Here is a 57,671-nt window from a genome sequence, read left to right as displayed (position 1 = left end):
CAAGATTAAGCCAATCAGGGTTGTGATACTGCCCGCCAGCAAGAGCCGATAAATCAGTGGCCAGTTTTGTCCCGTGGCGGTGACTTTTATGAGGGTGTAATTAAAGAATGCTGCTGCACAGCCCAATGCAAGACCGCCAAGGGCTAAAATCGGATAGTGATCCAACGGAATATGGATTACTTGAATACGGTCAAATTCATGCACATTGCCAAACACCAGTTGACTGGAAACCGCCCCACAAATGGCGGACAGCATAATCGGGAAGAAGTAATGCACTTTGTACTCGCGCACTATCACCTCTATCACAAAAATCACTGCAGCTAGTGGCGCATTAAAAGTGGCGGCAATCCCCGCGGCAATACCGCTGGCACACATAATCCGCACACTATTATCGGGAAGGTTAAATTTTTCGGCTAATACGCTGGCGCTCACTGCGCCAAGGTGAATGGCGGGGCCCTCACGGCCCACCGAGAAATTAGTCCCTAAGGCAAACAGAGCCTGAAAAAATTGCCCTGCAGCAGATTGCAAGGGGATTTTGCCGTAATGCAATTTAACCCTATGTAATACATAGGCAATTCCCATTCGGTTGTAACGTTTTGAGCCTAGTTTGGCCACAAGCCAGATCAATAAGGCGCCGAAAAGTGGCAACAGTGCTCGCCAGTCGGCGATGTTACCCGTAAAATCCAGCGTCTCGATTTGGGTGTAATGATTTGCCCACAGGAGTAAGAGTCGAAACAACAGGATCACGCAGGAGGCAAAGATGGCAAATAGCAAGGCCAGTAAGCAAAGCTGCGCACTGATCTTGGCTTGGGATAAATGATCTCGCAGCTCGTTAGTTAAGTACTTTTTCGCTGTGATGATGGCGTCTTCAATCGCGGCTTTATTTATCGTTAATTGCACTGCGTTGGCCTGAGTTGTATTGTATCGAACTCGTTCTTGAGTTGATTGTATTTTATATAAGGGGCTGTTACCTAATGCCAAATTATCATCGTTGGCTAAATCGGCTGCAAGTCATGGATTTAAAGTATCGTCCATCGACCAAGTATTTATTGTCGTTGGTCTTAGTGGCATTTCTGTTGGGCGCTTGGGTGAGCTTTATTGTGCTTAACAGTGACGAGCCTGTCGTAAAGCATATTGGCGGTGGTAAATTGCAACGCGTCACCGCGGAACTTGAAGAGCAAACTCAGTTACTTGCGACTCGTAATTTAGAGCTATCAGTCGAGCGCGAAGCCAATGCGCAAATGCAGGATATGTTTGCGCAGCAAATGAAAAAACAAAAGGAACTTGAGAACGAATTAGCCTTTTATCGCAGCATCATGTCGCCGGACGATAATGCCGAAGGGATCGCCATCCACGGACTAGAGATGACGCCGGGTGCCTTAGCAGATGAATACAATTTCAAACTGATTCTGACTCAGTTGCAAAAGCGTAAACAGGCGATTCAAGGGCGTACCGAAATGACCTTGATTGGTGTGCAAGATGGCAAATCCGTTGAGTTAAGTGTGAACAAACTCACGGGTTCTAAGCTCGAATTTGATTTTCGCTATTTTCAGGTAATAGATACCAAAGTCACTGTACCAGCAGGCTTTAATGTTGTGCAGGTAAAAGTCAAAGTGGTGGTGCCTTCGAGCCGTTGGACCAAAAATTCACAGACAGAACATGTCTATAGTGTCCCTGAATTAATGCAGGGTGAAAAAGAACCGCGGGTAATACTTGAACAAAATAGTCAGGTAACGGATAATTTGCCCCAGAAAACTGATGTAAGAGGTAGTAATGACTGATCAAGCTGATGCAACAATGCCGATTAAATTTACCGATGCGGCTGCCGCTAAGGTAAAAGGCTTGTTGGAAGAAGAGCAAAATCCTGCACTTAAGCTACGTGTGTATGTTACTGGCGGTGGTTGTTCTGGATTTCAGTACGGCTTTACCTTTGATGAAAAGGTCAACGAAGGCGACTTCACCGTTGAGAAGCAAGGCGTCCAATTGGTCGTCGATCCCATGAGCTTACAATATTTAGTTGGTGGTGAAGTGGATTACACTTCTGGCCTCGAAGGTTCGCGTTTCTTTGTGAAAAATCCCAATGCGACAACCACCTGTGGTTGTGGTGCCAGCTTCTCAGTATAAGTAATTCGCTGATATAGCATATAAAAAAGCCGTCGAGAAGACGGCTTTTTTGTTGGTTATGTTCACCTAAATAGCATGGATATTTGGTGTTAATTCATAATGTTGAGATTTAATTTAGGCTTAAACCAAGCTTTGACTTTCTTATCAAATGCGATCCAAACCTGCAATAAAGACAAAATGATCAACACTATCAAAATCACGTAGTCAGGGAATTTTCCCTGCCATTGACCAAGGTGTACTGTGGTTGGCCCTGCCACGAGATTATCGGGATCGTATAGGATCACAGGTAGCATACTCACCAATGCTAACTGTACTAACGTATAACCCCTTAGCATAATTAGCCCCGCCTTTTGACGACCGACAATTCCTAACACCATCAATAGGGTCAACAGGCAAAACAATACTCCTTGTTTGGCGATTAAGCCGCTTACCGAGGCTGCAACATAGAGTAACAGCAATGCGATTAAGCGTTTAGGTAAACGGGCTTGAGTCAACGGAGTCGTGACTGGCGTTGCCAAAGAGGATTCCTGCTCGCTCATCGACATTATTGTTCGCCTTATAAATTAATGACTTTGCTTGGTGAGTAGACGTTGGTCTAACTCATAGGGTGGGATCACCACACCTAAGTCATCTTGCACAGGGAATACGGCGACAAACAGATCATCATCTTCCATACCTGGCACCCATCTTTCGTGCCACTCATCGTATGGAATCGCTAGAGTTTGGCATTCGCTCCAATCATCGACAGCCCAAGAGTCAGCGGCTTCTTCGGTTGGCCACATTGGGATGCAGTCTTCATCTTCAGTGGTTAGCATGACGCAACCATCTTGATCCTGTAGCGTCCATAACACTTTGTGTTGTTTGACTTGTTCGACAAGGTAATCGTAACGCGCTTCTGGAGTCATTCCAGCCGCTTCTGCAAAGGTTTTAACAGTCTTGCTCATGAAAATATCTCTTATACGTGAATTGGGCGAAGCCTGTCGTGCCACTCATGTATAGCGTCAGCACAGCAAAATTCACCAGTTGCCAAGATGGTAACATTAGAGCGGAGTTTGAAAAAGCACAACAGCGCCGTGAGGGCGCCGTTGTTAGTAGGAATTACTTAGCGGCGTTGAAATAACGGTAGATAACGCCCGCTAACATGGCGCCAATAATGGGGGCTGCCCAAAATAGCCATAATTGTGAGACAGCCCAATCGCCGACAAAGAGCGCAGGGCCGGTACTGCGGGCCGGATTTACCGAGGTGTTTGATACGGGAATGCTGATCAAGTGAATAAGGGTTAAACACAGACCAATTGCAATCGGTGCAAAGCCTTTAGGTGCGCGCTCATCGGTCGCACCTAAAATGACCAATAAGAAGAACAAGGTCATTACGATTTCGCAGATTAGCACCGACATCAGGCTATAGCCGCCGGGGGAATGTTCGCCAAAGCCATTAGAGGCAAAGCCGGATGCCAAGCTAAAGCCTTCTTGCCCTGAGGCGATTGCGTACAACACACCCGCACCGACGATCCCGCCCGCCACTTGGGCAACGATATAAGGCAGCAATTCAGACGCAGGAAAACGTCCGCCAGCCCATAGCCCAAAGGATACAGCAGGATTGAGATGACAACCTGAGATATGACCAATCGCAAACGCCATCGTCAGAACCGTTAAACCAAAAGCAAGCGAAACCCCGAGTAAGCCAATCCCCACCTCTGGAAAGGCCGCCGCTAGCACAGCACTGCCACAGCCGCCGAGAACCAGCCACAGTGTACCCAAAAACTCCGCCGCCATTTTTTGTGACATATTCATTGATGAATTTCCTATAGAGTTGATTTATGCCGATATGCATTTCAGGCTCTTTACATAAGCCCTTGTTTATCATGCTGGTTAAGTTAAAACTGAATGAACTATTCTCTTTATTGAAGTGTTGCGCGTTCAGAATGTGAATGCCAAGCTTGGTTTTTACTGTGAGTGAGTTGTGCATTTACTGCTTAGTTAACAACCACTTTAGCTTGTTTGACACAACTGTGATTAAGCATAGCTGGGTTTTTATATTGTGCATTTTTGAAAGGGTGTCACTGGGTATTTAAACCGTTTTTAGGCATCGTCTCAGCTGTTTTGTTACGCATTATCTTGTCTCTGTTAGGTAAAAATACAGTGCATCTCTGGCCGCCACTTGACGATTCTCAGTATGTTCAATAGTCGGCTCTCTCCCTTTATTTACATTTAATACATTGAAAATAAAAGAATAGATATTTAATAGATATAAAACGGGGAAATAAACGAGGGGTATTTCGTTGCCGCTCTTCACTAGGCAAAGTAAAACAGCAAGGTTACTTAAATGTTAATTATGTGTTTCTGATGATGCTGATTCATGGTTAATCCAAAAACCTAGATGATGACAATCACTGGCTAAGGCATTGGGCTAATTTAAGTAACCGCTCTACATAACAACAAAAACGGTTTGCGATGTCTCAACGTGAAGGTGGGAAGGATGAAGAAGAAACTATTGACCTTAGCAATACAAGCATCAATGTTTGGTATTGTTCCTTCGGTAGCATGGGCTGCCGAACCGATAGAAGTGAAAGCAGTTAAGGAAAATGCGACTCGAAGTGAAACCGAAGCCGCAGATAAAAATGATGGCATAGAAAAGGTCACAGTAACGGGGTCGCGGATTAAGCGAGATAGTTTTTCATTAAGTACGCCTTTACAGGGCTTAGATGCCAAGGATATCGCCGATAGTGGTATTGGCTCATTGGCGGATATTTTAGTTGACCAAATTCCGGCTTTGGCCGAAGGGGTTAGCAGCACCAATAGTCAATCGAGTGTACAAAATACCGGTCTATCGACCATTGACCTACGTAACTTAGGTACGGATCGTACTTTAACCCTGATTGATGGTCGTCGGGTTGTTTCTAACAGTTACAGTGGTAACTACGTCAGTTTAAGTACGATTCCGGCGGCGATGGTCGATAAGGTCGAAATCATTACCGGTGGGGCGTCGGCTGTCTATGGTTCCGATGCGATTGCAGGTGTGGTCAATATTATCACCCAGCAAAACAAGACTGGGTTTGAGATTAATGCCCGTGGTGGTGAAACCACCGAAGGTGGCGGCCGAGAAACCACCGTTGATGCTGGCTATGGTGCTGATTTTAATAGTGATAAAGGTTACATTTACGCCAGTGCTACCTATGATAAACAGCATGGGTTATTCGCCACAGACAGGGAGCGAGCCCTGTATGAATCAAACTTTGCCTACGATAAAGAGCAAATGTGTAATGCTATGAACACAGTCGATGGTGATAAGTGTATGCGCGATATCACTCCTGACGATTGGCGATCACGCAGCAACGACATCGTTGGCGGCCGCTTTAACTCCGATGCTTGGTGGTACGACGGCACTGAACTTAAAGCTGGTTTTAAAGAAGGGCGTGATGGTTATAACAGCTTTACCACGGGTCTATTAAAAGTTCCTGAGGATACCTTAGCCGCTGCAGTCAAAGTCAACTATGACCTTAGTGAAAGTGTGCGTGCAAATGCGCAAGTGCAATTTAGCCGTAATACTGCGTTTCGCCGTACCGATGCAGAAGGTCAAGACTATAACGATGTTGAGCTGTACATTGATCCCATCACGGGATTACCTGGAAAAATTGATGCGGGCAGTATTTCACCGAATAATCCTTATGTACCCGCTGACATCGCCGCGAAAGCGGGTAAGAGTATTAGTTGGGATCGTCGTTTCGAAGAAGTAGGGCCTGTTGAAAGTGACAACGAGCGTACCACGCTGCGTACTTGGGCGGGTTTACAGGGAGATTTGTTTGAAACTTGGACCTGGGATGCGTCAGTGGGTTACGGTCAGTTCGAACAGCGTCAACGCCGTAGCAATGAGATCAGCATTCGTCGGTTAAGAAATGCCCTGAATGCCGTATATGCTGCAGATGGTGTGACGATTCAATGTGCCAGCGAAGCCGCCAGAGCTGAAGGGTGTGTGCCCGTCAATATCTTTGGAGAAGGCTCGATCAGCAAGGAAGGGGCGGACTATATCCGCGCTAATCCCTATATCAATACCGATATCACTCAATTCAATGCGTTAGGGTATATTTCTGGCGAGTTGTTTGAGCTACCTGCGGGTGGTGTGCAATCGGCATTCGGTATGGAGTATCGCCGTGATACGCAGGCTGTGGATACCGATAAGGCGATGCGTGGCGATGCGATTACCTTTAACGATGTTCCTCCCTTTGAAGGTGATGTCACCGTATGGGAAGCCTTTGGTGAGGCGAATCTACCCTTGTTAAGGGATATGAGCTTCGCTAATAAGCTGGATGTGGATGTGTCCTTGCGTCTTGCGGATTACAGTCAGAAAAACATTGATTTAATGTCGAGTTACCGTACTGGCATACTGTGGGAACCCATTGCCAACTATGCTTTACGTGCAAATTACTCACGTTCACAACGTGCGCCGAATATCACTGAGCTTATCTCTCCACCACGTGGTGATTACGACAGTATTCGCGATATTTGTAATGGTGTAACGGCAACCTCAACAGGCGCTGGGCATGATAGCTGCCGTCTCGATCCTGGGATTGCAGCGGCCATTGCTAGCACTGGCATTTTCAAAGCGGTAAGTGGTTCAAAGTATTCTCCTAACGCGGGTAATGAAAACCTGACCGAAGAAACCGCGGATACCTATACCTTAGGCTTTACCATGGCGCCAGCCTTCCTTGAAGGTTTTAACCTAGCGGTTGATTACTACGATATTAAAGTTGCTGATGCTATTGGTTCATTAAGCAATGAGGATATTCTGGCTGAGTGTTATAACTCGAGTAATCCCTATGGAGCTGATAATGAGTACTGTCAGGCTATCACTCGCGATACTGAGGGCCAAATCACCCAGATTATTCAGCAGGAGCTGAACCTTAATGACATCGTTACTCGTGGTATCGATTTCGCCATGGCTTACGAGTGGGAATTAGCCGATTACGGCGAACTCAGCTTAAAAACCAACTGGACTCATGTGTTGGAATATAGTTCAAGCTACTATAACACCGATGGTTTAGTGGAAGACGATTATGTGGGTGAACTTTCCAGCGGAATTTTTGAAGACCGAGGCACGCTTTCATTAAGCTGGAGTAACGATGATTGGCGTGTGCGTTGGAGCGCGAAATATAAGAGCGCAATGGTTGATAGTCACGATAGAGTTGAAGAATGGAATGTGCTGAAAGCCGAAAACCAAGCCAAACTCGACGCCGGTGATGCCAGTGCAGTAGCAAATCCTGAAACGCCAGATTTCTTGTTCTATGGCTCGTATATCACCCATGATTTATCAGTGTCTTACACCATGGATGTGAGTCAGGCTGAATTACGTTTATATGGCGGTTTACGCAATATTTTCGACAACCAAGGACCTTGGGTGGCTGATAGTGGCGACTTAATTGAAACCGGTAATGGTAACTACAGCAGTGCCTACGGCGGTGGTGTAGGGCGTTACGCTTACCTCGGTGCAGAGCTTAAGTTCTAAAGGTCAGTTAACTTCAGTTGGTTAAACCGCATGTGGCTCCCTGCATGCGGTTTTTTTATTAGCGATTAAATGGCTTAAGCAAGAAAGGAACTGTTGTTGGCTATGGTTCCTTCAGATAGTTAAGCGATTTTACTGGGGGTACGCAAAAGTTTTAGCTAAGCGAGTTCGGCAGGTCAGTTAATACCAATCACATTAAATATCTAATCAGTTCAGAGTCTCACAGGCATTTCAATCCAAGGCGGATTGACGCAGAAATGGTTATTCCCTTTTAAGTCAATGCAACACCGGAGTGGGATGCCTTTGAGGCTCCTGAAGGGCGGCTGATGTTCACTGTATGGCAACGCGCTTTATACTGCGTTTAAGGCTTAGGCGGAGCACCACTATGCCTTCAAGCCTTCGCCTTGTCTAAAGCGCGTTGAATTCCCGCTGAATGAACAGATATTTAATACGATTGGTATAAGTTGGGGCTGGGGGCAAAATGGTGTAGGTTCAACAATACACTTTAAGCTAATGTTTTTGCAGGCTTGATGGTATGAACTGATATTACCCTTAGCGGCGAGTATATATGCCGCCGCAAAGGGTATCGTTGGGAGTCATCTTGGCAAGCGTTAAGCATTAAGCATTAAGTGCTAATGCCGATTGCGATGTTCAACTTATCGTTTAATCAGCAGAGCTGAGTGACGATTAGTTGGGGGGTAAATTCGCCTTTAAGAACTGGCTTTGTTCCCATAGTAGATGTTCTAGGGATTCCTTGGCCGTATAACTGTGCCCTTCAAATGGTAAGATAACTAATCTCGCTTTCCCTCCCAATCCTTGAATCGCATCAAACAGACGCTCAGATTGCAGCGGGAAAGTGCCCGAGTTTTGATCCATTTCGCCATGAATCAACAGCAAAGGCGATTTGATTTTATCCGCATAATTAAATGGCGACATTTGTTGGTAAATATCATTGGCTTGCCAGTAGGTGCGTTCTTCATTTTGAAAACCAAAGGGCGTTAGGCTGCGATTATAAGCTCCGCTACGGGCGATACCTGCATAGAATAAATCCGTATGCGCCAGTAAGTTGGCGACCATAAAGGCACCATAGGAATGCCCGCCAACGGCGATTTGCTTGCGATCAGCAATACCTAAATCGACTAAGGTATCGATAGCGGCTTGTGCGTTGGCCGTCAATTGCTCCCGAAAGGTGTCATTGGGTTCTTTATCCCCTTGGGCAATGATAGGCATTGAGACTTTATCAAACACCGCAAAGCCTTCAGCGACCAAAGGTATTGGGCCCCTTGGGCTGATGGTGGGATATTGATTGGCGCTAAAGCTAATTTGGCCGGCAACCTCGGGATCGTTAAATTCCCGCGGGTAAGCCCACATCAATACGGGTAAGGTTCCTTGTTCCTTGGTGTAATTTGCGGGTAGGTACAGCGTCCCAGAAAGAGGGACACCATCTGCTCTTTTGAAGGTTATAAGTTGTTTTTGCATCCCTTGATAAGCACTCAGTCCAACGGGGTGCTCGTAAAGTACGCTTTCTTTGGTGCCATTGAGTAGGACAAGGCTTGGGGGCTCTGTAGGGCTTTCACGATTGATGATGAGTTGTAAAGGTTCAAGATTGAGCACATAGCGCACCGACTCTAATCGCTGGGTTGCAGATTGCCAAAGTAGTGACGATTCGCCAGTCAGTAATGAAGTGCGCTTTAAAAAAGGCTTGTCGCCCTCTGGGGTGGCACCTTGACCATAGTGAATTAGTCCTGTGGTTTTAGCCCCTTGTAGCAAACTAACGACTTGTCCTTTTCCTGGATAATAGTGTTTTGCAAAGAGTCCTAGGTCTTGGTACTTATCGCGCAGATTACGCTCGTTTAAGGTATGCAGTGAGCTTTCCCCAAGACGGGTGTTTAGACTGCTGAGTCTGATCTGTTGAGCTTTGCTATTACGTTCAGTGATTAAGGCTAAGTGGTTTTCAGCCCAGTCAATATCTGTAATCCTCCACTGGGTTTGTGCAACGCGAGTGGCTTGTTGAGTAAAGGGGGCGTCGAGTAGCCAAAGGCTATCACGCAGTGGCGCATCTCGCTGGCTATCTCCCTGATCTAGGGCTTTGGTAAACGCTAAGGTTGCCGCTTGACCTTGTACCCAATGCAACATACGCGGACCAAGCAGGACTGAATCTTTTCCCTGTGGTCGAGATTCCCCTCCTTGGCTCTGGTGTAACAGGGTAATCAGTTGGCCATCAAGGTTATAAATCTCTGTTAAGGTTGGAAAATCATCATACTTTACCTGAGTTGAGAAGGGCGTTGTGATTTGGCGGTTCAAAATATACTGGCCATCGGGAGACACCGAGAAATCTTCAATAATCCCCGGCGCCCCGATTTTCGTGAGTTTGCCTTCTAAATCTACTAGCGCAAGTTGACTGGTAGTCAGGCTGCTAAATAACTGCTTATCTGCCGAGGTTTTCAGTAAGTCTTGATAGGTGCGCTGCGGACTATTTTTACCTGAGGTTTCCTTGGTTTTCGGGCCGATGGAAACGTGGGGCTGATTTGCGCTGGTGTCTTGCGCTATTACAAAGCGAGCAAGCAGAGTTTTATTATTAGCCCATTGATAATCAAGACTAATAGTGCCGTTTAAACGCTCATTTGACAGGCGTTGATGACGATCTTGAGCGATATTATAAACACATAAATAACCGCCCTCGGGCGTTAAACTTACGTAAGAGAGATTACGGCTATCGGGAGAAAACTTAAGCTCAGTAATATCATATCCACCTGGCAAGGTGATAACGCGTTGCCCGTTGTCTTTGATATTGATAAGCGTGAGCTGATGATAACGCTGGGTAATACGGCTCGGTAAAAATTGCTCTGCTGCGATACGTAACCCCGCCAGTTTCTGCTCTGGCATCGCAAGGGTTGCAATGCTGGGCGCTGAAATGGGACTGAGTAATGCCAGCCATTGGTTATCGTTTGAGAGTCGAGTCGTGAGGCTGGTACTGTGGCTAATGGTTTGCTGCAATGCCGGGGAAGGTTTTTGGTAGTCCTGCGCTAAGGTTTTTGGCGTAAAAATAGGGCAGAGCATCATCCAGATGCAAATCAAGGCTAAACGAAGCATATATGGGTTCCTACAAAGGGCATATCCCCTGCTGCATAAATGTTCGGCAGGAGTAAGGCTTTGACGCTGATGTTTTTACTGGTCATGCAGTTGTAAGCAATCTGTTGCTTAGTCGCAATCTAGCCTGACTCGATTCTATATTGTTTAAATCTCTTTTTTAGATTTTTTATAAGCTAATATTTTGAATTTTAAATAATTACTTTAAATCATTAGATTGCCAAGCTTGCTAAGTCTTAGGTAGTATTTAGCGACATGATGTACTCATTACCGTAACCATAAAATGAATAACAAGGGTGTGAGAAAATATGAAGGATAAGAGTAAGTTGAGTTTCTGCTTGGGGCGTTGTCGCATTGACCCTTCCGATAACTCAATTTCATTTCAAACTTTGGGCGATGAACCTCACCTTAATCAATCCGCTAAAGTCTCGCTTCAACCCAAGTTTATTGAAGTGCTTAGCTATCTTGCCCTGCGTTATCCAGAGGTAGTTACCCGCGATGAGCTGATTGAGAAAGTATGGGAAGGCAACGCCTACGTGGGGACTAAGGCGCTCACCAACGCGATTTGGCATTTGCGGCAGCAATTATCCCCCTTCGCTCTGGAAAATGGTGTGATTGAAACCGTGCGTAAAACCGGATATCGATTGTTATTACCGCCTATTTACGACACCTTTGATGACGGCGAAGAGCAACGACAAACCCGCGAGATTAAATTGGAGCATGCCACCAAACGCATGCGTATTATGGCGATAGTGATGGGGGTTATAACCTTTATCTGCGCTTTAGTGATGGGTGTGCATTTGTATCAAGATAAATTGCGGATGGTGGATACTCAACTTACTGTGCTCACTCGCGATCCTGGGTCTGAGCGCTATCCTCAGTTATCCCACGATAGGCGTTGGTTGGTCTATGGAGCCAGTCGACCAGGGTTGACTTCTAGTCTTTATCTTAAGGATTTTAAACGTGCAGATTTACCTGCCCGTCAGTTAACGCCTTCATCTTCATCCGAACTACGAGCCGTGTGGAGCTTAGATGATACGGCATTATTTTTTGCATCCCGCAGTCATGCTACAGGAAAGTGCACCATCACTCAGTTGACCTTAGCGACGAATGAAATGAGAGCCTTAGCACCCTGCAGTTCGGATCTGACCGCGATCGATATTTCACCCGATGGCCAATATCTTGCTTATATCTCTGCCCATGAGTCAGGAAAGATGGGAGGGATTTATCGTTTATCGCTTAAGTCTACCGAAGCGACGGCTGAACGCTTATCCTGCGATACCCGCTGTAACTATGAAGACCGAGATTTAGCTTACAGCCCCGATGGGAGATGGCTTGCGATAGCAAGGCGCTTTAGCAATATTTCAGAAGATATATTTATTAGAGATTTAGCCAGTGCCCATGAAAAGCGCCTTACACAAGGGTTAGAAGATATTCGAGGGTTAAGTTGGACACCTGATAGTCAGGCGTTAGTCTTCGCGACCGAAGATTCCGGTAGCAGTAATGGCTTTACTCTCGATATTAACACGGCGCAGATCCGCTCTCTGGATGTGGAAGGGATGAGTTATCCCAGTAGCGTATCCGATGAGGGGGAGCTGGTTTATCATCAATATCACCGTCAATTCCAGATGGCGTATTTCTCCCTCGGGGATAAAGTGCCTGGCAGTTTATTCCCATTATTATATTCTGGAGTGAGCCACCGTAATCCCGATTATTCCCCTGAAGCAAAGCGGATTGTATTTGTCTCTAGTGAGACGGGTTTTAACGAGATTTGGACCTCAGATATCAATGGCCAAAAACTAGAACAACTTACTCAACTGAAATCACGAGTGGCCTATCCGCGCTGGTCACCCGATGGGTCTAAAATTGCATTTATTGCACCCGATGATCGAAATGAAGGTAATCGCATTTTTATTTTGGATTTAACCAATAAAAACATTACCGCATTAGCGTCGAGTTATCACAACCATGGTCGTCCAAGTTGGAGTTGGCAGGGGACTACTGTGCTTGCTTCAACCGCTGATGGTATTACGGAGTTTTACTTAGACAATCGTGCCCCACGGGTGATTAGTTCATTGAGTATGGCGGTGGGTTTTGCCAAATCGGCCACTGAGTTGGTCTTTAGCCGCGATGGCGTGAATGGGCTGTGGCAGATTGATTTAACCCAGCCTGAGCACGTTGAGCCATTAATATCAACTAAAGCATTTCGCGCGGGTAATAACTGGGTGCTTACGGCAAGCGGGGTTTATTTTAAATCGAGTAATGGTCATGAGCAGCTATTGAATTATTGGGAGGCGAGCAGCCAACAGGTGACCTCACTCTTGAGAGTGCCACGTTCGAGCTTAAGCGGTTTTGGCTCCATGACCTATATTCCGGAGGTAAACCGCTTAGTGATGACGCTCGATGGCTTCCCGCAACGGGATATTATGCTGCTAAAACACAAGCTGTTGAAGTAACTAAGGTAAAGCAGCAATTACTTAGCGCTAAAACGTCCACCCAAAACGGCTTCGCGGGAGGCGCCAGTGACTGCGGGCAGGTTAGCGGGCAAACCTAAATGATGGCGCATGGCAAGCCACGCAAAGGCGATGCCTTCGGCCCATTTGGGGTCAACACCCAGTGCCGAGGTCGTATCGATGCGATAATTCGGCAGTAGTGCTGCTAAACGCTGCATTAGCTCGCCATTGAAAGCGCCACCGCCACAGACAAATAGCTCGCCTTCTGGAGCGAGCCTGAGGATATCTTGAGCGATACTGTGGCTGGTTAAATCCAGTAGTGTCGATTGGATATCTTCTTCATCTAATTGATTAAATGCTGATAATTGCTGTTCTAACCAAGCCTGATTAAATAGTTCTCGGCCGGTGCTCTTAGGATAGGCAAGGGAAAAATAAGGGTGTGAGAGCAATTGCGCCAGTAATTGAGGGTCTGTCTTCCCCGATGCTGCCCACGCACCGTTTTTGTCATAGGACTCATTTTTTACCTGCTGGATCCAGGCATCAATCAAGGTGTTGCCTGGCCCTGTATCAAAGCCTAAGACTTCTTGGCTATTGCCCGGTAGATAGGTGATATTGGCAATACCACCAATATTAAGAATGACACGTTTTTTACCGACTTGGGCAAACGTCTGCTGGTGGAAGGCGGGCACCAACGGCGCACCTTGCCCACCTAACGCAATGTCTTTACGGCGGAAATCAGCAATAACATCTATACCTGTTTCTGTGGCTATGGTGTTGGGATCGCCAATCTGCAGTGTAAAACCGACTTCAAGGTTTGGCATATGGCGCACGGTTTGACCGTGACTGCCAATGGCAATAATCTCATCTTTCGCAATCTTGGTTTTGGCGAGCAGATTATTGACCGCCAGTGCAAACAGTTTGCCGACACTGCGATCAAGACGACCAAGACGATTAATCTCATCCGTACCCGGTAAGCACAAACGCTGTAAACCTTTGAGTAAATGCGTCGGGATTGTCTCGGTATGAGTACAAATAAGCTGAGGTTGCTCGCCCGCAAAATCGACCAGCACAGCATCAACGCCGTCCATACTCGTGCCTGACATCAGTCCAATATAATAAGCCTTGTTCATTTGGTGGGATCCATGAGTCGTTATTGCATTGCCAATTGCGTTTGCTTGTTTTGCGAAATGCTTGCCATCAGTTGTTTGCTGAGTGCGTCGAATTGGGACTTTTCTTTACGGGCGATGGATTCGGACTTCGGTAAATCCACCGTTCTTGGATTGCGGTGTACACCATTAACGATAAATTCATAGTGTAAATGCGCCCCAGTAACGCGTCCTGTTTTACCTAATGTACCAATGATTTGCCCTTGCTTAACGCTAGCACCTTTACTGACGTTGCGTTTGGTCAAATGCAAATATTTAGTCGTGTAGGTATCATTGTGCTTAATGAACACATAGTTGCCGTTAAATTGACTGTAGCCAGATTCTATAACGCGTCCATTACCGGCGGCCTTAATGGGGGTGCCAATTGCGGCAACATAGTCAACGCCACGGTGGGCTTTGACCTGTCCAGTTACTGGATGTAGTCGTCTCGGATTAAAGTTTGAACTAACGTATTTAAAGTCGACCGGTGAGCGTAAGAATGCCTTACGCATGCTGGTGCCGTTTTCAGAATAGTAGTTACCGTCGGTATAGCGCACTGCGGTGTAGCGTTCATCTTGGTTGATAAATTCAGCGGCTAAAATATTGCCATTACGTAAAAACTCGCCCTCGGCATATTCCTGCTCATAGATAATCGCGAAGCTATCGCCCTCGCGTAAATCTAAGGCAAAGTCGATGTCCCAGCCAAATACCGTTGAGAGTTGCATGATTTGGTTAGCATTTAAGCCTGCATCCACGGCGGCGTTCCAGAAGTTACTCTTAATTTTCGCGCTTGTGAATTTGGGGCGGATCTCTATGTCTTTTTCGGAGATTTTCTCGGAATACTTGTCCTGAGCTTTAGTGATCACTAAGGTTGATATCGCATCAACACGGTAGCGCACCTCGGTTAAGTCGCCATTGGCATCCTTGGAAATGACAATTTCTTCGCCTGGAATGATTTTGAGTAGATTCTGTTTGGCGAGTGGCAACTGCGTAATTTCATATACATCTTTGCTAGTGAGTCCTGCCCGCTCAAATACGGCGGCTAAGGTATCACCATTCTTCACATCAAAGTGTTCAACATCCCGATGGTGGGCGCTTTCCAACGTTTCGGTGGCGGAATGATTAGCCGCAGCTAACGCCTCTGCTGAAGATAGCGGAGTCACGTTATTTGGCGCATCCTGTGTTTGCCCTTCAATCCCTTCTGGGCGGTCCGGCGAGCGAAAGGCTAAGGGCACATCATAACGAGTGTTAATTTGATTGTTGGTAACACCTTGAGTTTGTCTTGAAGCTTGCGCTTCTTCAGAGGGAAAGAGCAACGTTATCATTGTGATAACAGAAAGAATGCTAAGGAGAATTTGGTGCTTTTTAGGCAACAATTTAAATAATGTTATAACCTTTCCCATTGACGCCGATACCGATAACCTAAGGCTTGAATAATCCATTAGTTTACACACTTTCAATTGTGGTGGCTAACAAGTAACATAAGTCTCCTCATATTATGACCATGGCCTTAGGAGTCCCCGCCGAGATGGCTGATTTAGACCAAGTATTAGCAGAAATTAGACGTGGTACCGACGAGATTTTACTCGAATCGGATCTGCTGGAAAAACTCAAAGAAGGACGTCCACTTCGTATCAAGTTAGGCGCAGATCCTACCGCACCGGATATCCATCTTGGACACACAGTAATTTTAAATAAATTAAGATTATTCCAAGAGTTAGGTCATGAGGTTATTTTCTTAATTGGTGACTTTACCGGTATGGTGGGAGACCCAAGTGGTAAAAATAGCACGCGTCCACCACTGACCCGTGAGCAAGTATTAGCCAACGCTGAGACCTACAAAGAGCAGGTCTATAAAATTTTGGATCCTGCCAAAACCCGCATCGAGTTCAACTCGAGCTGGTTAGAGCCGTTGGGCGCAGCTGGGATGATCCGTTTAGCCTCGCAGCAAACCGTTGCCCGTATGATGGAACGTGACGACTTTAAGAAGCGTTATGCGTCGGGCCAATCGATCGCTATCCACGAATTTATGTACCCGCTGCTACAGGGCTATGACTCCGTAGCCCTCAAGGCCGACGTTGAATTGGGCGGAACCGACCAGAAGTTCAACCTGTTGATGGGTCGTGAGTTACAGAAAGCCGAAGGTCAAAAACCACAAGCTGTGATTATGATGCCACTGCTTGAAGGTTTAGACGGCGTGAAGAAAATGTCTAAATCGGCGCACAACTACATTGGTGTGAGTGAGCCCGCCAATGAAATGTTTGGCAAGATCATGTCGATTTCTGACGAATTAATGTGGCGCTACTTTGAGTTGCTGTCATTCCGTCCACTGGCGGAAATTGCACAATTCAAACAAGATGTGGCCAGTGGTGCAAACCCTCGCGACATCAAAATTGCCTTGGCGAAAGAAATCATCGCGCGCTTCCACGATGAAGCCGCCGCCGAGAGTGCCCATCAAGCCTTTATCGACCGTTTCCAAAAGGGCGCTATTCCTGATGATATCCCTGAGGTTGAATTAGCGGCGGGTGAAGGCTTAGCGATTGCTAACTTACTTAAAGATGCCGACTTAGTGGGTTCGACTTCCGATGCGATGCGAATGATTAAGCAGGGCGCCGTGAAGATGGACGGTGAAAAGGTTGATGATAGCCGTATGACGCTGAGCTCAGGTACTGTTGCAGTATTCCAAGTGGGTAAACGTAAGTTTGCTAAAGTGACTTTGGTTTAATCCGCCATTGGTCGACACTCATCTATTCCATAAAAAGAGCGCCTGTCGGCGCTCTTTTGGTTTTAGTCTTTTATCGCAAAAGAATTATGGCGCCGTGCTAGCCTCATGTTCGCCAATATTGCATCTGTCGGTACCAAAATGCTGCCCTTCACGACATTTCCACGCCAATTGCGCTGAATCGACCTGCCAGCGCTGAGCATCCTTCTTGAGCGACAAAATGAGCAGCATTTGCGGGTGTTGCTTGGAGATCTCGCTCACTTGGTAGGTAAACACACCATTCTTTGTTGGTTGAGTACGGAGTAAGGTGAATTTATTACCCGCATATTGGCTGCTGATAGCCGTTGGATCTGTACTCCAAGCCTGATGTTGCTCTTGGGCGATACGCAGCTGCTGATTGAAATGGCTTACTGGTTGCACTGCATAGGATACGATTATGGGCTGCTGGGCTTGAGCGTTTTGTGCGAGCATAAAACCATTGAGAGCGAGTAGGGCAATCAGTCCAAAAAACTTCATACAAACCTCATTGAAACGAAACGACCGAGTGATGCATCAAATGCCTTGGTTTAGTCGTATGACTCATTGTTAGTTTCGACTCGTTTTTTGGGCTCGAGTTTCAATCAAAGGTAAATTTTGTGATTACTGCATCGCTAATTGATCTGACATGGTCTGATAGTCAATCAGATCCATATGCTCTGCAACTCTGTGGTTGCGCATATCAAGTTTAAGGCTTGTTACCCCTGGGATGGCGATATCAATGATTTTACCTGGTTTACCAAACAGCTCCCCCGGTCCCTTAAAGTGATAGTTACCAATCATCACTACTAAGGAGCCCGCGTTATACATATGCTCGATATTGAAATCATATTCGAGCACCCCCTCATGGGCGCGTTCGAAAAAGTCGATAATAAAACGGCCGCCCGTGTATTTACGGTTGGCGGTCTTATCGAAAAAAACACTATCGCGGTTATAGAATTTGCTAAGTGTTTGATAGTCGTGCTCGGTTAGCGCGTTCATATATTTTACGGCTAACTGCTGTTCTGCTGGCATTTCCCCTGAGTTTGCATGTACATGCGCGGGAAATAGCGCCGGAACAAAAATAAGACAGACTAAAAGACGCAAAATTCGCAAACTATTCCCTCTTGGTTTTGAGATCAAAGGCGGGTAATGATAAATGCCATTTAATGGCGCATAGACGGATGATTAACGCACTGGCCATGGCTAAAAACAGCGCCGTTTTTTCGCCCATACCGCAGGCCAAACTTACCGTATACCCTATGCCGCCGATAATAGAGGCTGTGGCATAGATTTCCGTGCGTAACACCATCGGGATTTGTCTGCACAGTAAGTCTCGAATAATGCCTCCTCCTACGCCGGTGATCAAGCCCATCACCACGGCAATCATGCCGCTTAGTCCCATATTGAGGGCTTTTTCTGCACCAATCACTGTGAACAAGGCTAAACCTAAGGCATCGGCGACGGGGAGGACGTACTCAGGCATCTTGCGTGGGCGACGTACTAACAGCAAACAAGCCACTACAGTCGCAAGGATAACGATGATGTAGTTTGGGTCGCGGATCCAAAACACCGGCGTTGCGCCAATTAGCGCATCACGGATACTGCCACCACCCACAGCTGTTACCGACGCGAGCACGATAACGCCAAAGGGATCCATCCGGTGGCGACCAGCGGCTAAGGCGCCGGAAAGCGCAAAAACCGCCGTACCACATAAATCGAAGAAGTAAATCCAGTGATTCATTTACTCATCTCTTTGATGTGGATATTAAGTGCATCCACAGAGATACGAATTTCTATCACAGATAAAATCAGTGAATAGAGTAGCAGTAACAAGCTTGCACCAAAGATGATTGAGCCCGTCTTATTAAAACCGATATAAATGAAAATCATGCAGAGTACACACAGGGCAAAGCTGGATACGCCAGCTTCTTGCATGAGGCGAATAATACGGATCCGTTGACTTAAGTTTTTGATCTGATCTTGATGCACGGGTTTATCGCCGCCACTCAATTGGCGGATCAGTGCCGCCAGTGCAAAAAATCGGTTGGTGTAAGCAAGTAACAGCAAGGAAATTGCTGGAAATAACAAGGCGGGAGTTGTTAGTGAAACATGCATATTTTCGAACAAGATAGTCAGCCTTTAACCTAGTGCTAAGATGAAAAACATCATATCACAGGGTTTGTAGCCAGCGTAAACCCGCCCAAATGAAAGGAAGTAAGGTTATAAAGCTAAACCAAATCGCGCAGGCGCGAGAGGTGAGTTTTATGGCTGGGGCTATCATTTCGTGATGAGGTTGTGGACCATAGACAACCTTTGCCACATCAATACGTTGGCCTGAAAATTTCTGTGGACCACCCAATTCAATCCGTAAAATATTTGCCACTAACGACACACTCATCACATACCCTCGCAGGGCAGGATGATTTTTAGAGGTGCGAAACAATAACGCTAACGCTTTGGGACCGCCCTGAATTGCAATTGATAGGCTCCATAACCACGCAGGGATTGCTAGCAGCGCGGTCGAGAGCGTGTGCACAGTTCGGCAAAAATACTGATATTTGGGCTGTATTGGCGGCCAACTGAGTTCGAGCTGTTTAATCATTCTGACTGCCAGCACCATGGGAGCACCCGCGATAGCAAAGAAGAAGATGGTCGATGCTGTGCCGTAAATCGGTGCCGTAGCCAACTTTTCAATGGTGGCTTTGGTTAAGCCCACTTCCGATAGATTATCCGTATCACGGACAACCCACGACTGTAATAACTTTTTTGCGCTGGCATTATCCTCTCGTTTTAATGCCTTGGCGATTTCGTCAGCGACTTGGCTAAAGCCGGCATCACTTATACAAAGATACAGCACTAAAAACTCAAAAAACCATGGGAAGGCTGCGAGCTCGAGCAAAAAAGCAATAATCGCCCAGAAGGGGAATACCAGTAACAACATGGCTAAAAAGCCAGCGGTTGCCTGTTGGCTGGGCGCGCGCTCGGGGCGATTGACTTTAGCGGCGAGTTGTTTAGCTAAGTGACTAAACCACATCAGTGGCTGCATTTCCCTGGGTAATGGCGCCAAACGCGCCAGTAATAAAGCAAAGAAAAGTACCAAGAAGCCTTCAAACAAAGCACCATCAATTTCGACAAGTTGTTGATAAAAAGAGCTGTGCATCAGGTACTTTCCACAAATATGCTTTTGTTCATTACTGTACTGAGTTTGTATCTAATTGCTCAAGCAGCAACATTACCATCAGTGCTGAATGATAGCCTGCTTTTACAATATAAGAATCGAAGTCGACGGGGGAGTCGTTGTTGGCGTTGTCAGAGAGCGAGCGAATGACCACAAAAGGCACGCCAAATTGGTGACAGACTTGGGCAATCGCCGCACCTTCCATCTCACAGGCCGCCATCGTTGGGAAGTGTTCCAACATGGTTTTGGTGCGTACTGGGTCGCAAATAAAGCTATCACCAGTACAGATTAAGCCTTCAATCGCTTTTACTTCGCCTAATTGTGCAATGGCCTTATTGGCGGCTTCGACTAAGTATGGCGCAGGAATAAACGCCGCGGGTTGCTGCGCCATTTGGCCAATTTCGTAACCAAATGCGGTGACATCCACATCGTGGTGGCGCACTTCGGATGAAATCACGATATCACCAATTGACAGTGAATCGACAAAGCCGCCGGCGGAACCTGTGTTGATTACCGCATCGGGGGCGTATTTTTCAATCAATAGGGTTGTGGCGATACTGGCGGCGACTTTACCAATGCCTGAGCGCGTGACGACAACATCCTTGCCCGCTAAGGTGCCAGCGATAAATTCAATACCTGCAATGGTTTGTGATGAAGCATTTGTCATAGCCGCGATAAGATGAGCAACTTCTGGCTCCATTGCGCCAATAATACCTATTTTCATGGGGGACCCTTTTGACTCTACTGAATGTGTGATTCCACTGAATATGTGGGACGACGGAATGGCGGCTAATATACCACAGTTATGCTTCGGCGTGATTGTGGGATTGCGATTGCTTGATTGGGATAGGATAAACGTGCGAAAGATAAAAAATGCGCACCCTAAGGTGCGCGAATTTGACGTATCTTTTACGACAAGTCACAAGCAAATGGTGGACTCGTGGGTACGAGTCCGAGACTCACAGGTACAGCGGCACAACAAAAAACAATTAATCTAAGTAGTTAAGAATGCCTTGCGCCGCATCACGTCCTTCGGCAATTGCGGTCACAACCAGATCCGAACCTCGGACCATATCGCCGCCAGCAAATACCTTGGGATTGGTGGTTTGGAAAGGATTATCGGCCTGTTTACTGGCTTTTACTCGGCCCCATTGGTCGAGCTCAATGCCGTAATCGGCAAACCAAGGCGCAGGGCTAGGCTGGAAACCGAAGGCGATAATCACTGCATCGGCTTCGAGTAACTGCTCACTGCCCACAATCGCTTCGGCACGTTGACGGCCACTGGCATCCGCTTTACCCATCTGGGTTTCAACGCATTCCACACCCACCACTTTGCCATCCTGGGTTTTAATCGCCACGGGTTGACGGTTAAAGAGGAAGTTCACGCCCTCTTCACGGGCGTTTTGCACTTCACGGCGAGAACCTGGCATGTTGGCCTCATCACGGCGATAGGCACAAATCACGCTGCTAGCCCCTTGGCGCACGGCGGTGCGAACACAGTCCATGGCGGTATCACCACCACCTAAGACCACCACACGTTTACCGGCAAGGTTAAGATAAGGTGTCTCTGGGCTGGTGCTGCCCATCAGGTGATGGGTATTGCCAATCAAGTAGGGCAGGGCTTGGTAAACGCCTTGGGCATCTTCGCCCTCAAGGCCCGCTTTCATGGCGGTGTAGGTTCCCATGCCGAGGAAGACGGCATCGTATTCCTCAAGCAGTTGGTTAAAGGCAACATCTTTACCGACAGTTACGCCGAGTTTGAACTCGATGCCCATGCCTTCTAACACAGTGCGGCGAGTTGCCATTACGGCTTTATCCAGTTTAAAGGCGGGGATACCGTAGGTCAGCAGTCCACCAATTTGGGGATATTTATCAAACACCACTGCCTTAATCCCATTACGGGCCAGAATATCGGCGCAGCCTAAACCCGCTGGGCCTGCGCCCACGATCGCAACCTTTTCTTTACGTGGCGTGACCTTGCTCATATCTGGGCGCCAGCCTTGGGCGATGGCGGTATCGGTAATGTATTTCTCCACATTACCGATAGTCACGGCGCCAAAGTCGGCGTTTAGGGTACAGGCGCCTTCACAGAGTCTGTCCTGTGGGCAGACGCGGCCGCAGATCTCGGGCAGGGTATTGGTCTCATGAACTAAATCTGCCGCCTCCATAATCCGGCCCAGTTGTGCCAGCTTTAGCCAGTTAGGAATGTAGTTGTGCAGTGGGCACTTCCACTCACAATATGGGTTACCACAATCTAAACAGCGATCCGCTTGTTCGCTCACCTGTGCCTGTGCAAAAGGCTGATAAATCTCAATAAACTGAGTCGAACGTTTTGCCGCAGGGTGTTTGGTTGGGTCTTTGCGACCCACTTCAATAAATTGAAAATCGTTACTCATCTGGTATTACCCCGCTTTAACTGCCAGTTCTGGGCTCGATTGCTCTAATTTGAGCAGATCTGCAACGGCTATGTTTTTTGGTTTCACTAATACAAAGCAATCTAACCAGTTAGCAAAGTCACTTAAGATCATCTTCGCGTGATCACTGCCCGTTTCGGCGACATGCTCTTCAATCAAGCCTTTTAAATGTTGCTGATGAATAGGCGATTCGAGCTTTTGGGTGTCAACCAGTTCGCTATTGACGCGGCGATTAAAGCGACCAAATTGGTCGAAGACATAAGCAAAACCGCCAGTCATCCCTGCGCCGAAATTCACTCCAGTTTTACCTAACACCACAACAATTCCGCTGGTCATATATTCACAGGCGTTATCACCAACACCTTCAACCACGGCAATGGCGCCTGAGTTACGTACCGCAAAACGTTCACCCGCTTGACCCGCGGCGAAGAAGCGTCCGCCAGTCGCGCCATACAGGCAAGTGTTACCGACAATGGCGCTGCGCTCGCTTTGGAATGGGCTACCCAGCGGTGGATAAATCACAATCTTGCCGCCAGACATGCCTTTGCCGACGTAGTCGTTAGCATCGCCGCAGAGCTTGAGTTCAAGGCCTGGGCTGTTCCATACCCCAAAGCTTTGGCCTGCACTGCCGTTAAAGCTGAGTTTTATCGGGGCCTTGCTGCCTTTAACGCCAAGGGTGGTGGCTATATAACCCGATAGACGGGCGCCTACTGAGCGATCGGTGTTGTTGATACTGTAAGCAGCATCGAAACTCTCACCTTTATCCACCGCACTTTGGCACTCATTGAGCAGATGTTGGTTGAGTAAGCCTAAATCCGCTGGTGGATTGGTTTCCTGCCATGTACGAGCTGTATTGGCTTTGACCTTAGGCTGATACAGAATTGGCGCTAAATCGAGTCCACGTTGTTTATCGGTCTGGCCTTCTAAGGTGTGTAGCCACTCACTGCGCCCCACTAAGTCTTCGAACTTGCTGACCCCTAGGGTTGCCATCCACTCACGGACTTCCTCGGCGACAAACTCAAAGTAAGTCATCACTCGCTCTGGTAAGCCGTGGTAATGGTTATCGCGCAGTTTCTTGTCCTGAGTTGCGACACCGGTGGCGCAGTTGTTCAGGTGGCAAATACGTAGGTACTTACAGCCTAAGGCAATCATGGGCACTGTGCCGAAACCAAAGCTTTCGGCGCCGAGTAAGGCCGCCTTGATAACATCAGTACCCGTTTTTAAGCCGCCATCGACCTGCAAGCGGATCTTATGGCGCAGACCATTTTCCACCAGAGATTGATGCACTTCGGCAAGGCCGAGTTCCCATGGGCTGCCGGCGTATTTCACTGAAGTGATAGGGCTGGCGCCTGTGCCTCCATCGTAGCCAGAAATAGTGATCATATCGGCATAGGCTTTTGCCACACCAGTCGCAATAGTGCCGACACCTGGTTCAGATACTAATTTTACTGAAATCAGTGCGTTGGTGTTGATTTGTTTTAAATCGAAAATCAGCTGGGCTAAGTCTTCGATAGAATAGATATCATGGTGTGGCGGTGGTGAAATCAAGGTTACACCGGGACGCGCGTGGCGCAGCCCTGCAATTTCGACACTCACCTTATGGCCTGGCAGTTGTCCGCCTTCACCGGGTTTTGCGCCCTGGGCAACTTTAATCTGCAATACATCGGCGTTGACTAGGTAATGGGCAGTTACGCCAAAACGCGCTGAGGCAATTTGCTTAATCGCCGAGTTACGCTCGGTATTAAAGCGGCGAGCATCTTCGCCACCTTCGCCGGAGTTAGAGCGGCCGCCTAAACGGTTCATGGCAATGGCTAATGCCTCATGGGCCTCGGGGCTTAGGGCGCCGATACTCATGGCCGCGCTGTCAAAGCGTGGATATAAGTTGCTAGCAGCTTCGACCTTATCCAGTTCAATTGCGGCTTGGTCAGCCTTAATGCCAATCAAATCCCTTAGGGTGGCAACTGGACGGTTATCGACTAATTCGGCAAACTTCTTATAGGTAGCAAAATTTTTGTCGATTAAGGATGCCTGCAATGTGTTGACCACATCTGGGTTGAAGCAGTGGTACTCACCGCCATCCACGTATTTGAGTAAACCACCCTGTGGCAGCGGCACATGGGCGCGGTAAGCGGCCTTGTGCAGTAGTGCTTGATCGTTGGCGATATCCTCAAAGCTTGCGCCTTCTATACGGCTCACCACACCTTTAAAGCAGAGTTCAATCACATCACTGGCAATACCAATGGCCTCAAACTGTTGGCTACAACGGTAGGAACCGACGGTGCTGATCCCCATCTTTGACATGATTTTACGTAGACCCTTCTCGATGCCGTAACGGAAGTTGAGCATCAGCGCCGTGGTGTCGGTCAGTCCATGACGTTTAGCCAGATCTGAGATTGATTCATACACTAAATAGGGATAAATCGCCGTGGCGCCAAAGCCGAGTAGCACTGCAAAGTGGTGCGGATCTCGCGCCGATGCGGTCTCAACAATGATGTTGGTATCGCAGCGCAGACTCTTACTCACCAGCATTTGTTGCACTGCGCCCACTGCCATGGCGGCTGGGATCACCTGCGCCGATTTATCAATCGCACGGTCGGATAAAATCAGCAGCGTAGTGCCACTGCGGGCTAAACGCTCAGCTTCTGAGGTGATGCGGCGAATCGCCTGTTCTAAGCCTTCTTTCGGTTCGTAGTTTAAATCGACGATATTGGCGCGATAGTAAGTGCTATCTAATCCGAGTAATTGGTTGAAATCACTAAACAATAATATCGGTGAATTAAACATCACTCGATAGGCATGGCCCGTGGTTTCATTGAAGAGGTTTTGCTCGCGGCCAATACAGGTCGCCAAGGACATCACGTGCTTTTCACGCAATGGATCGATTGGCGGATTGGTGACTTGAGCAAACTTCTGCCTGAAATAGTCATAGAGCGAGCGCGACTTTTTCGACAATACCGCCATTGGCGTATCGTCGCCCATAGAGCCCGTTGCCTCTTCGCCTTGTTTTGCCAGTACCCAAATCACTTGCTCTAACTCTTCGCGAGTGTAACCAAATTGCTTTTGGTATTGCAGCAGTTGCTCTGGGCTTAATTCGCTGGCGCCATGTTGTTCTGTTGTTAGCTGCTCGGCAGGAATTAAAGTACGGCTGTTTTTGGCCATCCACTCTTTATAGGGGTGGCGACGCTTAAGATCGTTATCGATTTCAAATGACTGATATAACCGGCCATTTAATGTATCCAACACTAACAGCTCACCTGGGCCGACGCGGCCTTTTTCAATCACTTCATCGGCGGCGTAGTCCCAAATGCCGACTTCTGAGGCGAGGGTTAAGATACGATCTTTGGTGATCACATAACGAGATGGTCGCAGACCGTTACGATCGACTGCGCAAGCGGCGTGGCGGCCGTTGGTCATCACAATACCCGCAGGACCGTCCCAGGGCTCCATATGCATGGAGTTAAAGTCATAGAAGGCTTTTAGCTCGTCATCCATCTCTGGATTACTCTGCCATGCTGGCGGTATTAGCAAACGCATGGCACGGTATAAGTCCATCCCGCCTGAGAGCAGCATCTCGAGCATATTGTCGAGGGAAGAAGAGTCTGAACCCGTTTCATTCACAAAAGGCGCTGCCTGCTGTAGGTCGGGCAGCAGCGGTGAATTAAACTTATAGGCACGAGCACGGGCCCATTGGCGGTTACCGGTAATAGTGTTGATCTCGCCGTTATGGGCAAGATACCTAAAGGGCTGAGCGAGTGGCCATTTAGGTGAAGTATTGGTTGAAAAGCGCTGATGGAATAAACAGATAGAGCTTTTCAAACGAATGTCTGCAAGGTCGGGATAGAATGCGGGCAAGTCGGCAGGCATCATCAAACCTTTGTAGACGATGACTTGGCCTGAAAGACTCGCGACATAGAAGTCTTTATCGTCAGTAATTTGCTGTTCTAAACGGCGGCGAGCCATGTAGAGGCGACGTTCAAGATCTTTCTCACGCCAGCCAATAGGGGCGTTGATCAGCACTTGATAGATTTGTGGTAGGCTCGATTTACCAATCTCCCCCAATACATCGGGATTGACGGGGACCTTACGCCAACCAGCAATACTTAATGTTTCACGTTCCAATTCGCGTTCGAGAATAAACTTGGCTTGGTCAGCCAGTTCTTCATCTTGGCTTAAAAACAACATGCCCACGGCAAATTTGCGGCTCAAGTGCCAGTCATTTTCAGCGGCTACGGCCTCAAAGAATTGCAATGGTAGCTGCATTAATAAACCACAGCCGTCCCCAGTACGACCGTCCGAGGCGATACCGCCACGGTGTTTCATGCGATCAAGGCCATGGATGGCAGTGCGCACGATACGATGACTGGCTTCGCCATCCATTTGCGCAATTAAGCCAAACCCACAATTGTCCCGCTCAAAACTGGGATGATATAAGCTCATACAAAAACCTCCCTTGACCTCAACGAAATTACTACTCGGGAGAAATGTAAAGACTTTCTATAGATATGCACCCGAACCACCCAAATTATCCTGAGATTAACCAAAGGTCAAACCAAAATTTTGCATAAAATATGGGTATTAATTCATGTTTCATACACAAAACATAATTGCTTGACGTTAACGTTAACTGGTTAATTTGCTGTATAACATTATGAATAAAAAGAATTTTAAAAAATAAAAAACTCATCGATCACTAAAGTGTAACATTTATGTGGATTGTTTTTGATTTAGAAATAGTGATTTTTATTGCAAATACAGTTTGTGTATAAAAATATAAAATAAGTGAATTGTTATTCTTGTTGTTTGTGAGTGAAATCACGGAATGTAAAGACTCTGTGAGGGAGGGCTAGGTTTATGAGCTGGGATGTGGTGAATATTATCGGAGTTTGATTTACCACCAAGAAAAGAGTGTCATCTTTGTTTATAATGAGTTTTTTCATCTATGTACATACCATTATTCCTTCTTTTTTGTGATTTTATCTTGGTTATTTTTAATGAAGCGACATGAAATTTGGCGGGCGAGCTAATGGGGCTCGATGCATACGTAAATACATTTGGTGCTGTTTGTAAGGCTAAATATGGCGAGCGATTACGCAAGCTGACTATCGATGCCAAATTCACTTGTCCTAACCGTGATGGCACCTTAGGACGGGGAGGATGTACTTTTTGCAATGTAGCTTCCTTTAGTTATCAGCAAAAGGAAACATTAAGTATCAGTGAGCAGCTGCAACAGGGGAAAGCCCGTTATAAAGAGGCGAAACCAAAACTCAATGCAGATAAATTTATTGCTTATTTTCAGGCCTATACGAGCACCTATGATGAATATCAAGTGCTGATGGCTAAATACGATGAAGCGGTTAAAGACAGTGAAATTGTGGGCTTGTGTGTCGGTACTCGTCCCGACTGTGTGCCAGATAATGTGTTAGATTTATTAGCGAGTTATCAGCAAAAGGGCGTCGATGTCTGGTTGGAGCTTGGGTTGCAAACCGCCAACGATAAGACACTTCATCATATTAACCGCGGGCATAATTTTGCCTGTTATTGCGATACTGTTTCTAGGGCGAGAAGCCGCGGTTTAAAGGTTTGTACCCATTTGATTCTAGGCTTGCCAGGGGAAACACCGCTCGATTATATGGCGACCTTGCAAGCGGTGCTCGCGCAGGGCGTGGATGGTTTGAAGCTGCATCCTTTGCATGTAGTTGAAGGTAGTACTATGGCTAAAGCTTGGCGCGCTGGACGTTTGCCTTTGCTCACTATGGAAGCTTATGCCACCAGTGCTGGCGAGCTTATTCGCCATACCCCTCAGGAAATCATTTTTCACCGAGTCACCGCTTATGCCAAAAAGCCTATTCTGCTTGCGCCTGATTGGTGCGGTTATCGTTGGAATGGTTTAGTGGCAATTGTGGAGGATCTTGCGCTTAATGGTGGACAAGGGACGGCATTAGCGCGACCATAATAGCCTTATTTGCTAAATCGGTTGATTTGGTAACGTTATATCGCTGAGAGTAATTGAAATAGTTGATTTTTCATAAAACAAGCTTCCGATGACCACAAATACTACTATAAGTTGCGCTGACAATTTTAGCGGGTATCATGTCATAAACTTGTTTTAAGCATTGGACTACTTAAGGGAGGCCTAGATGGCCACAGTTGAATTAGAGACAATCCTAGATCTCAATACATTAGAACAGTACTGCAGCGCAATTGGTGCCAGTACTCTACTAAAGAGCGTGGTATTATTTGAGCAATTAATGCCTGAATATGTTGGGAATCTAGTAAAGGCTAACGAAGCTGCTGATAAGGACACTTTATGCTCTGAAGCCCATAAATTTAAAGGTGCGGCGGGTTCTGTGGGTTTAAAACGTATCCAGCAAATTGCCCAATTATTGCAGCATGGTGAAGAGGCTGATTGGGAGTCAAAACACGCGACGTGGGTGGCGCAAATTGTTGAATTTGCAAGTGCGGATCTGCAGCAGTTAAAGCAATTCTTACAGGCTAAAGCCTAATTTGTTTCGCTGAGGTGCAGCTTAGGTTGCACCTCGATAATCATCTTTACACGCATTACTCCATCTTTTTGTTTTTCCCATCAGCTTTCAGTATTTTCCTTTGGTTGAAAATCGATTTTGCTCACACAATTGAGCAATTAAGCCGCGTTTTAGTTGATAACTTATGGTAGAGTTGATTAAATTTTTTAATCCATAACCTTAGTGGCAATCGATAAAATGAAAAATTTACCTAGCCTTAAGAATCTTTACTATTTGGTGAACCTTCACCAAGAGCAGAATTTTAACCGCGCCGCTAAGGTGTGTTTTGTCAGTCAATCCACATTGTCGAGCGGGATCCAGAATCTTGAAGAGCAGCTTGGTCATCAGTTGATTGAACGTGACCATAAGTCTTTTATGTTCACTGCTATCGGTGAAGAAGTCGTACAGCGTTCCCGTAAAATCCTTACGGATGTCGACGATTTAGTTGAATTGGTCAAAAACCAAGGCGAACCGATGACAGGCGATATCCGCTTGGGTTGTATTCCTACCATTGCGCCGTTTCTACTCAGCCGAGTCGTTAAGCAATGTCAGCAGGCGTACCCTGAGATGAGTTTGTTACTCAAAGAGGACACGACGGAACGTTTACTCGATGCCTTAGGTAAAGGGGAGTTGGATTTACTTATTCTAGCTTTACCGGTTGATACCAGTGGTTACCACAGCATGAAGGTCGGAATCGATCCCTTTAAGATGGTGATCCATAAAGATTTAGTGGGTGGCATTCACCAGCCTATCGATTATCAGACATTACCCGATGAAAGTATCTTTCTGTTGCAGAGTGAGCATTGTATTACCGGCCATGCGATTACCGCGTGTCAGCTCGGTGATAGTGCGAAGGTGAATCCGTTTGCAGCGACGAGTCTGCATACCTTAGTGCAAATGGTCAACAGTAAACTGGGGACGACGTTTTTACCACAAATGGCGATTGATGCTGGGATCTTAAATGATACTGATCTGGTGGTGATGACTCCCCCTGGAGAAGCACCATATCGCGATATCGGTTTAGTTTGGCGACAAACGACCAGCCGGATTTTGACTTTCCGTACGCTAGGTTTATTGATCCAAAAATTATTAATGAATGAAGCGGGTCAATAACGGGGTATTTTACCTGTAGTGAGTCTTATAAAGGGGAAACACCGAACACTTCGATCGAGTGTTGTTTCCCTTTTAATTTAATCGGGCCCAAATTTGTGAGTCGATATGCACTGTCTGGGTTTTCGAGTCGTCCCGCTAAGGCGCCTGAGATCAGCATACGTTGCCCCATCGGGTTACATTGATCTTGGAGTCTAGCTAAGGTATTTAACACATCACTAAAGAAGCTAATTTCTTGTTTTTGTACACCAACAACCGCAGCAACCACTTGCCCACAGTGGGCTGCCGCTTTAAATTTAGGCACAAAACCATAGTGTTCTTCGAAGTAACGTCTTTGCCAATTTAATTGCTGGCTAAATTCAAAATAGATATTCATGCAGCGGTCGTGTACGACACCTTCCTCTAAGGGCCAGTGGATTAACACTGCATCGCCCATGTAACGATAAATCTCGGCTTCGTTATTGCTCACCGTATCTGACAGTAAGCTAAAACTGTCTTGGATCAAGCGACTAAAACGATAATCGCCGAGGGATTCGGCGTGGGTAGTGGAAGCAACCATGTCTAAATATAGGAATAAGCGTTGCTCGTATCTCGGTTTATGGTATTTGCCTAAACCTATATTGAGCAAAATACGTGGTCCAACCAACAGCCCCATCTGTTCGACAAAGGCCAAGCTCACTCGCACCACCACTAAATAAACAATCAACGCTTGGAATGAGGGACTATAGAGGATATGCGCCGTAAGCATTTGTCTTAGGGTCGACATGTGATTTTCAATAGCCCACATATTTAGAAATTGAGTCATGTAGGCTAAGGTTGTTGCGCCTAACAACAGGAACAAACCTTTAAAAATTACTGAGAATATATAAGGAAGACGATTGATAGCGCTAAAGTCAGCAATCAGATTAGACATCCAATGTAAGCTGCCAAAAATAATGCCCATGTAGACGGCCAGTGTCGCGAGGTCAGCAGAGCCTACTGCCCATTGCGGCAGTTCTGGCGATTGGGCATATCGAAAAAACACGAATGCAGCCATGGCTATCGCCCAAGCTAATATCGCAAAAAGGAGTTTTTTCGCTTGTCTACGTGCTCTCACAACGGGTTTTGTATCCGAATACGGCTATATATTTCAGGATGCCGTAGTTTATAGAAAATCATCAGTAGAGTGCCAGTGATATTTGTGATCTGGATCAATACAACGGTATATAGCTACGAAAATTTAACCAAATACCTTATTTAATATCATTGCTGTAAAAGAGGTTTTTAGATAAAAGCCCCGAGGATTAGTCATTTTTAAGCTGCCATCCTCTGCAATGCTGTGAGTCATCGCTTTGCTATTTGCAGCTTTAGGTCGTAATTGGAGAACTTCTCCATGCCTTGCGGTGAGTTTTTCTACTTTACCGAGGGCAATCAGTTCCATGATTTCTTCCCAATCCTGTTGCAGTAATGCTTGCTCCTGCGGGTCAGGTTCCCACAGGATGGGCGTACCAATGCGGCGCGCTCCCACAGGAATATGCCGCTCACCCTCTACAGGTACCCACAATACTCGCTGCAACTTGTGACACACTAAACTATTTTGCCAGGTTAACCCTTCGATATTGGTCAGTGGCGCGACACATACATAAGTGGTTTCAAGTGGCTTGCCATGGTTGTCAATGGGAATCGTTTTTAGCTCAACGCCAAGATGAAGAAAGTCCTGCTCAGGTTTGGAACCTGCAGTGGCACCTAATTCCATTTCAATGAGTTGTCCAATCCAACCTTTATTGCGTTTTAGGTTGTTGGGGACATTAATACCGCGATGAGTGGCAATTTGCGCCAAAGAAATGCCTGCCATCATATTAGCGCGTTCGAGTAATTCGCTCAGATTTTGAGGGGGAATAATAGGTTTCATAAGGGAATTTTACTGGAAAATAGGCGCTTAGCAACTAAGGTTAAAAAATGAACACTTGAAAATGAATAAGTTAACCTGTTCACTAATGTTATTAAGCTTTTGATCTTTAATAGTTTATCTAGATACTGAACTGGTGTTGATAAAAGTGTTCAAAGTTACTCTCGGCTTTCCCTTGCGTTTCTCACACATTTATCCACAGATATTATGGATAACTCACAACAACAGTGTCCTTAACTGAATAAAAAGCTTGAGTCAATGGTAAAAAGTCGCATTTTTTCTCGGTGTTGTGAGTAATTTTGGGTGTGTTTTGTGTATAACATTTCAGTTTTGCTGGGGTGAAATTGCAGATTTTGTATTAGGTTAAAAAGTGAGCTTTTATTTGTTGGATGGAAAATGCGATAAATAATATTTGTCTATTATTATGATTATTATATATTTTTATAGTGGCTCTTGAGATTTTGTCGCTTAACCTGTTTGATGTTTTTTGAACGATATACCGAGTTTGCCCTAGTTTCAAACAGAGATATCCACAGAAAATGTGGATATCCCCCTGCTTAATGGCGAACAATTGTTGATAAAGTAGTAAGTTGAAAGTATTTATCCAAAGATTAGCTGAAAATAGAGGTTTGCCGCGAGACGGGCTTTGTGAAACAATCGGTTTATTAAAATTTTATCCTTATTTGGAGTCCATGTGATTGATAGCGACGGCTTTCGCGCAAATGTGGGCATAATAATTTGTAACAGATACGGCCAAGTCATGTGGGCTAGGCGTTTCGGACAACATTCATGGCAGTTTCCTCAGGGGGGGGTCGATGATGGTGAATCTGCCGAAGAGGCGATGTACCGTGAATTGTATGAGGAAGTTGGTTTAAGACCCGAGCATGTCACTGTATTAACCTCGACGCGTTCTTGGCTGAGGTATCGTTTACCTAAACGCTTAGTGAGACAGGACAGTAAGCCCGTGTGTATTGGCCAAAAGCAAAAGTGGTTTCTGTTACAACTAAAAAGCCAAGATAGTGCGATTAATTTAAGTTCTTCAGGCCATCCTGAGTTTGACGATTGGCGCTGGGTAAGTTATTGGTATCCAGTGAGGCAGGTTGTCTCATTTAAGCGTGATGTTTATCGTAAGGTCATGAAAGAATTTGCGGTAACGGCATTGTCATTCCAAACCCAAGAAATTCCGAAGAAGCGGGTAAGGCAAAAGACTACGGGCTGATTTTCAAAAGAGGATTGAAAACAGTGTTAAATACGCTTAGGGATATTACTCAGGCTGTGGCTTCTGCCCACAGCTTAGAAACCGCATTAGAAGTCCTTGTTTCATCGACCAAAGCTGCGATGGAAACCCAATGTTGCTCAGTTTATATCCTAGAGCAGCAAGAACTCGTTTTATCGGCAACCGATGGCCTCGAAAAGAGCGCTGTGGGTCGGGTACGTATGCCGTTAACGCAGGGATTGGTGGGCTTAGCCGCCGAGCGCGAAGAGGCGGTGAATTTAGCCGATGCACGTTTGCACCCACGCTTTAAGCTTTTTCCTGAGGTTGCCGAAGAAGAATATCGTGCCTTTTTAGCCGTTCCGATCATTTATCAAAAAGCCGTTGTGGGTGTGATTGTGGTGCAGCAGGCCAGTGCACGGCAATTTAGTGAAGGGGAAGAAGCCTTTCTAATGACCCTCGCTGCACAGTTAGCGATGGCGATTCGGGGATTAAAGCAAAAAGCACAGGTCAGTTCACTCCATCAACAGATTTTATTCCAAGGCACCTCTGCATCCAATGGTATCGCGATTGCACATGCTTTCGTCTTAGGGGGGGAAATTTCCCTTGAGCAACCCGATGTGCGTTGTGATGATATCGCCCTTGAATCTAACCGATTAGTCGCGGCGATGGGCCGCTGTAAAGAAGCCATTGGTGCCTTATCCCAACGTTTTGACCGTGAGCAGGATGAAGAAGTCGCCTCTATATTCAATGCATTACAACTGCTGCTCGACGATGCCAGCCTAGGGGGAGAATATGCCCGTGAGGTGCTACTCGGCTGGGAAGCCGAATCTGCGGTGAGCCGGGTTTCGCTGCGTTATATTCAACAGTTTTTAGCAATGGAAGACCCTTATCTTAAAGAGCGGGCGAGTGATATCCGTGATCTTGGGCAAAAGGTATTAAGGCAATTAATTGAGCCTGAGCGATTAGAGCTCGAACCCGATAAGCCAGTAATTTTAGTGACTAAAGAGGCCGATGCCACGATGTTGGCTGAGTTTCCACGGCAAAAATTGGCGGGGATTGTGACTGAACTCGGCGGGGTAAATTCCCATGCGGCGATTTTAGCTCGGGCACTTGGCGTACCGGCGATTACAGGCGTTGAACAGCTACTTTCCGCCGATATTGATCAAAAGTTGTTAGTCGTCAATGCTAGTCGCGGACAACTTATGGTGTCGCCTTCGCCCGCCATTGTCAGCGAATATCGCAGTCTTATCTCGGCGCAGAAGGCGTTGCAGCGCCAATATGCACAGGAGTTAACGTTACCCTCAGTGATGCTTGATGGTAAGCGAATACGGTTATATCTCAATGCGGGTCTGCTCAGTGGCGTTGCCTCGGAAATCGCTGAAGGCGCCGATGGTATCGGGCTCTATCGCACCGAAATTCCCTTTATGTTGCAGCAGCGTTTTCCGAGTGAATCCGAGCAGGTCAAGGTTTATCAGCAGGTACTCTCCGCGGCTTCAGGTCGCCCTGTGGTGATGCGAACTTTAGATGTTGGCGGCGATAAACCTTTGCCTTATTTTCCGATCAAAGAAGATAACCCTTTCCTCGGTTGGCGTGGAATACGATTATCGCTGGATCATCCTGAGCTGTTTCTTGTGCAGTTAAGAGCCATGTTGCAGGCTGGTGCCGAGGGCAAGCAGTTAAGTATTTTATTGCCGATGGTCAGCAATTTAGATGAAATTGATCAAGCGTTAGCCTATTTAGAGCAGGCCCATGTTGAACTCAAAAATGATGTGAATAACAACATCAAAATGCCGCGCATTGGCATTATGCTCGAAGTGCCCGCCATGCTATATCAGTTAGACGAAGTGGCAAAGAGGGTGGATTTTGTGTCCGTTGGCAGTAACGATTTGACTCAATATTTACTCGCGGTTGATCGCAACAACCCAAGGGTCAGTTCATTATTTGATAGCTATCATCCGGGGATTTTGCGGGCTTTATATCAGGCAAGATTAGATTGTGAGTATCATCATCTTGATATCAGTATTTGTGGTGAATTAGCTGGTGAACCCATGGGAGCTATTTTGCTGGTCGCTATGGGATACCACCAATTAAGTATGAATCAGGGAAGTTTAGCCCGAATTAATTATTTGCTTCGCCGCGTTTCTGGTGAGGATTTAGCACAGCTATTGGCGCAGGCCTTGAGTTTGTCAAACGGTTTCCAAGTGCGTGAGCTGGTTAAAGAATATTTGACCCTGCAGGGTCTTGTAACAATTCTTAATTAACTAATGCCATGTTTTGCTTTAAGCTAAGGCCCTCAATTTATCACGCTCTAGGTACTCGTGTGGATAGTTTGTTGTTGGTGTTCTTTATTTGTTTGGCTTTAGGTGCATTTGTCGGCTTTATGGCAGGATTATTAGGTATTGGTGGCGGCTTGATTGTGGTGCCTGCACTGCTTTATATTTTGCCATCGGTCGGTATTAGCTCTACTCAGCTACCTCATATTGCGATTGCCACTTCGCTAGCCGCCATTATTCTCACTTCTATTTCGTCGGCACGCGCCCACCATAAGCGCGGCAATGTGCCTTGGGATTTATTCAAATCAATGTTACCGGGCCTGATTATAGGCGCGCTGGCTTCAGGTTTTATTGCTGAGCGTATTCCCGCGGATACTTTACAGAAAGGTTTTGCCATCTTTGTGATTTTAATGACAATTCAAATGGCTTATCCCGTTAAGGCCGAATCAAATCGTCAATTACCTAATTCAGTCGTGCTTTTTGTTGTATCGGTTTTGGTTGCGGTTTTGGCCGGTTTGACAGGGATAGGTGGCGGTATACTGATAGTGCCATTTTTGACTTTTTATGGTTTACAGATGCGTCAAGCCGTGGGTTTTTCTGCTGCGATGGGCTTCTTAATCTCTCTTTCTGGCAGTTTCGGCTATATTATTGCAGGAATGAATGCCCCAGAGTTGCCTTATGGTACCTTAGGCTATATCTATTTACCTGCATTGGTTGGTTTAGTGATCACTTCTGTCTTGATGGCGCCCGTGGGCGTAAAAGCGGCGAGCACTTGGCCAACACCTGTACTTAAAAAGATATTTGCACTTTTGCTCCTTTGTGTCGGCCTCAAATTAATTCTGAGCTGATTTTTAGTTTTTAGCCCTCAATCTGAGGCTGTTGATGGATAAGTTATGGCATTGAATTTTCCCAATATCGATCCTGTGATCGTGAAGTTTGGTCCCTTTGATATTTTTGGACAAACCTTTGAACCTGCCCTGCGATGGTACGGATTTACTTACTTAGTGGGTTTTGTCGCGGCGATGTGGTTACTCAATCGCCAAGCTGATCGCTCCAATGGTTTATGGTCTAGGGAGCAGGTTTCTGATTTACTGTTTTATGGCTTTTTAGGGGTGATATTGGGTGGCCGCATTGGCTATGTTCTCTTTTATCATTTTGATTACTTTCTTGCTAGCCCAATGTATTTGTTTAAGATTTCAGAAGGTGGTATGTCTTTCCACGGCGGTTTGATTGGGGTGATTACCGCCATGGTTTATATCGCTTGGAAGCAAAAGCGAACTTTCTTTGCCGTAGCGGATATGGTGGCGCCCGTTGTGCCTATTGGCTTGGGAGCGGGCCGTATCGGTAACTTTATTAATGGTGAGTTATGGGGCCGCGTTACCGATGTTCCTTGGGCAATGGTGTTTCCAAGCGGTGGTCCTGAGCCTCGCCATCCATCACAACTCTATCAATTTGCCCTTGAAGGTGTCGCCTTATTCTTGCTCCTTTATTGGTTCAGTAAACGTACGAAAAAGGTTGGCGCCGTGTCGGGCATGTTCTTACTCGGGTACGGTATTTTCCGCGTGATTGTCGAAACCGTAAGACAACCTGACGCGCAGTTAGGCCTCTATTGGGGCTTTATGACAATGGGACAGATCCTCTCGGTGCCGATGATCCTCTTCGGTTTATATTTAATTCTTCGTCCAGAGGGTAAGCAGTAATGCAACAGTATTTAGATTTGATGAACCACATTTTAGCCGAAGGTGTAGATAAGTCAGACCGAACAGGTACGGGTACTCGCTCGGTTTTTGGTTATCAAATGCGTTTCGATTTGAGTAAGGGCTTTCCTTTAGTTACCACGAAAAAGTGTCATATGCGTTCCATCATTCATGAGCTGTTGTGGTTTCTTAAAGGCGATACCAATATTGCTTATCTGCGTGACAATAAAGTCAGTATTTGGGATGAATGGGCCGATGAAAACGGCGATTTGGGCCCTGTGTATGGTGCGCAGTGGCGCAGCTGGCCGACCCAAAGTGGTGAGGCTATCGATCAAATTTCTCAGGTTATTGCGCAAATTAAATCGCAACCTGACTCGCGTCGTTTGATCGTATCGGCTTGGAACGTCGGTGAGTTGGATAAAATGGCGCTGGCACCTTGCCATGCGTTTTTCCAATTCTATGTTGCTGATGGCAAATTATCCTGTCAACTGTACCAGCGTAGTTGTGATGTGTTCTTAGGGTTGCCCTTTAATATCGCCAGCTACGCACTGCTGACCATGATGGTAGCGCAACAATGTAACTTAGCTTTAGGTGACTTTGTTTGGACGGGGGGCGATACCCACTTGTATTCCAACCACATGGAGCAAACAGCATTGCAGTTGAGCCGCGAGCCTAGACCCTTACCTACGATGACTATTCTGCGTAAACCTACCTCGATTTTTGACTATCAATTCGAAGATTTCGAATTAACCAACTACGATCCTCACCCACATATCAAAGCACCTGTCGCCGTGTAGTGGCGATTTTATCGACAAACACCTCGGAAAAGCCGAGGTGTTGTCTCGAAACTAACGATTATACTTGCTCATTTTCTTCGTCTACACTCAATCCATTGTGATTTTTGGGAGTGCAAGATGGAAAAAGCAATTAGAAATTTTTTGAGCCAAGAGTCGGCAGGTGGCATCCTCTTATTAATAGCCGTGGCCTTTGCCATGTTAATGGCGAATTCTCCTTTGGCAGGACTCTATCAAGGTTTTCTTGGTACTGAAGTTCAAGTGCGAGTTGGTGCGCTCGATCTGCATAAACCATTGTTGCTGTGGATTAACGATGGTTTGATGGCATTGTTTTTCTTACTGATTGGTTTAGAAGTTAAACGTGAGCTATTGGAAGGGGCATTATCGAGTGTGGCTCAGGCCTCATTGCCAACCTTCGCTGCCATTGGTGGCATGTTAGTGCCTGCAGGTATTTACCTGTTATTTAACTATGGCGATCCTATCACACAAGCAGGTTGGGCAATCCCAGCCGCGACAGATATTGCTTTTGCTTTGGGGATCATGGCGTTACTGGGTAGCCGCGTGCCAGTGGCGTTAAAGGTTTTCCTGTTGGCGTTAGCCATCATTGACGACTTAGGCGTTATTGTGATTATTGCGCTTTTCTATAGCACAGATCTATCAACCGTTAGCTTAATTATTGCCAGCATTGCGATTGTTGGCTTGGTTGCCTTAAACCGGAAGGGCGTGACCTCATTAGCCCCTTATGGGGTACTCGGACTCATCCTGTGGGTGGCTGTGCTTAAGTCTGGCGTGCATGCCACATTAGCGGGAGTCATTATTGCTTTCTGTATTCCTCTACGAGCAAAAGATGGCAGTTCGCCTTCTGAGCATTTAGAGCATAGTTTACATCCTTGGAGCACTTTCCTGATCCTGCCAGTGTTCGCCTTCGCCAATGCGGGGGTCGCTTTAGGAAACATGAGTTTAGATACGTTAATCTCTCCGGTGCCAGTGGGGATTGCATTAGGGCTCATGTTAGGTAAGCCGATTGGTGTGATGTTGTTTAGTTTTGTCGCCGTCAAACTTAAGTTGGCACAATTGCCCGATGGTATTGGTTGGAAACAAATTGCGCCTGTGGCTGCGATGTGTGGTATCGGTTTTACCATGTCAATGTTTATTGCCTCGTTGGCATTTGAGCAGGCAGACCCTATGTTTGGCGATTTAGCACGTCTAGGCACCTTAATGGGCTCAATTTGTGCTGCCTTAATTGGGTATTTCTGGTTATCAAAAGTGTTACCTAAAAAAGGAGTATAACTATGATAAATATGAAATTGGTAGGAATTGCAGCACTGTTTACATTATCTTCAAGCGCCATGGCGACGCAAATCGATGCCTGTAACAAGGATGTCGCATCACAAACCTGTCAAAGCTACCTTGAGGGAATCGTTGATGGGGCATTGATGTTTAAACCTGAAGCATTAGGCGCAAGGCTTGAAACCAATGGCTATGAGTCTCGGGCATTAAAGTACCGCGGTGGTAAACGTTTCCAAGAGGCAAACCGTACTTATTGTGCTAGTCGTATTCCTGACCGTGACAGTCTCGTTTCAGGGGTAACGGAAGCGGTTAGCACTGGCACTGCCGCAGATTTAGAGCAGCTTCAAGGAATTGTGGTTAACTTGTTGGATTGCCAGCGTTTAAAATAGAAGTATTGACTCATTATTGTTAAGCTGAGTCATTGCTACCCGATTTGCCACAGCATCAATGGCTGTGGCATCCCTAATAGGAAGCTCTTTGGCGATGCTGCATCTCAATTACAATCATCTCTACTACTTTTGGATGATCAAGAAGAAGGGCTCTGTGGCTAAGGCGGCAGAAGCCCTTTATTTGACTCCACAAACCATTACCGGTCAAATTCGTGCCTTAGAAGATAGGCTAAACGGCAGTTTATTTAAACGTGTTGGACGTAACCTTGAGGCCACAGAGCTTGGAGAGCTCGTCTTTCGCTATGCCGACAGGATGTTTTCCTTAAGCTATGAGATGCTTGATTTACTTAACTATCAAAAAGATGATGCCATTCTATTTGAGGTCGGAATTGCCGATGCGTTATCGAAAGCATTATCAAGCCGAGTGTTGCTCTCGGTTGTGCCTAATGATGGTTCAATGCACCTTGCCTGTTATGAAGCGACTCACGAAAGCTTAATGTCCCGTTTACGCGAGCATAAACTGGATATGATCCTCTCCGATTGTGCGGGTGAGTCGCTTAAATATCCCGAGATTTTATCGAAAAAACTGGGTGAATGTGGTGTGAGCTTTTTTTCTGCCGAAACCTACAGCGCCGATTTTCCCGCCTGTTTAGAGCAAGGACCGCTGTTGATCCCCGGTCGAAGAACATCGCTTGGGCAACAATTGTATCGTTGGTTTGATGAGCAAAATCTCAACGTGAGTATTTTAGGCGAGTTTGATGATGCGGCCATGATGAAGGCTTTTGGCTACCTTAAACGTGGGATCTTTGTAACGCCTTCGGTTTATCCGCAAGAAGTGGTTTCCCACGGCATGCATTTACTCGGTGAAACGCTCGATGTGAAAGAAGAATACCATGTGATGTTTGCCGAGCGGATGATCCAGCATCCAGCGGTTAAGCGCCTGTTAGAAACTGATTTTAGTGATTTATTTGCTGGATTAGATACCCAAGTACAGCAGTGTTAAACCTAGTTTCCACGCTACTTGCATCGACACTCAACTGACTGAACTGGTAGACTATGGCGAATTTTGTTTTGGGAGAAATTAACTTGGAGTTAATGAATATTGCTCGGGTCCGCTGGGCATGTCGCCGCGGAATGCTCGAATTGGACGTGTTGTTCCAGCCTTTCGTTGAAAACGTTTATCAGGACTTGTCAGATGAAGATAAAGCCTTGTTTATTCGTTTGCTCGAGTGTGAAGATCCTGAATTATTTGCATGGTTTATGGGCCATGAAGTATGTCCAGATCCAGAGCTTGCCCGTATGGTAGTACAAGTCCGTGGACGAGCGGCGCCATAGTTTTAGTGTAAAAGCCTCCTTCGACCAACGATTGTCGTTGGTCGTTTTTGTTTGTGTTTGCGGTAGTTCTTTACTTATTTGGCCACAGTCTGAACACCCATTATGGTTTGGGCTTCAGTTGGTATTTTCCCTATTGATGGTGAGCTTTTTGAGTTATCAGCTATGGCGGCTGAGGACATGGTCTTGCCGTTTTGAACTTAATGGCAAAGGGGATGGGCGGTTATCTACTGGCGAGGATTTTCGCGTATTATCGCGAACTTGGATAACGCCTTTTATCTGCCTTGTTTACTATGAGTCTGGCGATAAGTTGCATCTTTTACCCCTGTGGGCTGACATGTTTAGCGATGATGACTATCGTCATCTGTGCCGTCTATTATTCAAAGCGAAAAATAAACTATCGAGTCCAAACGCTAATCCCTAATCGCTAATTCCTAATCGGAGTGCTCGGGTTTGAAAACTTGCCCTCATCAAAGCAAAGCGGGCTAAATCTGGGATAAGATTTAGCCCGCGTCACCTGCTTAAGTTAAACGACAAGCTTATTTTTCTGGTTGCAAAATGGTCGGTAGCGGTGAATCTAACTTTTCAGGATGATCAATATTGTAGTGCAGGCCACGGCTTTCTTTTCGATCCATCGCGCAGCGGATAATCAGTTCCGCCACTTGCACTAAGTTACGCAGTTCAAGCAGATTATTACTGACTCTGAAGTTGCTGTAATACTCTTGGATTTCTTGCTGTAACATCAAGCAGCGGCGTAGCGCGCGCTCCAAACGCTTATCCGAGCGAACGATGCCCACATAGTCCCACATAAACAGGCGCAGTTCGTGCCAATTGTGGGCAATAACCACTTCTTCATCCGAGTTGGAGACTTTACTCTCGTCCCACGCCGGAATGTGCCCAGGTAATGGGATCTTGTGTAGTTGGCTCTCAATATCTTCAGAGGCTGCACGGGCAAACACGAGACACTCAAGTAGTGAGTTACTGGCAAGGCGATTGGCGCCATGTAAGCCAGTATAAGCAACTTCACCAATGGCATAGAGACCATTGAGATCGGTTTGACCATGCAGGTCAGTCATGACGCCACCGCAGGTATAGTGGGCAGCGGGAACCACTGGAATGGCGTCCTTAGTAATATCGATACCGAGTTCTAAGCAGCGACTGTAAATGGTCGGGAAATGCTTCATCACAAAGTCAGCATCTTTATGGCTGATATCCAGATACACACAATCTGCACCGAGACGTTTCATCTCATAGTCGATGGCGCGGGCAACGATGTCTCGAGGTGCTAACTCAGCTCGTTCATCAAAGTCTGGCATAAAGCGGCTGCCATCAGGGCGGCGTAAATAAGCACCTTCACCGCGCAATGCTTCGGTTAGCAGGAAATTGCGCGCGTCGGCATGGTAAAGACAGGTTGGATGAAATTGATTGAATTCCATATTGGCAACGCGGCACCCTGCACGCCAAGCCATCGCAATACCATCACCGCTAGCGACATCGGGATTGGATGTATACTGGTAAACCTTGGAGCTACCACCCGTGGCTAAGGCGACAAATTTAGCCTTGATCGTTTCCACTTGCTCAGCATTACGGTTCCACACATAGGCACCTAAAACGCGATTGCCGGGGCGGTTTAATTTGCGAGTGGTGATAAGGTCGATGGCGTTATAGCGCTCTAAAACTTGAATATTAGGGTGGGCGAGGGCACGTTCTTGTAGCGTAGTCTGTACTTCTTTGCCTGTCGCATCCGCAGCATGCAGAATGCGTCTATGGCTATGGCCGCCTTCGCGCGTAAGATGATAAGGCGCGTCTTTGGGATTATTGCCTGCGGCTTCTTCTTTATCGAAGGCGACCCCACATTCGATAAGCCACTGCATTGCACTCTTGGCATTTTCGGCGGTAAAAGTCACTACGTCTTTATCGCACAAACCTGCACCAGCGACTAATGTATCGGCCACGTGGGATTCAATCGTGTCACTTTCGTCGAAGACAGAGGCGATACCGCCTTGGGCGTAGTATGTTGACCCTTCACAGAGTGGGCCTTTTGAGAGCAGAATTACGTTTGCTTTTTCAGCAAGATGCAAAGCTAGTGTCAGACCTGCGGCACCGCTACCTATGACTAATATGTCAGATTGGTGTTCAACTACTTGTTTCATCGGGTATCATGCTATGACTGAGAGTACCATCTATGGTAAACCAACTGACGAATTATGGGTACTTTCCTTTTAACCTTACTTTTTTTGTATAATTTTTAGAACTTTTTCAAAGCACGCGAGTCTACATAAGTGAATATGATTCGAGCGACTGAGAAATCAGCATTTTAGATTTGGGAGAAGTCGGCTCGGATGAGTGGACAAATAAGTGATCAACAATTAGTTGAGCGCGTACAACGGGGTGATAAAAACGCTTTTAACCTGTTAGTGCTTAAATATCAGAGTAAAGTGATTAGCTTGATTTCACGCTATGTGCGTAACCAAGCAGATGTTACTGATGTTGCACAGGAAGCGTTTATCAAAGCTTATCGAGCTTTGCCAAACTTTCGCGGAGAAAGTGCGTTTTATACCTGGTTGTACCGCATAGCCGTTAATACGGCAAAGAATTACCTCGTGTCTCAGGGGCGTAGAGCTCCTGCAAATGATGTGGATGCTGAGGATGCCGAATATTACGAAGGCAGTGATGCGCTAAAGGAGTTTGCCTCCCCAGAGCGACTAATGTTATCGGACGAAATCAAAAAAGTGGTTTTCGAAACATTAGAAACATTGCCTGAAGAATTACGTATGGCGATTTCATTGCGTGAACTTGATGGGATGAGTTACGAAGATATTGCCATCATCATGGATTGCCCTGTAGGAACGGTAAGATCTCGTATCTTTCGTGCCCGTGAAGCAATCGATAAAAAGCTCCAGCCTTTGCTGGAAGAGTAAATTCCTATTTTAAGAAAACCCTTAAATTTAGACAGGTGAACAATGGATAAATTAGGTCAAGAATGGGTATCAGCCGCTGTCGATGGAGAGACAGATGTGCAGACGATGGCAGAGCTTGCTGCCGATACGCATTCACATAATAAATGGCGCAACTATCATTTGATAGGTGATGCCATGCGGGGGGAATTACCCCAGACTATGGCATTCGACCTTAGTGCTAGTATTGCTGCAGCAATTGATCTTGAGCCTGCCATTGTCTCGCCTCAAGTCTCAGCACCTGAAGTCAATACTCCTGTCGCTCCGGGGCAAATTGCTGTTAATGGGCGGGGTAGCCGAGTCGTGCCGCTATTTAAGCAGTTTGGTCAGTATGCGATTGCTGCAACCGTGGCAATGTTTGCCATTGTCGGTGTGCAAAACTTCAATCAAACTGCCGATGATGCAACGTCGCCATCGCCTGTGCTAATCACTCGTCCTTTAGTCGGTAGTGCTTCCCCAGTAAGCTTACAGACGGGGCCTGTGCAACAAAATCAGAGCTACACCAATGATCAAATGAATGAGCAACGTCGTAGAATTAATACGTATATTCAGGATCATATGTTACAACAACGATTGAATACGGGGGCCGTTGTAGAAGACAATAGCGAGGTTATTCCCGTTCCTGTCAATCAGTAGTAAGGAGTTAGCTTGCGTCTAATCCTGTTGGCTTTATTGGCCTTGGTATTTCCTGCAGTGGCGCAGGAAGATATGCCTGCAAAAGTCTGGCTTGAGAAAATGAGCCAAGCTTTAAAAGAGAAAGAGTTCAAAGCATCGATTATACAACTTCAGGCCGATCACATTCGGCCTTTGGTTTATCTTCACGGTAAGGTGAATAATCAAGAAGTTGCGTTTCTTGAGTACCTCAATGGCCCACCAAAAAATGCGGTCAGAGTGGGTAATCGAGTCACCTTTATTGAACACGATCAACCCGCTTACAGTATCCTCTCAAACCATATTCAGGGTGTATGGCCAGCAGCTTTCTCATCCCAAATGAGTGATTTGGAAGTCGGCTATCAATTTGTGATGGGAGGCCGCACTCGTATTGCAGGGCGCCCTGGGCAAATGATTCGTTTATTGCCTAATGACGAATACCGATATGGTTTTCAAATTTGGCTGGATATGGACACTTATCTGCCACTCAGATATGACATGTTGACTCAAGATAAACAATTACTTGAACAGCTGATGGTGATTGAGCTTATAGAGTTAAAGGAGCCGCCATCGATTCTGCAGGAAGCCTATAAGCAAGAATGGCCAGCGGTTATTGATCAGGCTGAGCGCCAAGATGGACAAAATTGGCAGTTTTCTTGGTTACCAGCTGGATTTAGTGTGGTGGTGCGTGACCACCACCGTTTAATTGGCAGTCACGAGGCGGTTGAATATATTGCGTTAACAGACGGTTTAGCCAATATTTCCGTCTATGTCGCACGGGCTGGCTCTACGCCATTACCCGAAGAGTTAATTACTCGTAATGGCTTGTCTTTGGTGTCTGAAAAAGTGGGTAATGCTGAAGTGGTGGCTGTGGGTAAAGTGCCGACAGAAACCTTGGCCCGTATCGCGAAAAGTCTGATGTTAGAATAAGGCCTCTTATTATGATGGAAGAAGTGGCGCGGGTTGTCGCCTGCGATAATCAAGGTTGGCTCACCGTTGAGGTAGAGCTTAAAAGTACCTGTAAAAGCTGCAGCAGTAGCGAGTCTTGCGGTACGTCGGCGGTTGCCCAGGCCTTTTCGGCAAAGACACAACAATTCTCCATTCAGACTGAACGTACCTGCGAGGTTGGTGAACTGCTGAAATTGGGACTACCTGAGAGTGTGCTCCTCAAAGCGGCGGCGTTGGTTTATTTGATGCCCCTGCTTGGCTTATTTTGTGGCGCCTTATCAGGGCAGTTTTTTGCAGGTCTATTTCAAATCAATGCTGATCTCAGTGCGATAGGGTTCGCAACTTTAGGTGCTATCACTGCGTGGTTGATTGGAAAACGTAAGGCAAAACAGCTTGAAGTAGATTCGCAACCTGTCATTTTGGCTTATTTAGGTGCAGGGATCAGTTTAGATAAATTACCCGTTTAATTTCATCTTGTTATCTATCTCATCCAAACAGTAAACTCTCTCGGTGGGCTGCATTTTTCGACATAAAGAGAACTATGAGTGAATCTGATTGGTATTGAATCCGCAATCAGGTACAATTTCCCACCTTTGAACCGTATCCATTTTTCAGTATTAGTCATAGCAGCATAATGAAACACATTAGAAACTTCTCAATTATTGCCCATATCGACCATGGTAAATCGACGCTGTCAGATCGTCTTATTCAGGTTTGTGGCGGTTTAAGCGACCGTGAAATGGATGCCCAAGTTCTTGATTCTATGGATCTAGAGCGTGAACGCGGTATCACCATTAAGGCGCAGAGCGTTACGTTGGAATATAAAGCCAAAAATGGCGAAACGTACCAACTCAACTTTATTGACACCCCTGGTCACGTTGACTTTTCCTATGAAGTATCTCGTTCATTAGCCGCCTGTGAGGGGGCTCTGCTCGTGGTTGATGCTGGCCAAGGCGTTGAAGCTCAGACGTTGGCGAACTGTTACACCGCGCTGGATATGAATCTAGACGTCGTGCCCATTCTGAACAAAATCGACTTACCTCAGGCTGATCCTGAGCGCGTTGCCGCCGAGATCGAAGACATCGTTGGTATCGATGCGATGAACGCTGTGCGTTGTTCTGCAAAAACCGGTGTGGGTATTGATGATGTATTAGAAGTCATCGTCGAGCAAATTCCGCCGCCAGAAGGCAACCCAGATGCGCCGCTGCAAGCCCTTATTATTGACTCTTGGTTTGACAGTTACTTAGGCGTTGTTTCTTTAGTGCGTATTAAACACGGTGTGCTGAAGAAAGGCGATAAGTTCAAGGTGATGTCTACTGGACAAAACCACACTGCGGATCGTGTCGGTATTTTCACGCCAAAACAAACCGATAAAACCGAGCTGAAAACCGGTGAAGTTGGTTTTGTTATCGCAGGGATTAAAGAAATTCACGGTGCGCCAGTCGGTGATACTTTAACATTGGCTAAAAATGGTGCCGATAAGCCATTACCCGGCTTTAAAAAAGTGAAGCCACAGGTTTATGCCGGTGTGTTCCCGATTTCTACCGATGAATATGAAAACTTCCGTGATGCACTGAACAAACTCAGCCTGAACGATGCCTCATTGTTCTTTGAACCTGAAAGTTCATCTGCGTTAGGCTTTGGTTTCCGTATTGGCTATTTAGGCCTGCTCCACATGGAAATCATTCAAGAACGGTTAGAGCGCGAATATGATCTTGACCTGATCACGACCGCACCTACCGTAGTCTATGAAGTGCTAATGACGAGTGGCGAAACCATCTATGTTGATAACCCTGCAGATTTACCTGCAATTAACAACATCGAAGAAATGCGTGAGCCGATTGTTGAAGCCAACATTTTAGTACCCAAAGAATACTTAGGTAACGTGATTACCCTGTGTATTGAAAAACGCGGTACTCAAGTGAACATGGTTTACCATGGTAACCAAGTGGCCGTGACTTACCATCTGCCAATGGCGGAAGTGGTAATGGACTTTTTTGACCGCTTAAAATCAACGAGCCGTGGTTATGCGTCATTAGAGTACAACTTTATTCGCTTCGATCCTGCGGACATGGTGCGTTTAGATATTCTGATCAACGGCGACCGAGTGGATGCGCTGGCGATGATTATACACCGTTCGAATATTCGTCATCGTGGTTTAGCACTGGTTGAGAAGATGAAAGAGCTTATTCCGCGGCAGATGTTTGATATCGCGATTCAAGCTGCGGTCGGTAGTCAGATTATTGCCCGTTCTACCGTAAAAGCGTTACGTAAAGACGTAACGGCTAAGTGTTATGGTGGTGACGTTTCTCGTAAGAAGAAACTCTTAAATAAACAAAAAGAGGGTAAGAAACGGATGAAACAAGTCGGTAACGTTGAGGTGCCACAGGAGGCATTCTTAGCGGTACTTAAGCTAAACGAGTAACACTCGATAAATACAATTTAGCTACTATTGCGCCGCAGTTTGCGGCGCTTTATTTAGCTTATCGTATGTTTTGTGGTGTTTTTTAAGAAATACGGTAAGTTAACTAAAGTTCGCGTGTCGAAACACAATATTCGCTAAGTTTGGATCTTTACATTTCAAGGCAGGAGTTCAATAAGCAATGGCAGCCTATTTTTCCATTATTTTAGTGCTAGTCACCCTGATTTCAGGGCTGATCTGGTTAATCGATGTGCTGGTATTTGCGCCCAAACGCCGCGAAAGATTAGCCTTGGCAAAGGCTTCTCAGGCCAATTTAACTGAGGAAGCCGAATATAATATTATTCGCGAGTCTACCGTGGTTGAGACTGCGCACTCCATCTTTCCGGTGATTGCCTTTGTGCTCATCCTACGCTCGTTTATTTATGAACCATTCCAAATCCCGTCGGGTTCTATGATGCCAACCCTGTTAGTGGGCGATTTTATTTTGGTGGAAAAGTTTAGTTATGGTCTAAAAGATCCCGTTTGGCGCACTAAACTGATTGAAACGGGCGAGCCAAAACGGGGTGATGTGATTGTCTTTAAATACCCTGAGAATCCTCAGATTGACTATATCAAGCGTGTGGTGGGCTTACCGGGTGATAGGATTATCTACCGCAACAAGCAGTTAATGATCCAGAAAGCCTGTGGCGCAGATCAAACCCAGTGCCCAGAGCCAGAACTCGTGGCGCGCACTGAAGTGAGTCGTGGTGATTTCAGCCAAGATGGTGTGCCTTTACTTCGCTATAAAGAACAGCTCGGTGAAGTGGCTCACGATATTTTAATCAACCCAAGTCGTCCGGATATGCTGGGTTACTTCAAGCGTGATGGTGATTTACCCGCGGGTGAATTCCTTGTTCCTGAAGGTCATTACTTTGCAATGGGCGACAACCGTGATAACAGTACTGACAGCCGTTTCTGGGGTTTTGTGCCTGAAGAAAATCTTGTCGGTAAAGCGGTTGCTATCTGGATCAGTTTTGAGTTTGACCGTACTAAAGCCGACTTTCTCCCTACTTGGCTACCGAGCGGTGTCCGTTTTGAACGTGTAGGTGGAATTCACTAGTATGGAACCGATTAAAAATTTGCCGCGGTTGTGTCGTACGTTGGGCTATGAGTTCAAGAATCTTGACCTTCTCACCCAAGCGTTGACCCATAGAAGTGCGGCAAATAAGCACAATGAACGTTTAGAGTTTTTAGGCGATTCAATTTTATCGATTGTGATCTCAGACGCCTTATATCATCAGTTTCCTAAGGCGACTGAGGGCGATTTGAGCCGGATGCGCGCCACCTTAGTACGCGGTGATACGCTCACCTTGATTGCTCAAGCCTTTAAACTCGGGGATTATTTATTTTTAGGCCCTGGCGAGTTAAAGAGTGGTGGTTTTAGGCGCGAGTCGATTCTGGCCGATGCGGTCGAGGCGATTATCGGAGCAATTTACTTAGATTCCGACCTCGAAGTGTGCCGTAAGTTGTTGCTTAATTGGTACGCCGAGCGTTTGGCTGAGATCCAACCCGGCGTGAATCAAAAAGACGCTAAAACCTTACTGCAAGAATATTTACAAGGGTTAAAGAAGCCGCTACCCGATTACCAAGTAATCAATATAGAAGGCGATGCCCACGATCAAACATTCACCGTTGAATGTCGTATAGATGACTTGAGCCAAAGTGTGATAGGTGTCGCGAGTTCGCGCCGCAAAGCCGAGCAAATTGCCGCCGCTCAAGTATTGGAGTTACTAAAGAAATGACCAAAAAAACAGACTTGCCAGCAGTCGATGCCGCCAATGCGAGCAATGAGCCGAGCTTAGATGAATTACTGGCAAGGATGAATGCTGCGAGCGCTGCGGCGCCGTCAGTGCACTATGATGTAACCTACTGTGGCATGGTGGCCATTATTGGCCGCCCCAACGTGGGTAAATCGACATTGCTTAACCGTTTGCTCGGGCAAAAGATCAGTATTACCTCGAAAAAGCCGCAAACGACGCGTCATCGCATCATGGGCATTCATACCGATGGCCCACGTCAAATCGTGTTTATCGATACACCGGGCCTACACATCGAAGAGCAGCGTGCGATTAACCGGTTAATGAACCGTGCCGCGGCAAGCTCTTTAGCCGATGTGTCTATGGTGATTTTTGTAGTCGATGGTATGACGTGGACCGCCGATGATGAGATGGTGCTAAGCAAACTTCGCCGCGGCGGTGAAGAGCGTAAAACCGTTTTAGCCATCAATAAGGTCGACAATATCAAAGATAAAGAAGCGCTTTTCCCTTATTTGGAAGAGGTTGCCAAGAAGTATCCCTTCGATGAAATCCTGCCGATTTCAGCCAGTAAGGGGACTAATGTTAAGCGCATTTTAGAGATGGCGGCAGAGTCGCTGCCGGAGAATCCTTTCTTCTTTCCTGAAGACTATGTCACCGACCGTTCACAGCGTTTTATGGCCTCTGAAATTGTGCGTGAGAAACTGATGCGATTTTTAGGCGATGAATTGCCTTACGATGCCACGGTTGAAATCGAGCAATTTAAGATGATGGAAAATGGCGTTTACCAAATTAACGCCCTGATCCTCGTTGAGCGTGAAGGCCAAAAGCGGATGGTGATTGGTAGCAAAGGTGAGCGTATTCGTACCATTGCGACTCAAGCTCGCCTCGATATGGAAACCTTGTTTGATAACAAAGTGTTCCTCGAAGTGTGGGTGAAGGTCAAATCCGGTTGGGCCGATGATGAACGAGCCCTACGAAGCCTAGGTTATGGTGACGATTAATTGTCACTCATAGAGCGATAGGCCAAGCCTAATCATGAACGAGCGCGCTGACCGATGAAACGGGGTTATGTTTTGCATCATCGCCCTTACCGGGAGTCTAGCGCGCTGGTGAATCTCTTGGTCGACGGTATTGGCCGTGTCGATGCAGTGGCGCGGGTCGGGAGCGGTAAACGCTCCATCAAAAGTATCCTTCAACCTTTTCAGCCGCTGATTTTTGAATTTAGTGGCAAGTCTGAACTCAAAAACATCAACCAAATTGAAGCGGCGGCACCTGCCGTGCCTTTATCGGGTTATAGCCTGTATGCGGGCATGTATATTAATGAGTTGCTGATGCGCACCTTGTCAGTTCAGCATAATGCTGAGGCATTATTCTTTATCTATCATCAAGCTTTAGTGGGGCTGGCGGCACAATTTTGTGAGTCGAAACTGCGTTATCTTGAATTAGCATTGCTGCGTGAATTAGGTGCTATGCCATCCCTTATCCGTGATACCCAAGGGGAGCCGCTTATCCCTGAGCATTATTATCAACTCGTGCCAGAACTTGGGTTTCAATTTGTGTTGAACAGCAGGGCAAAGCATACCTATCAAGGGGCTATGTTGATGGCGCTTAACGATAATCAATTGTTACAAGAGCAGTTTGTAGAGGCTAAGCGTTTGATGCGTTCGATGTTGCAACCTCTGCTCGGTAATAAGCCATTGGTGAGTAGACAATTGTTTATTCAGGCTGCAGCTTTAAAGGTAGATGGGAATAATTAGCCCTAGCTCCTGTTTTTTAGTGTCTGCCCCAGTACAATAGGGCGCGATATCATTTTAGCCTTACCAAAAATAAAGGAGTTCCCGATGAGCCGTATCTTATTGGGTGTAAATATCGATCATATTGCGACCCTACGTCAGGCTCGCGGAACCAGTTATCCAGATCCTGTCCATGCTGCGGCCGTTGCTGAGCATGCAGGCGCCGACGGTATCACCATTCATTTGCGGGAAGATAGACGTCATATCATTGACCGCGATGTCTATTTGTTGGCAAAAACTTTAAAAACGCGGATGAACTTTGAGTGTGCAGTGACTGAAGAAATGCTCGATATCGCCTGCGAAGTGAAACCGACCTACGTTTGCTTAGTGCCTGAAAAGCGCCAAGAAGTGACCACAGAAGGCGGCTTAGATGTGGCTGGTCAATTAGATAAAATCACTGCCGCTGTTAGCCGTTTAGCCGCCAATGGTATTCAAGTCTCACTGTTTATCGATGCCGATAAAACCCAAATCGATGCCGCAGTCGCCTCTGGCGCACCGCTTATCGAAATCCATACGGGTTGCTATGCCGATGCCAAAACGGCAGATGAAGAAGCTAAAGAGCTTGAACGTATTCGTGAAATGGCAAAATATGCCCACGGCAAGGGCCTGATTGTTAACGCCGGTCATGGACTGCATTATCACAATGTGAAGCCGATTGCGGCGATCCCTGAGCTCTATGAACTCAATATTGGCCATGCCATTGTGGCCCGAGCCGCGATTGATGGCCTTGCAACAGCGGTTAAAGATATGAAAGCGCTGATGTTAGAAGGTCGTCGAGGCGAATAATGGCGATCGTGGGACTGGGTACAGATATTGTTGAAATCGAGCGTATCACGGCTCATGTGGTCCGTTCTGGCGATAAGTTAGCCAAACGCGTATTGACAGAGGCTGAGTTTGAAATCTATCAACAACATAGCCAACCCAGTCGCTATTTGGCCAAACGCTTTGCTGCAAAAGAGGCCGCAGCCAAAGCGTTAGGTACGGGCATTGGTCGTGGGGTATCTTTTCAGCATATCCACATTGGCAATACGATTGATGGTGCGCCGACAATTGATTTTACGGAAGGTGCGCTGCAGCGTTTAGCTTTGCTCAATGGTGTCGTTGGGCACATTTCAATCGCAGATGAAAAATCCTATGCCATCGCTACGGTGATCCTTGAATCGCGTTAATCGTTTATCTTTGATGATGAAGGGAGCGTAATGCTCCCTTTTTGCTATCTTGTATTTGAATGCAACATTTTCATTACTTTTGCTGTTCAGTCGACTTTTTTTGGGCTAGTTTATGCGCTAAGCGTCATGTTAGGCGCAAATTTGCAGGGACTGAGTAAAAGGAGCCCAAGATGAAATCCGCCGTAGAGCAGTTATCAACCTATAAAAGTGTGCATTTAAATCCGAGCAATATTCGAACTCATTTTATTGGCATCCCATTAATTATATGGTCGGCTTTCCTATTATTAGCGACTATCCGTATTCCACTTGGTAGTGCTGGCGATGTGAGTTTAGGTGTGATTTTAGGGGCTGGCGTGCTGGTTTATTATTTTCGTTTGCATGCAAAGTTAGCGGTTGGTCTGGCCCTGTTTATCACTCCCCTCGTGTATTCAACAGAGTTAGTGGCCTCCTCTCCCAATGCATTTTGGTTAGCCATATCGGTATTTATTGTTGGTTGGGTTTTTCAGCTGATTGGCCATCAATACGAGAAGGCAAAGCCTGCCTTTATTGACGATTTAAACCAACTGTTAATTGGTCCGTTTTTCTTAATGGCCGAAGTGTATTTTATCCTGGGGCTAGAAAAAGATTTAGATGCCCAAATTACACCTATTGCGATTGAGAAGCGCCGTGCACTCGAAGCGCGGCTGAAGACGCAAAACGTTAAATAATCTCTTGGGGGAGAAGGTAATCGGCTGAATTCCATTTGGATTCGGCCTATTTTTTATGTGTAGTAAAGTTAGCGGGGTGGTTGATAATGCTGTGGGATTATACGCACTGTTTTGACCATATTGTCAGCGACTTCAATGACTTCTAGCGGGTAGCCGGCAAGGCGTAGGCTCGTGTTTTCGCAGGGGATGTCCTCCAAATACTCTAAAATCAGGCCATTGAGGGTTTTAGGACCATCGGTTGGGAAATCCCATTTCATTTCTTTGTTCAAATCGCGGATGGTGATACTGGCATCAATCAAATAACTCCCATCCTGTTGTTGGTTAATCTCTTCACTCGCGGTTGGTAACATTGAGGTGGTGAAGTCGCCGACAATTTCTTCGAGGATATCTTCGAGTGTTACCAGTCCTTGAATATCGCCATATTCATCCACGACGAGGCCAATACGCTCTTTGTTGTGCTGAAAATTGGCCAATTGCACATTGAGTGGTGTGCCCTCAGGAATAAAGTAGAGTTCTTTGACGGCGCGCAGCAATGAGGATTTACTGAACTGCTCTTTTGATTGCAAACGCAGCGCATCACGCAGATGAATAAAGCCGACTGCATCATCAATGGTATCGCGGTAAACCAACACGCGAGTATGGGGGCTTTGGATCACTTGGCGATTGATATACTTAAAGTCATCATTGACGTTAATTGCATAGATATCAGAGCGTGGCACCATGATATCTTCAACAGTGACTTTTTCTAAGTCTAGGATCGATAACAACATTTCTTGGTGGCGTTGGGGGATCAAGGCGCCAGCTTCATGAACGACTGTGCGAAGTTCTTCCTTGCTTAACGCATCACTGCTGCTGATAGATTTTATGCCAACTAAACGCAGTATTCCCGTGGTGATGAAATTGACGCTGGTGACGGCATAGGCAAATATTTTTGATAGCGCAATAAGTATATAGCTTGATGGGAAAGCAATACGTTCTGGATTTAATGCCGCAACGGTTTTAGGCGTGACCTCGCCAAAGACGAGCACGACTAATGTAAGCACACCTGATGCAATGGCGACGCCTAAATCGCCCCAAAGGCGCATACCAATAATCGTGGCGATGGACGCAGCGAGGATATTGACTAGGTTATTGCCAATCAAAATCAAGCCAATTAAGCGGTCTGGGCGTTCTAACAATTTAAGGGCACGAATGGCACCTTTATGGCCATTTGAGGCGAGATGCCTTAATCGATAGCGATTAAGGGTCATCATGGCGGTTTCAGAAGCTGAAAAGTAGGCAGAAAAAAGGATAAGCACCATTAAGAAGATGAGGAGTGCGCTTGTCGATATAGCGTCCAAAAATAGGCTCCAAATTAGGCCAAAGTGTTTAAGTTGATACCGAGAAATAAACGGAGTGTCAAGTCAGCTTAGGGAGTAAGCACCTAAGCTGACTTGAAATTATTAACTAAGAATTAACTCTTTGACAATGCGGGCACCAAAATAAGCTAAGGATAACAAGGTTGCGCCCGTTAAGGTGTAAATAACTGCGGTGCGAATCTTACAGCCAACCCAATACTGCTGCCACAGCATAGCGATATACACGAACCAAGCGATAATTGACAAAATCGCCTTATGGCCTTTGCCATCGGCAAACATATCGTCGAGGAAGATAAAGCCTGTGGCGAGGGATAAGCTCAGCAAAATGACCCCAATAATCACCAGATGATACAGCTGTTTTTCCACTGTCATCAGCGGCGGAATGCTAGGGCTTAACATCAATTGTTTCTTTTTGAGCTTGTTTTGGATCATCGCCAGTTGGATAGCGTATAACGCGGCAATCATTAACGCACTGTAAGCCATGAGTGATAGCACAACGTGGGCTAAGACTTCAGGATACAGTTCAAAGTGGGTGATAAATTTAGGTGGGAGTAACCATAACAATGCCACCGATAATACCGAGCAGGCATAGACCACGGGCACAACCACAATCACTTTTAGCCTAAACATCATCACCGTAAAGGTGAAGGCGATGATCCAGTTCACTAACGAGATCACATTAGTGAGGCTAAAATTTTGTCCATCGGTCGTAAATATCGCCTGTGAGAGGGCAGCAGCGTGCAGAATCACCGCAATCGCTGCAATACCTGCAACGGCTTTACGATTAGGACCTTCAGGATGGAACAGCCGGCTTGTCACTAATACCAATGCGATGCAATAAAAAAACATGGCTGAGGCAGAATAAATGACCATGGGTAATTAACCTATTCGTGTTGTTAAAGGTGCCTTTATCCCCAAACGCCCTAAAGCGCGTATCTTCATGTTGTTTGGGTTTTAACTTGGCATACAGATCAATATTTTGCCTAGAATAGCATGAGCCATCGGCAAATGGGCAGTGACATAAGTTGCAAAATTTAGCAGATTCTTATTGTTAGGCGTAAATAGTCGCCGTCAAATCGCAAAATAAGCCTAAAAGCAGATTAAATGCCTAAGTTAACGCAACTGGGGCGTAGCAGTAGCATAATGCGCCCGCATGGTTATAATACTGCCCATTAATCGAGATCCTTAAAGGTATAGAGCAGGACGATGTTTGAGAATCTAACCGACAGACTGTCACGCACGCTGAAAAATATCAGTGGCCGTGGTCGCTTAACCGAAGAAAACGTTAAGGAAACCCTGCGCGAAGTGCGTATGGCGCTGCTTGAGGCCGATGTTGCCCTGCCTGTGGTGCGTGAATTCGTTAACAATGTAAAAGAACGTGCCGTTGGCCAAGAAGTGGCGAAAAGCCTAAGCCCTGGCCAAGCCTTTATTAAGATTGTTCAAAGTGAACTTGAAAAATCCATGGGCGAGGCAAATCAAGCTCTGGATTTAGCCACTCAGCCGCCAGCCGTGGTGATGATGGCAGGTCTTCAAGGTGCGGGTAAAACAACCAGCGTTGCCAAACTGGGTAAGCTGCTGCGTACGCGCCACAAAAAATCAGTATTAGTGGTCAGTGCCGACGTATATCGTCCTGCGGCTATCAAACAGCTTGAAACCTTGGCGACCGAAGTTGATGTGGAATTCTTCCCATCCGATGTCAGTCAAAAACCTATTGATATCGCCAAGGCTGCAATTGCTCACGCTAAACTCAAATTCATCGATGTAGTGATCCTCGACACCGCGGGTCGTCTGCATGTCGATGAAGCGATGATGGATGAAATCAAGGCGTTACACGCTGCGGTTAAACCTATCGAAACCTTGTTCGTGGTTGATGCCATGACAGGCCAAGATGCGGCAAATACCGCTAAGGCGTTTAACGAAGCCTTACCACTGACGGGGGTGATTTTAACTAAGGTCGACGGTGATGCTCGCGGCGGTGCAGCACTATCGATTCGCCATATTACTGGCAAGCCAATTAAATTCCTCGGCGTGGGTGAAAAGACCGATGCCTTAGAACCTTTCCATCCTGACCGTATCGCCTCACGCATATTAGGTATGGGCGATGTGCTCTCACTTATTGAAGAAGTGGAGCGCGGTGTCGATAAAGAAAAGGCGATGAAGCTCGCTTCCAAAGTGAAGCAGGGCGGCAGTTTCGATCTAGAAGACTTCCGTGAACAGCTGCAACAAATGAAAAACATGGGCGGCATGATGAGCATGATTGAAAAGCTGCCCGGTGTTGGCCAGCTACCACCGGATGCTCTAGCACAAATCCAAGATGGCAAAATGACTCGCCAAATGGAGGCGATCATCAATTCGATGACAGCTAAAGAACGTAAAAACCCTGATTTAATCAAGGGTTCACGTAAGCGCCGTATTGCTGCGGGTTCGGGGACTGAGATTCAAGATGTAAATCGTTTATTGAAACAGTTTACCCAAATGCAAAAAATGATGAAAAAAATGTCGGCTAAGGGCGGCATGCAAAAGATGATGCGTGGAATGCGCGGCATGATGCCTGGTGGAATGAAATTTCCTGGGCGCTAATATCAACGATTTTTATCAAAGTTGATGTTTTATCAGTTGGTTGATTCTGTTTAGAACTGTGGGTGCAATCCTTGGCTAGGTTTAATAATCACCAGATTGGGTTGCATTAGTTGAAAAGTCAGGTAAAATCTTCCGG

51 protein-coding genes and 1 pseudogene (1 of these 52 only partly in view) are annotated in these 57,671 nt (G+C 46.4%); 32 read left to right on the top strand and 20 right to left on the bottom strand.

Going from position 1 to position 57,671, the window contains the following annotated elements:
- Positions 1-900: the 5' portion of a chloride channel protein gene (locus tag H9J30_RS02195; RefSeq protein ID WP_240129487.1), read on the bottom strand. The gene continues 825 nt to the left of window position 1, outside the view; the window shows 900 of its 1,725 coding nt (coding positions 1-900); the start codon lies at positions 898-900; its stop codon lies off the left edge, out of view.
- Positions 901-974: 74 nt separating this feature from the next.
- Here H9J30_RS02195 and H9J30_RS02190 point away from each other — a divergent pair, with 74 nt between their 5' ends.
- Positions 975-1,781 (top strand): DUF6776 family protein, encoded by an 807-nt coding sequence (locus tag H9J30_RS02190; RefSeq protein WP_240129486.1) that lies wholly within the window; start codon positions 975-977, stop codon positions 1,779-1,781.
- Positions 1,774-2,124 carry an iron-sulfur cluster insertion protein ErpA gene (gene erpA / locus H9J30_RS02185; RefSeq protein ID WP_011071517.1) on the top strand — a complete coding sequence of 117 codons (351 nt, stop codon included), beginning with the start codon at positions 1,774-1,776 and terminating at the stop codon, positions 2,122-2,124. Before H9J30_RS02190 ends, erpA begins: the two co-directional genes overlap by 8 nt.
- Positions 2,125-2,213: 89 nt before the next feature.
- On the opposite strand, the gene H9J30_RS02180 is transcribed toward erpA, so the two are convergent.
- The 3 genes from H9J30_RS02180 to aqpZ form a co-directional block, all read right to left on the bottom strand.
- Entirely contained in the window at positions 2,214-2,663 is a 450-nt protein-coding gene (locus H9J30_RS02180) for a hypothetical protein (protein ID WP_240130048.1), read from the bottom strand.
- Positions 2,664-2,687: 24 nt separating this feature from the next.
- Positions 2,688-3,068 (bottom strand): DUF2750 domain-containing protein, encoded by a 381-nt coding sequence (locus H9J30_RS02175; RefSeq protein ID WP_240129485.1) that lies wholly within the window; start codon positions 3,066-3,068, stop codon positions 2,688-2,690.
- A gap of 154 nt (positions 3,069-3,222) precedes the next feature.
- Entirely contained in the window at positions 3,223-3,918 is a 696-nt protein-coding gene (gene aqpZ, locus H9J30_RS02170) for an aquaporin Z (protein WP_240129484.1), read from the bottom strand.
- Between the two features lie 685 nt (positions 3,919-4,603).
- Here aqpZ and H9J30_RS02165 point away from each other — a divergent pair.
- Both H9J30_RS02165 and H9J30_RS02160 read left to right on the top strand, forming a co-directional pair.
- A complete protein-coding gene (locus H9J30_RS02165; RefSeq protein WP_240129483.1) occupies positions 4,604-7,627 on the top strand; it encodes a TonB-dependent receptor domain-containing protein in 3,024 nt (1,007 codons plus the stop codon).
- Between the two features lie 334 nt (positions 7,628-7,961).
- Positions 7,962-8,155: pseudogene (locus H9J30_RS02160) on the top strand (hypothetical protein).
- Between the two features lie 156 nt (positions 8,156-8,311).
- Here the strand turns inward: H9J30_RS02160 and H9J30_RS02155 are convergent.
- Positions 8,312-10,717 carry a S9 family peptidase gene (locus H9J30_RS02155; RefSeq protein ID WP_240129482.1) on the bottom strand — a complete coding sequence of 802 codons (2,406 nt, stop codon included), beginning with the start codon at positions 10,715-10,717 and terminating at the stop codon, positions 8,312-8,314.
- Between the two features lie 305 nt (positions 10,718-11,022).
- On the opposite strand from H9J30_RS02155, the gene H9J30_RS02150 reads away from it, so the two are divergent.
- Positions 11,023-13,170 carry a winged helix-turn-helix domain-containing protein gene (locus H9J30_RS02150; RefSeq protein ID WP_240129481.1) on the top strand — a complete coding sequence of 716 codons (2,148 nt, stop codon included), beginning with the start codon at positions 11,023-11,025 and terminating at the stop codon, positions 13,168-13,170.
- Positions 13,171-13,187: 17 nt separating this feature from the next.
- On the opposite strand, the gene H9J30_RS02145 is transcribed toward H9J30_RS02150, so the two are convergent.
- Both H9J30_RS02145 and H9J30_RS02140 read right to left on the bottom strand, forming a co-directional pair.
- Positions 13,188-14,297 (bottom strand): anhydro-N-acetylmuramic acid kinase, encoded by a 1,110-nt coding sequence (locus H9J30_RS02145; RefSeq protein WP_240129480.1) that lies wholly within the window; start codon positions 14,295-14,297, stop codon positions 13,188-13,190.
- A gap of 20 nt (positions 14,298-14,317) precedes the next feature.
- A complete protein-coding gene (locus H9J30_RS02140; protein ID WP_240129479.1) occupies positions 14,318-15,715 on the bottom strand; it encodes a peptidoglycan DD-metalloendopeptidase family protein in 1,398 nt (465 codons plus the stop codon).
- A 125-nt stretch (positions 15,716-15,840) separates the two neighbouring features.
- On the opposite strand from H9J30_RS02140, the gene tyrS reads away from it, so the two are divergent.
- Positions 15,841-17,037, top strand: coding sequence for a tyrosine--tRNA ligase (gene tyrS, locus H9J30_RS02135; RefSeq protein WP_240129478.1), 1,197 nt, complete (start codon positions 15,841-15,843; stop codon positions 17,035-17,037).
- Positions 17,038-17,121: 84 nt separating this feature from the next.
- Here tyrS and H9J30_RS02130 read toward each other — a convergent pair whose 3' ends face one another.
- The 8 genes from H9J30_RS02130 to gltB all read right to left on the bottom strand — a co-directional run bounded on the left by H9J30_RS02130 (position 17,122) and on the right by gltB (position 27,081).
- Positions 17,122-17,550, bottom strand: coding sequence for a hypothetical protein (locus H9J30_RS02130; protein ID WP_240129477.1), 429 nt, complete (start codon positions 17,548-17,550; stop codon positions 17,122-17,124).
- Positions 17,551-17,673: 123 nt separating this feature from the next.
- Positions 17,674-18,165: a nuclear transport factor 2 family protein gene (locus H9J30_RS02125; protein ID WP_240129476.1), complete on the bottom strand. Its 492-nt coding sequence runs from the start codon at positions 18,163-18,165 to the stop codon at positions 17,674-17,676.
- A 1-nt stretch (position 18,166) separates the two neighbouring features.
- Complete coding sequence (locus tag H9J30_RS02120; RefSeq protein WP_011071529.1) at positions 18,167-18,793, bottom strand: trimeric intracellular cation channel family protein; 627 nt, start codon at positions 18,791-18,793, stop codon at positions 18,167-18,169.
- On the bottom strand, positions 18,790-19,167 hold the full coding sequence (locus tag H9J30_RS02115; protein WP_240130047.1) for a DUF2721 domain-containing protein: 378 nt from the start codon (positions 19,165-19,167) through the stop codon (positions 18,790-18,792). Before H9J30_RS02115 ends, H9J30_RS02120 begins: the two co-directional genes overlap by 4 nt.
- A 55-nt stretch (positions 19,168-19,222) precedes the next feature.
- Entirely contained in the window at positions 19,223-20,212 is a 990-nt protein-coding gene (locus H9J30_RS02110; protein ID WP_240129475.1) for a cobalamin biosynthesis protein CobD/CbiB, read from the bottom strand.
- Between the two features lie 31 nt (positions 20,213-20,243).
- Positions 20,244-20,954 (bottom strand): 5'-methylthioadenosine/adenosylhomocysteine nucleosidase, encoded by a 711-nt coding sequence (locus H9J30_RS02105; protein WP_240129474.1) that lies wholly within the window; start codon positions 20,952-20,954, stop codon positions 20,244-20,246.
- A gap of 265 nt (positions 20,955-21,219) precedes the next feature.
- A complete protein-coding gene (locus H9J30_RS02100) occupies positions 21,220-22,626 on the bottom strand; it encodes an FAD-dependent oxidoreductase (protein ID WP_240129473.1) in 1,407 nt (468 codons plus the stop codon).
- Positions 22,627-22,632: 6 nt separating this feature from the next.
- Complete coding sequence (gltB, locus tag H9J30_RS02095) at positions 22,633-27,081, bottom strand: glutamate synthase large subunit (protein WP_240129472.1); 4,449 nt, start codon at positions 27,079-27,081, stop codon at positions 22,633-22,635.
- 586 nt (positions 27,082-27,667) lie between these two features.
- On the opposite strand from gltB, the gene mnmL reads away from it, so the two are divergent.
- From mnmL to oxyR, 3 genes are all read left to right on the top strand, one after another.
- A complete protein-coding gene (gene mnmL / locus H9J30_RS02090) occupies positions 27,668-28,597 on the top strand; it encodes a tRNA modification radical SAM protein MnmL/YtqA (protein WP_240129471.1) in 930 nt (309 codons plus the stop codon).
- Between the two features lie 184 nt (positions 28,598-28,781).
- A complete protein-coding gene (locus tag H9J30_RS02085; protein ID WP_240129470.1) occupies positions 28,782-29,147 on the top strand; it encodes an Hpt domain-containing protein in 366 nt (121 codons plus the stop codon).
- A 216-nt stretch (positions 29,148-29,363) separates the two neighbouring features.
- The gene (oxyR, locus tag H9J30_RS02080; RefSeq protein WP_240129469.1) at positions 29,364-30,278 is read left to right on the top strand and encodes a hydrogen peroxide-inducible genes transcriptional activator OxyR; all 915 of its coding nucleotides are present in this window, start codon (positions 29,364-29,366) and stop codon (positions 30,276-30,278) included.
- Positions 30,279-30,303: 25 nt separating this feature from the next.
- On the opposite strand, the gene H9J30_RS02075 is transcribed toward oxyR, so the two are convergent.
- Positions 30,304-31,371 carry an adenylate/guanylate cyclase domain-containing protein gene (locus H9J30_RS02075; protein WP_240129468.1) on the bottom strand — a complete coding sequence of 356 codons (1,068 nt, stop codon included), beginning with the start codon at positions 31,369-31,371 and terminating at the stop codon, positions 30,304-30,306.
- Positions 31,372-31,494: 123 nt separating this feature from the next.
- Positions 31,495-32,166, bottom strand: a complete 672-nt coding sequence (gene mutH / locus H9J30_RS02070) for a DNA mismatch repair endonuclease MutH (RefSeq protein WP_240129467.1) — start codon at positions 32,164-32,166, stop codon at positions 31,495-31,497.
- Positions 32,167-32,857: 691 nt separating this feature from the next.
- On the opposite strand from mutH, the gene rppH reads away from it, so the two are divergent.
- The 10 genes from rppH to H9J30_RS02020 all read left to right on the top strand — a co-directional run bounded on the left by rppH (position 32,858) and on the right by H9J30_RS02020 (position 41,578).
- The gene (gene rppH, locus H9J30_RS02065; protein WP_011071540.1) at positions 32,858-33,382 is read left to right on the top strand and encodes an RNA pyrophosphohydrolase; all 525 of its coding nucleotides are present in this window, start codon (positions 32,858-32,860) and stop codon (positions 33,380-33,382) included.
- A gap of 23 nt (positions 33,383-33,405) precedes the next feature.
- Positions 33,406-35,640, top strand: coding sequence for a phosphoenolpyruvate--protein phosphotransferase (gene ptsP, locus H9J30_RS02060; RefSeq protein WP_240129466.1), 2,235 nt, complete (start codon positions 33,406-33,408; stop codon positions 35,638-35,640).
- Between the two features lie 59 nt (positions 35,641-35,699).
- Positions 35,700-36,500: a sulfite exporter TauE/SafE family protein gene (locus tag H9J30_RS02055; RefSeq protein ID WP_240129465.1), complete on the top strand. Its 801-nt coding sequence runs from the start codon at positions 35,700-35,702 to the stop codon at positions 36,498-36,500.
- Positions 36,501-36,545: 45 nt separating this feature from the next.
- Positions 36,546-37,352 (top strand): prolipoprotein diacylglyceryl transferase, encoded by an 807-nt coding sequence (gene lgt / locus H9J30_RS02050; RefSeq protein ID WP_240129464.1) that lies wholly within the window; start codon positions 36,546-36,548, stop codon positions 37,350-37,352.
- Positions 37,352-38,146, top strand: a complete 795-nt coding sequence (gene thyA, locus H9J30_RS02045; protein WP_240129463.1) for a thymidylate synthase — start codon at positions 37,352-37,354, stop codon at positions 38,144-38,146. The genes lgt and thyA overlap by 1 nt, the downstream gene beginning before the upstream one ends.
- Before the next feature lie 117 nt (positions 38,147-38,263).
- Positions 38,264-39,433, top strand: coding sequence for a Na+/H+ antiporter NhaA (gene nhaA / locus H9J30_RS02040; protein ID WP_240129462.1), 1,170 nt, complete (start codon positions 38,264-38,266; stop codon positions 39,431-39,433).
- Between the two features lie 2 nt (positions 39,434-39,435).
- On the top strand, positions 39,436-39,822 hold the full coding sequence (locus tag H9J30_RS02035; RefSeq protein ID WP_047537742.1) for a hypothetical protein: 387 nt from the start codon (positions 39,436-39,438) through the stop codon (positions 39,820-39,822).
- Between the two features lie 94 nt (positions 39,823-39,916).
- Positions 39,917-40,825 carry a transcriptional activator NhaR gene (nhaR, locus tag H9J30_RS02030; RefSeq protein ID WP_240129461.1) on the top strand — a complete coding sequence of 303 codons (909 nt, stop codon included), beginning with the start codon at positions 39,917-39,919 and terminating at the stop codon, positions 40,823-40,825.
- Positions 40,826-40,908: 83 nt separating this feature from the next.
- The gene (locus tag H9J30_RS02025) at positions 40,909-41,157 is read left to right on the top strand and encodes an FAD assembly factor SdhE (protein WP_139122633.1); all 249 of its coding nucleotides are present in this window, start codon (positions 40,909-40,911) and stop codon (positions 41,155-41,157) included.
- Positions 41,138-41,578 (top strand): protein YgfX, encoded by a 441-nt coding sequence (locus H9J30_RS02020; protein ID WP_081990921.1) that lies wholly within the window; start codon positions 41,138-41,140, stop codon positions 41,576-41,578. Before H9J30_RS02025 ends, H9J30_RS02020 begins: the two co-directional genes overlap by 20 nt.
- Before the next feature lie 115 nt (positions 41,579-41,693).
- Here H9J30_RS02020 and nadB read toward each other — a convergent pair whose 3' ends face one another.
- Positions 41,694-43,307 carry an L-aspartate oxidase gene (gene nadB, locus H9J30_RS02015; protein ID WP_240129460.1) on the bottom strand — a complete coding sequence of 538 codons (1,614 nt, stop codon included), beginning with the start codon at positions 43,305-43,307 and terminating at the stop codon, positions 41,694-41,696.
- A gap of 189 nt (positions 43,308-43,496) precedes the next feature.
- Between nadB and rpoE the strand changes: the two genes are divergently transcribed.
- From rpoE to H9J30_RS01955, 12 genes are all read left to right on the top strand, one after another.
- A complete protein-coding gene (rpoE, locus tag H9J30_RS02010) occupies positions 43,497-44,075 on the top strand; it encodes an RNA polymerase sigma factor RpoE (RefSeq protein ID WP_011071551.1) in 579 nt (192 codons plus the stop codon).
- Positions 44,076-44,117: 42 nt separating this feature from the next.
- On the top strand, positions 44,118-44,747 hold the full coding sequence (locus H9J30_RS02005; protein ID WP_240129459.1) for a sigma-E factor negative regulatory protein: 630 nt from the start codon (positions 44,118-44,120) through the stop codon (positions 44,745-44,747).
- Positions 44,748-44,759: 12 nt separating this feature from the next.
- A complete protein-coding gene (locus H9J30_RS02000; RefSeq protein WP_240129458.1) occupies positions 44,760-45,692 on the top strand; it encodes a MucB/RseB C-terminal domain-containing protein in 933 nt (310 codons plus the stop codon).
- A gap of 11 nt (positions 45,693-45,703) precedes the next feature.
- On the top strand, positions 45,704-46,177 hold the full coding sequence (locus H9J30_RS01995) for a SoxR reducing system RseC family protein (RefSeq protein ID WP_240129457.1): 474 nt from the start codon (positions 45,704-45,706) through the stop codon (positions 46,175-46,177).
- 167 nt (positions 46,178-46,344) lie between these two features.
- Complete coding sequence (gene lepA / locus H9J30_RS01990; RefSeq protein ID WP_240129456.1) at positions 46,345-48,135, top strand: translation elongation factor 4; 1,791 nt, start codon at positions 46,345-46,347, stop codon at positions 48,133-48,135.
- A 178-nt stretch (positions 48,136-48,313) separates the two neighbouring features.
- Complete coding sequence (lepB, locus tag H9J30_RS01985; RefSeq protein ID WP_240129455.1) at positions 48,314-49,231, top strand: signal peptidase I; 918 nt, start codon at positions 48,314-48,316, stop codon at positions 49,229-49,231.
- Between the two features lies 1 nt (position 49,232).
- Positions 49,233-49,913, top strand: a complete 681-nt coding sequence (rnc, locus tag H9J30_RS01980; RefSeq protein ID WP_047537721.1) for a ribonuclease III — start codon at positions 49,233-49,235, stop codon at positions 49,911-49,913.
- On the top strand, positions 49,910-50,929 hold the full coding sequence (era, locus tag H9J30_RS01975) for a GTPase Era (RefSeq protein WP_011623597.1): 1,020 nt from the start codon (positions 49,910-49,912) through the stop codon (positions 50,927-50,929). Before rnc ends, era begins: the two co-directional genes overlap by 4 nt.
- A 54-nt stretch (positions 50,930-50,983) precedes the next feature.
- Positions 50,984-51,685 (top strand): DNA repair protein RecO, encoded by a 702-nt coding sequence (gene recO, locus H9J30_RS01970; RefSeq protein WP_240129454.1) that lies wholly within the window; start codon positions 50,984-50,986, stop codon positions 51,683-51,685.
- A gap of 84 nt (positions 51,686-51,769) precedes the next feature.
- Positions 51,770-52,507 (top strand): pyridoxine 5'-phosphate synthase, encoded by a 738-nt coding sequence (gene pdxJ / locus H9J30_RS01965; protein WP_240129453.1) that lies wholly within the window; start codon positions 51,770-51,772, stop codon positions 52,505-52,507.
- The gene (gene acpS / locus H9J30_RS01960) at positions 52,507-52,890 is read left to right on the top strand and encodes a holo-ACP synthase (protein ID WP_240129452.1); all 384 of its coding nucleotides are present in this window, start codon (positions 52,507-52,509) and stop codon (positions 52,888-52,890) included. Before pdxJ ends, acpS begins: the two co-directional genes overlap by 1 nt.
- Before the next feature lie 170 nt (positions 52,891-53,060).
- Entirely contained in the window at positions 53,061-53,597 is a 537-nt protein-coding gene (locus H9J30_RS01955) for an Mpo1 family 2-hydroxy fatty acid dioxygenase (RefSeq protein ID WP_240129451.1), read from the top strand.
- 68 nt (positions 53,598-53,665) lie between these two features.
- On the opposite strand, the gene H9J30_RS01950 is transcribed toward H9J30_RS01955, so the two are convergent.
- Together H9J30_RS01950 and H9J30_RS01945 are read right to left on the bottom strand one after the other, a co-directional pair.
- Positions 53,666-54,937: an HlyC/CorC family transporter gene (locus H9J30_RS01950; RefSeq protein ID WP_240129450.1), complete on the bottom strand. Its 1,272-nt coding sequence runs from the start codon at positions 54,935-54,937 to the stop codon at positions 53,666-53,668.
- Positions 54,938-55,039: 102 nt separating this feature from the next.
- Positions 55,040-55,828, bottom strand: a complete 789-nt coding sequence (locus tag H9J30_RS01945) for a cytochrome C assembly family protein (protein WP_240129449.1) — start codon at positions 55,826-55,828, stop codon at positions 55,040-55,042.
- 333 nt (positions 55,829-56,161) lie between these two features.
- Between H9J30_RS01945 and ffh the strand changes: the two genes are divergently transcribed.
- On the top strand, positions 56,162-57,535 hold the full coding sequence (gene ffh / locus H9J30_RS01940; RefSeq protein WP_037415628.1) for a signal recognition particle protein: 1,374 nt from the start codon (positions 56,162-56,164) through the stop codon (positions 57,533-57,535).
- Positions 57,536-57,671: the final 136 nt, after the last annotated feature.

Source organism: Shewanella cutis (genome assembly GCF_022410515.1).
GTDB lineage: Bacteria > Pseudomonadota > Gammaproteobacteria > Enterobacterales > Shewanellaceae > Shewanella > Shewanella cutis.
Note: the sequence above shows the minus strand (reverse complement) of the source record. Positions and strands in the feature narration are given on the sequence as shown.

What these genes read in the sequence shown, in the direction of transcription:
- H9J30_RS02190 (WP_240129486.1), top strand. Translation starts at nt 975, where the DNA reads ATGCCAAATTATCATCGTTGGCTAAATCGGCTGCAAGTCATGGATTTA.
- erpA (WP_011071517.1), top strand. Translation starts at nt 1,774, where the DNA reads ATGACTGATCAAGCTGATGCAACAATGCCGATTAAATTTACCGATGCG.
- H9J30_RS02180 (WP_240130048.1), bottom strand. Translation starts at nt 2,663, where the DNA reads ATGAGCGAGCAGGAATCCTCTTTGGCAACGCCAGTCACGACTCCGTTG.
- H9J30_RS02175 (WP_240129485.1), bottom strand. Translation starts at nt 3,068, where the DNA reads ATGAGCAAGACTGTTAAAACCTTTGCAGAAGCGGCTGGAATGACTCCA.
- aqpZ (WP_240129484.1), bottom strand. Translation starts at nt 3,918, where the DNA reads ATGAATATGTCACAAAAAATGGCGGCGGAGTTTTTGGGTACACTGTGG.
- H9J30_RS02165 (WP_240129483.1), top strand. Translation starts at nt 4,604, where the DNA reads ATGAAGAAGAAACTATTGACCTTAGCAATACAAGCATCAATGTTTGGT.
- H9J30_RS02155 (WP_240129482.1), bottom strand. Translation starts at nt 10,717, where the DNA reads ATGCTTCGTTTAGCCTTGATTTGCATCTGGATGATGCTCTGCCCTATT.
- H9J30_RS02150 (WP_240129481.1), top strand. Translation starts at nt 11,023, where the DNA reads ATGAAGGATAAGAGTAAGTTGAGTTTCTGCTTGGGGCGTTGTCGCATT.
- H9J30_RS02145 (WP_240129480.1), bottom strand. Translation starts at nt 14,297, where the DNA reads ATGAACAAGGCTTATTATATTGGACTGATGTCAGGCACGAGTATGGAC.
- H9J30_RS02140 (WP_240129479.1), bottom strand. Translation starts at nt 15,715, where the DNA reads ATGGGAAAGGTTATAACATTATTTAAATTGTTGCCTAAAAAGCACCAA.
- tyrS (WP_240129478.1), top strand. Translation starts at nt 15,841, where the DNA reads ATGGCTGATTTAGACCAAGTATTAGCAGAAATTAGACGTGGTACCGAC.
- H9J30_RS02130 (WP_240129477.1), bottom strand. Translation starts at nt 17,550, where the DNA reads ATGAAGTTTTTTGGACTGATTGCCCTACTCGCTCTCAATGGTTTTATG.
- H9J30_RS02120 (WP_011071529.1), bottom strand. Translation starts at nt 18,793, where the DNA reads ATGAATCACTGGATTTACTTCTTCGATTTATGTGGTACGGCGGTTTTT.
- H9J30_RS02115 (WP_240130047.1), bottom strand. Translation starts at nt 19,167, where the DNA reads ATGCATGTTTCACTAACAACTCCCGCCTTGTTATTTCCAGCAATTTCC.
- H9J30_RS02110 (WP_240129475.1), bottom strand. Translation starts at nt 20,212, where the DNA reads ATGCACAGCTCTTTTTATCAACAACTTGTCGAAATTGATGGTGCTTTG.
- H9J30_RS02105 (WP_240129474.1), bottom strand. Translation starts at nt 20,954, where the DNA reads ATGAAAATAGGTATTATTGGCGCAATGGAGCCAGAAGTTGCTCATCTT.
- H9J30_RS02100 (WP_240129473.1), bottom strand. Translation starts at nt 22,626, where the DNA reads ATGAGTAACGATTTTCAATTTATTGAAGTGGGTCGCAAAGACCCAACC.
- gltB (WP_240129472.1), bottom strand. Translation starts at nt 27,081, where the DNA reads ATGAGCTTATATCATCCCAGTTTTGAGCGGGACAATTGTGGGTTTGGC.
- mnmL (WP_240129471.1), top strand. Translation starts at nt 27,668, where the DNA reads ATGGGGCTCGATGCATACGTAAATACATTTGGTGCTGTTTGTAAGGCT.
- H9J30_RS02085 (WP_240129470.1), top strand. Translation starts at nt 28,782, where the DNA reads ATGGCCACAGTTGAATTAGAGACAATCCTAGATCTCAATACATTAGAA.
- oxyR (WP_240129469.1), top strand. Translation starts at nt 29,364, where the DNA reads ATGAAAAATTTACCTAGCCTTAAGAATCTTTACTATTTGGTGAACCTT.
- mutH (WP_240129467.1), bottom strand. Translation starts at nt 32,166, where the DNA reads ATGAAACCTATTATTCCCCCTCAAAATCTGAGCGAATTACTCGAACGC.
- lgt (WP_240129464.1), top strand. Translation starts at nt 36,546, where the DNA reads ATGGCATTGAATTTTCCCAATATCGATCCTGTGATCGTGAAGTTTGGT.
- thyA (WP_240129463.1), top strand. Translation starts at nt 37,352, where the DNA reads ATGCAACAGTATTTAGATTTGATGAACCACATTTTAGCCGAAGGTGTA.
- nhaA (WP_240129462.1), top strand. Translation starts at nt 38,264, where the DNA reads ATGGAAAAAGCAATTAGAAATTTTTTGAGCCAAGAGTCGGCAGGTGGC.
- H9J30_RS02035 (WP_047537742.1), top strand. Translation starts at nt 39,436, where the DNA reads ATGATAAATATGAAATTGGTAGGAATTGCAGCACTGTTTACATTATCT.
- nhaR (WP_240129461.1), top strand. Translation starts at nt 39,917, where the DNA reads ATGCTGCATCTCAATTACAATCATCTCTACTACTTTTGGATGATCAAG.
- nadB (WP_240129460.1), bottom strand. Translation starts at nt 43,307, where the DNA reads ATGAAACAAGTAGTTGAACACCAATCTGACATATTAGTCATAGGTAGC.
- rpoE (WP_011071551.1), top strand. Translation starts at nt 43,497, where the DNA reads ATGAGTGGACAAATAAGTGATCAACAATTAGTTGAGCGCGTACAACGG.
- H9J30_RS02005 (WP_240129459.1), top strand. Translation starts at nt 44,118, where the DNA reads ATGGATAAATTAGGTCAAGAATGGGTATCAGCCGCTGTCGATGGAGAG.
- H9J30_RS01995 (WP_240129457.1), top strand. Translation starts at nt 45,704, where the DNA reads ATGATGGAAGAAGTGGCGCGGGTTGTCGCCTGCGATAATCAAGGTTGG.
- lepA (WP_240129456.1), top strand. Translation starts at nt 46,345, where the DNA reads ATGAAACACATTAGAAACTTCTCAATTATTGCCCATATCGACCATGGT.
- lepB (WP_240129455.1), top strand. Translation starts at nt 48,314, where the DNA reads ATGGCAGCCTATTTTTCCATTATTTTAGTGCTAGTCACCCTGATTTCA.
- rnc (WP_047537721.1), top strand. Translation starts at nt 49,233, where the DNA reads ATGGAACCGATTAAAAATTTGCCGCGGTTGTGTCGTACGTTGGGCTAT.
- era (WP_011623597.1), top strand. Translation starts at nt 49,910, where the DNA reads ATGACCAAAAAAACAGACTTGCCAGCAGTCGATGCCGCCAATGCGAGC.
- recO (WP_240129454.1), top strand. Translation starts at nt 50,984, where the DNA reads ATGAAACGGGGTTATGTTTTGCATCATCGCCCTTACCGGGAGTCTAGC.
- pdxJ (WP_240129453.1), top strand. Translation starts at nt 51,770, where the DNA reads ATGAGCCGTATCTTATTGGGTGTAAATATCGATCATATTGCGACCCTA.
- acpS (WP_240129452.1), top strand. Translation starts at nt 52,507, where the DNA reads ATGGCGATCGTGGGACTGGGTACAGATATTGTTGAAATCGAGCGTATC.
- H9J30_RS01955 (WP_240129451.1), top strand. Translation starts at nt 53,061, where the DNA reads ATGAAATCCGCCGTAGAGCAGTTATCAACCTATAAAAGTGTGCATTTA.
- H9J30_RS01945 (WP_240129449.1), bottom strand. Translation starts at nt 55,828, where the DNA reads ATGGTCATTTATTCTGCCTCAGCCATGTTTTTTTATTGCATCGCATTG.
- ffh (WP_037415628.1), top strand. Translation starts at nt 56,162, where the DNA reads ATGTTTGAGAATCTAACCGACAGACTGTCACGCACGCTGAAAAATATC.